The organism is Streptococcus sp. 20925_1_44, from assembly GCF_041432435.1.
GTDB classification, from domain to species: Bacteria; Bacillota; Bacilli; order Lactobacillales; family Streptococcaceae; genus Streptococcus; species Streptococcus infantis.
The window spans coordinates 114672-172342 of the sequence record NZ_JAPVZQ010000004.1 but is presented as its reverse complement, the minus strand read 5'-3'; the positions used below and the strand labels follow the sequence as shown (position 1 = coordinate 172342).

Below are 57671 nucleotides of genomic sequence, written 5' to 3'. Positions count from 1 at the left end.
TTTCTCAAATAAATCTAGGGCATGCAGAACACGTCCACTATTTTTTGACTCTTGTTTTTCCAACTCAGACAAGGCATTACGAATTGCTGCAATATCCTCTTCAACAAGTTGGATTTGACTTTCAATTTGATCTATCTGGTGCTTAGCTTTCAAGAAACGGAATGAGTTATTGTATCCTTCAGCTTCAAAGAGATTATTCTCAATATCTGCAAAAGAGTTAAGAGACAAATCTACCCATTTTTGGTTCCATTCTCTAAAAGCAACCTGACTTTGACCAATCAGATGCATGTTTTTTACAACCTCTACCTCATCATTAACAGGAAGGTTATATAGTTCTTCTTTTTTTTCTTCTAAAGCTACAAGTCTACTCTCATTTCGTTTACGTAGCAAAATTGCTACTGCAAAAGCAATAAGAAGCAGGACTGCAATTCCAATCAAAGTAATAATCAACTGATTATTTGACATATCAAACTCCTTTTATACATGACACAATTGTAATGATTATATCATATTTTTCAAACCTTGGGAACTATTTCCCAATATTTTTATACGTCAAGAGTACTGTAAACAGCGTTTTCTTCGATGAATTCTCGACGTGGTTCAACTCGATCACCCATGAGCATATCAAAAATCTTATCTGCTTCTGCTGCGTCATCTACTGATACACGAGCCATGAGACGATGTTCAGGATTCATCGTAGTTTCCCAAAGTTGGTGGTCATCCATCTCTCCAAGACCTTTATAACGTTGAATGGTTGGTTTGGAACGACCTTCGCTGTAGCGAGCCAGGGCTTCTTGTAGGCGGATTTCTTGGTCTGCGCCAGGTTGAATATATTCTTTAATCTCACTACCAACTTTGACACCGTAAATTGGTGGTTGAGCGATATAAACATAACCAGCCTCTAGAACGGGTTTCATATAACGATAAATCAGAGTTAACAAGAGAGTACGAATATGGGCTCCATCGACATCAGCATCTGTCATGATAACCAGTTTTTGATAGCGAGCTTTGCTAACATCGAACTCAGCGCCAAATCCTGTTCCCATAGCTGTGAAAAGACTGCGAATCTCCTCATTAGCAAGGATTTTATCCATACTTGCCTTTTCAACATTAAGGATTTTACCACGAATTGGTAAGATGGCTTGGAACTCACGATTACGTCCTGATTTTGCAGAACCTCCTGCAGAGTCTCCTTCGACGATGAAAAGTTCAGTTTCAGCTGGATTGTTTGATGAACAGTCCGCTAATTTTCCTGGAAGATTTGAAATTTCTAAACCAGATTTTTTGCGTGTAACTTCACGCGCACGCTTGGCAGCAACACGCGCTTTGGCAGCCAAAATCCCTTTTTCAACGATGCGCTTAGCAATCTGTGGATTTTCCAAAAGGAAGTCAGAAAATGCATCGCTGAAGAGGCGATTGGTAATCTTCACAACTTCACTATTTCCAAGTTTGGTCTTAGTTTGTCCTTCAAACTGAGGGTTTGGATGCTTCACAGAGATAACGGCTGTCAATCCTTCACGGACATCCTCACCTGTTAGGTTATCTTCGTTATCTTTTAGAAGTTTGTTTTTACGAGCATAGTCATTGATAACACGAGTTAAGGCTGTACGGAAACCTTGCTCATGTGTTCCACCTTCATGGGTATGAATATTGTTGGCGAAACTCATGACATTCTCGTGGTAACCCGTTGTGTACTGCATCGCAACTTCGACTGTGATATCTTCCATTTCACCATCCGTGTAGATTGGTGTATCAAAGATAACATCCTTGTTTTCGTTGATGTACTCAACGTAGCTCGCAATCCCGCCTTCGTAGTGATAATGCTTGGTTTGTTCAAGTCCTTCACGTTTGTCAGTAATAGAAATTTGAAGACCCCGGTTCAAAAAGGCTAACTCTTGAATCCGTTTATTTAATTTATCAAAATCAAATGTCGTTGTCTCAGTAAAAATTTCTGGGTCTGGAGTAAAGTGAACGATTGTTCCTGTTTTATCCGTATCCCCGATCACCTCAAGGTCTGCAACAACATGTCCACGACGGTATTCTTGGTAGTGAATCTTTCCATTTTTATGAACGCGAACATCCAACTGAGTAGAAAGAGCATTTACAACTGATGACCCTACACCATGGAGTCCACCAGATACCTTGTATCCGCCACCGCCGAATTTACCTCCGGCGTGAAGAACAGTAAAGACTGTTTCAACGGCAGGACGTCCTGTTTTCTCTTGGATATCAACAGGAATTCCACGACCATCATCGACAACTGTAATTGAATCATCCGGTTCAATAAAGACCTCGATATGACTAGCGAATCCCGCCAAAGCTTCGTCGATAGAGTTATCCACGATTTCCCAGACTAGGTGGTGAAGACCTTCTTTGGCAGTTGAACCAATATACATCCCTGGACGCATACGAACAGCTTCCAGACCTTCCAAAACTTGAATTTGACTGGCATCATAATCTTGTGCCTGTTGGTTTTTAATATCTTCTGTCATTTTTCCCCTTTTTCTTACATGTCTATTGCTTGTTTTAAGGACACAACATCCTCAAAGAGATAGGCATCTAAGCCTGCATCATGTCCTGCTTCTACATCAATGGCACGGTCACCAATGACTAGACCTGACCTTATATGATACTTATCACGTAAATAAATCATCGATTCAGGATCAGGCTTGCGTTTAAAACCTGAACTAGCCGTCACTACTTCTGTAAAGTAAAGAGCTATCTCAGTTTTCGCTAGAATCTCCAATACCTGATCGTTTCGATGAGAAACCAAGAAGTTACGGCCACCTTGGTCCGAAATTTCTTCCAAGAGAGCCGGGATCCCATCAAACAAAACTGGGTGTTCCAGCTCACGGGCTTCATTTTCCTTATATTTCTCAAGAAAGTTTTCAATACCTGGAGCATATTTTTCGATAGCAAAGGCAGTCGAAACCTTCAAAGCCTCGTAAACACTATCGTGTTCCTGTTCAATCCCGAACTCTGCTAATATTTCTACAAAAGCTGCTGTAGAAGTTTCATAATTATCAAGCAGGGTTCCACCTAAATCCCAGATGTAATCGTGATATTTCATACCCTTCATTATACCATTTTTTATAAAAAAAAGCGATGTTTACCTTGGTTTTTGCCATTAAAAAAGAGAAGAATCTTCTCCATCAAGAAAGATTCTCCTCCGTTTGTTCATTATTTTTCAAATAGGTCTGTGTAGAGCATGCCATTTCTTAAAGACTCAGCATCTCCTCCCAGTGTTTCAACCAAGTGGTAAGCAAAAGCTAAAGCTGTTGCTGGACCACGACTCGTAATGATATTTCCATCCACTACGACTGTTTCTTTGTGGTAGTGACCGTCAGCAATTTGTTCTTGGACTCCATCATAGCAGGTGAAGTTTCTTCCTTCTAGGAGGCCAGCTCGATTCAAAGCAATTGGAGCAGCACAGATGGCTGCTACTTTTTTACCGGTTTCCTCAAATCTTTGAAGCTCAGAGATTAATTGTTCATTGTCCCTCAAGTGGGCAGCACCAGGCATACCTCCTGGAAGGACAATCATGTCATACTCTGATAAATTACCATCAAACACTCGATCAGCTTGAACTTGAATAGCATGTGAACCTGTCACTTTATCTTCAAATCCTACCATATGGCAGGTGATATTTGCGCGGCGCATGACGTCTACGACCGTCAAGGCTTCAATTTCTTCAAAACCATTTGCTAGGATAACTGCAACTTTAGGCATAGCGACCTCCTTATTTCACTTTTTTCAACACAACTTTTTTACGTTTGAATCTTGTTCGACCACTCTTTTCATCAGCCAAATGGGTTTGGTAGCTCATCGATAACAGCAAACCGACACCAATTAGATTACTGATAATAGCGGATCCCCCTTGGGAAATAAAGGGCAAAGGAATCCCTGTCAGAGGAAGAAGACCAGTAACCGCACCAATATTTTCAAAGATATGGAACAAGAGCATCATGATAAATCCAGTTGAGATGTAGGTATAAAATTGATTATTGGATTTTAAGGTGATTTTTAACATGCGATAGATAAGCAGTAGATAGAGTGCAACCACAACAACTGAACCAATAAATCCAAAATCTTCTGCAATTACTGTGAAAATCATATCACTCTCACGGACTGGAATAAGGAGATTAGACACATTAAAGCCTTGACCAAAAATTCCACCGCTACCAATCGCGATTTGACCCTGTGCCTGTTGATAGGTAGTCGTTTGGGCGTAATCAAAGGGATTGAGCCAGGCAAGGATACGATTTATCTGATAAGTTGGCATCCCAATCTGATGCATAAAGGCACGCCCATCTTTTGTGATAAAGATTGCTAGGAAGCCTGTAATCGCCGATACAACTACTACAAAAATTGGAATAATAATCTTCCAAGAAACACCAGACAATAAGACAAGTCCTGCAAAGATTGCAACAAAAACCATAGCTGTCCCAAGGTCACTTTGCAAGGCTAGTAAAACCATAACTGGCATCGTGAAAACGATCATCCACAAAATCAATAGAAAATCTAAGCCAACGGTCCGTTCTTTGTCTTTATGTTTCTTGGTAAAGGTTACGATAACGTATGCCAGCATCAAAATATAGGATATCTTCATAAATTCGGAGGGTTGAAAGAGTGTATAACCACCAATTGACACCCAGTTTTTCGCACCAGTTGCAGCTACTAAACTTGGGTTGTAGAAGACTAAAGGCAAGACCATCAAGGCTAGACCAAGTCCATATAAATAAGGCGTAGACTGCCAGAGAAATTTTGTGTTAAAAAACATGACTATGAAGCTAAAAACAATCCCTAGCGATATCCAAGCCAGTTGTTGTCCAAGTATGGGCCAAACATTGTTTGGGTAGTCATGACTAACTGCTATATAAATAGCTACAACTCCAATCACCAACAAACAAAATACTGGTAATATTAAACTATAATCGACCCTAGAGTCGAGAGAACGTTTCATAAAAGGCCTCCTTCATTCTTTCAGGTATTCATTTCATTGTTTATTTAAAAATTCTTGAACTTTTGAGAATACTTGCTCTCGGCTAATGACTCTAACACGATTGCTTCGAGCCAAAGACTTGCTGATTTGCTTACCATAGCGTTTACTTGCCATGCGGCTATCTAGAATCAGAACTGCAGAGCGTTGCCCCACTCGACGCATGGTTCGTCCAATCGCTTGCTTGAGGCGAATAATAGCCATAGGAAGCTGATAATCGTAAAAAGGATTCTTCCCTTCCAAACGAAGTTCTTGATTCATCTTTTTCGTAAAGGGATCTTCTGGATTTTGGAAAGGTAATCGAGTCACCACTTCAATCACTCGAGGATGTCTCGAAAAATCGACACCTTCCCAAAAACTTCCAGCCCCAAGCAAGAGCTCACGCTCGCCTCTTTCAAAGCGTTTTTTTAACTGGGCAGGTTCACCGTGCTTATACTGGGCCAGATGGGGAACCCTCAAAGCATCTGAAACTTGCAACAATAAATCTTTTGCAGTAAATAAAACTAGAATGGGTTCTTCAAGCTGGAACAATTCTTCTAAAACTTCTACAATTGCTTGTGCATATTCCTCGGATGAAATTTCTGTCACCAACGGAAAATCATTCACCAACAAGATTTCCTGATTTTCCTGAAAGTGTTCGTTCATGCAGTAAAAGGCCGCTTGAGGAAAACCTAACAATTCTGGTAAAGAAACCCTACTACTAATTTCAAGGGTTGCAGAGATTCCTAATAGCTGACAGGTTTCTGGGAAAATCTGAGAAAAGAGCAAACGATGATTGCGACTAGAAGTGATTTCAACCTTCTTACTAGACACATCTGAAGTCGATAACCAAAATTCTCCCTCAGATGTAAAAAATCTCTGATAGTCTTTAAATTCTGGTAAATTCAACTCAGAAAAATCTTGTCGGAGCTTGTCAACGCTACTAGCTGGACACATCCTACGTTTACCAGATAAGAACTGATCGAGTAGGTAAGAAACTTCAAAACGAATACTTTCTAGCAAGCGTCTTTGAAGCATACCTTCTTCCCTCGATAGAGCTTGATCTAGTTGCTCCACCAAATCTGTTAGCAAATAAGATTTTCGAGAAAGATTTTCCAATGTCAACAAGATTTTCTGGGCTTCATCTAAAATCAAGAGACGCCCTTCTAAGAGACTAGGATCATCTTCAAGTCGAGTAACGAGGTAAGCATGATTGGTCACAAGCAACTTGCAGGAACGAGCCTTTTCCTGACCTCGTTTCCAAAAATCCTCCAACCAAAAGAGAGAGTCTTTGTGAAGGTTGCCATCGTGTACCAAGTTCTGTAAGAATTGCTGGTAGCGATAAAGCTGACCAATTTCGTCTAAATCTCCTGTATCTGTCTCTGTCAACCAAACTAGAAGTTGCATCTTGAAACGAGTATACAAACGATTGGACTCTTCTTCCTCTAGCGCTGCATGAAATGCATCTAGCTTCAAGTAATTCTGAGGACCTTTAAGACTATGAATAGAGATATGGAAAATCTCTTCTAGTTTTTTAGCCTCCTCTTGCATCACCTGATTTTGAAGGATTTTAGTCGGAACACTGAGTAGGATTCCCTCTTCATTCTCAAGTGACAAGGCCGGTAGCAGGTAACCATAGGTTTTCCCGATTCCTGTTTGAGCCTGAATAAAGGAAATGGCTTCCCCTTGTAAAAACTCTTGAACCTTTTGGGCAAATTCTTCTTGTTGACTTCTCTCCTCCAAACCTAGCAAGGCAATATTAGTTTGGAAATCTTTTGAGAGTTTGCGTGGAGAAAGGACTGGCTTTTCTTTTCTCAAAAATAAACCTTGCACTTCTACCAAATCATGCTCAACGAGGAGAGACTGCTTCTGATAAACTTCCTCGATGACTAGGTAAGATTCATAGAGTAAGCTGTCTGATAAACTCAATAAGCGCTCCAACAACCCTTTTGGCAGTCCAAACATCTTTTGTCTCATACAAAGAAAGAGTTCTGCTGTTGCTTGGGCATCAGATAGGGCTGAATGGGCTTGCTCTAGAGGAATCCCCAACTCTTGGCAAAGAATGCCGAGATTATACTTCTCAAGCTGAGGGTAAAATATTTGAGCCAACTCCACTGTATCGATACGAGGCGTGCGCAATTCATAACCCTCAAAAAAGAGGAATTCTGCCAATAAGTTAGCATCAAACTGAACATTGTGCGCAACAAAAACACCGTCTTTGACCAGTTCAAAAATCTTTCCAGCCACCTGAGAAAACTCTGGAGCCTTTGCCAAACGTTTATCAGTCAAACCCGTTAATTCTTTGATATGAGAATCCAAGCGTTCATGAGGGTTGACATCAGTCGCATACTGTTCAACAATCTCACCATCTTCAATAACTACAATTCCCACTTGGATGATTCTTGCCTTGCTTCCGGTACTTGTTGCTTCTAAATCTACAACCACATACCGATTATTTCTAAAATTCATCACTAAAAATTATATCAAAATTTGCACCATTTGACACCCCTGAACTTTATTTGAAGAGTCAAGTTTCTTGCAAGTTTTTATAAAAAATGATTGAATAGAACTGTAGAAAAGGAGGGAACTCATGAACCCATTAGATTTGTTTAATCAAGTAAAAGAACTCATTGAGAACAAAGATTTTTCTGCAGCAAAAACTTTTGTTGAAGAAAACAAGGATCAACTCGGTGAGTACCTAAGCCAAGCACAAGCTTTGGTCTCAGGATCAGAAGGAATTGACTGTCTTGTAGATAAGGTCAAAGGCCTCTTCTAATCATCAAAAGACACCTGGTATTTTCAGGTGTCTTTTTGTATTTTTTTCATGAATGCAGGAATATGTTGACTAATCGTGGTTGGCAGAACTACAAAGTTGTCCTCAGCCAATTCTTGAGCAATTGCTGAGTGCAAATATGTCGCTACCGTCACTCTTTCATAGAGACTTGCTCGAGGAAATTGCCCTACAAAGCCAGCAATCATCCCAGCCAGAGTATCACCCATTCCCCCAGTCGCCTGATAAGGGCCACCGACACTCAACTGATAACAATCAGCTTGACCAGCTTGCCAAATTCGGGTAGCAGAACCTTTTTGAACTAGAATCGTTCCTGAAGGAAATCTCTTCAAGGCCCCCCCTGTTTCATCGGTTCCTTGGGAATCCAAATCTAAGCCTGACAAGACTTGCCATTCCCTTTGGTGTGGAGTTAAAACAAGCTGAGCCTTAGGAAATTTCATCCCCCTCTTAGCAAAAATGGATAGGGCGCCACCATCCAGTATGAGGGTCTGATCTTGGTCTAAATGATCAAAAACTGTTTGGAGAAGCTCTTCTCCACGATCATCATCCACTAATCCAGGTCCGACCAAGACAACACTTGCTTTCTGTAACTGTTGCTCAAGTAATTGCTTATCATCAAGGTCAAAAGCCATAGCCTCCGGCAGATGGTTATGCAGAACTGGAATATTCTCTTTATCCGTTGCTACTGTCACCAAGCCTGCACCGCTTCTAACCGCCCCTAAAGCAGCCATAATAATCGCTCCCCTATAGGGATAAGTCCCTCCAATCAAGAGAAGACGGCCGTAGTCTCCCTTATGACTAGAACGAGGACGCTCGATGATTACTTTTTTTAGTAGAGCCTGATCAATCTCTTTCATACACTACTCCTTCATGCTTTCTCTTACTTCAATTATACACCTCACTCCCCAATTAATAAAGGAGAAGACTATATAGTCTTCTCCTTTTTTTATAATAATCAGCTTTTTGAGAATAGTAAGTTATGAATCATTATTCTTCCTTGCGTTTCCCATTTAGGAAGGCTGCTGATAAGGCTAGACTGAGACCTGCTAGGAAAATTGCTGTATCAGATTGACTTTCCCCAGTTTCTGGAAGTCTTGCTGAGTCTGCTTTTTCCGAAGCATTTCCAAGAACTTGTGAATCCTGGGTCTGCTCTGCAGAAGCCTGAGTTTCTGAAGGTTTATCAGATAAACCTCGAATATCTGCAACAGGTTTGTCGATTGTTGGAGCTGCTTGGTCTCCTGCGGTTCCTAGAGTTCCTGTGTATTCTGGGAGCTCGTTCTTATCTGCTTGCACAGCATTGACTCCACCCTTGAATTCAGGTACTTCATTTTTAGCAGTTTCAACCCAATTAGCTCCGCCCTTGAACTCTGGAACTTCATTTTTAGCAGCTTCGACCCAATTAGCTCCGCCTTTAAACTCTGGAACTTCAACAATTGGGGTTGCTTGGTCTCCTGCAGTACCGATAGAGTTGCTATATTCTGGGAGTTCTACTATTGGGGCTGGCTCCTCACCTACAGTTCCAATAGGATCTGTGTATTCTGGAACTTCAAGAACTGGAGCAGGATCGTCACCCTTGCTACTTGTAGCAATTGCTTTCACTCCTACTTCAACAATTTGATCTTTTGCTTCTATTGTTTCAGTATGAACAACCTTACGACTTGTTCCTAATACTTCGACGTAGTCTACCTTTTCTCCATTTTGACCTTCTGAGACGATACGACGTTCATCTTTGGCTAAGTCACTATTCTCACGAATAATTTCCTTGAATGGAATGACAGCTTTCTCAACTTCTAGACTTGGACGGTCTAGAACAAGAGCTTGATCATCCACTGCATGACTAGCTTCTGAACCAGCTTCAAAGTGAAGGCGATATTCTTTCACAAGACTACCATCTTTAGCAAGGAGTCGAACAAGTGTTGGAAGATTGCCTTGATTTGACTCAACGACAGTCGCTACACCGTGACCACTTGTTTGGACAGTCACCTCTGGTTTCGCTCCATTAGCAGTTAATCGATATTCTGAAACCGCAGGATCAAAGTTTTCCAATGCTTTTCCTGCAACTGAAATGGTCACTGCAGGTGTTTCTGAATCACTGGCTTTGGCTGGAGAATAGGCACTAAACTCAACCATTGCGAGACCATTAGTGGTTGATTTGCGAGTCATACGTGCGCGAATAGCGGTTGTCTGAATCGGATCAAAGGTAAATTCGATTGGCTTACCAGCCTCGATTGCTCCAGATGCCTTATAAGGAATTTCTTGCCAATTTTCTGCCTTGTTAAACGGATGATCAGCATTTTCTTCATAACGTGAAATGGTACTTGGTTCAGAATAAACTGGTCCAACATATCTTTCGAGTACCATTGTCGCTGGTGCATCTGTTCCACTGTCTTTGAAGAACTGAATTGCTACTTTTCCTACAGAGCGAGGTGTAATCTGACCATTCTTCTTAAAGAGAACTCCTACCGACACTTCCTGATTTTTTGGAGTACGAGACCAGTTAGTCCAACGTCCATCCTCATTAAATCGCCCATCGTTGATATAGAAGATTCTATCATTAGAAGCGGCATCGGTATCGTTTGTAGTAGAGGCAAAGGCTTTAGAGTCGGTCGCATTATTGCTTGTATTCTCAGAGATAACTTGATTTCCTCTTGCTAGAACGGTTACTTGCATCTTAGTTGTCAAGTCTGTTCCTAGGATATGACCAAGCACTTCAAAGGTGCCTTCCTGGTCTGTCGCATGTTCAGGGACTGCATCCCATTCTACGGCTAGTTTATCTCTTGTCCAATCTGTTTCTGATGGATAGTAGACTGTCACTTCTGTAGGTAATTGAAGCTTATCACCAACACTCAATGTCATGGCAGCATTCTCGGCAGCTACTGGTTGCGTAGATTCTTTTTGACCATCACGGAAAATGCGGTACTCTTTCAAGATGGTTCCGTCTTCTGCCTTCAAAATGAGGCGTGTTGCTCCTTCTGGGCTTGTAGCAGGAACAATTGTTACCACACCATTGTCGCTTGCTGTTGCAGTAATCACTTTGCTAGCTTGAGGAATATGATAGTCTGTCTTAGCTGGATTGAAATGTTCTAGCTTCTGACCGTCTACTCTAATAGTAATCTCTGAACTTGTAGCACTTAGAACTTTATTTCCTAAGATTGTGATTTCGGTCAAACCGACACCATCCGTTCCATTTGCTTTCTTCATGCGAATGCGAACGGCATAGGTCTCAACCTTGTCAAACGTAAAGTGGTTAGTTTGACTTGCGGATAATTGACCTGGAGCTTTGAGGTGTTCAACCTCTTTCCAGTTGGTAGCATTATTAAATGGATGCTTGGCATCTCCTTGAGCATGATTGACATCAGTTGGCAAATCTGGAATTTCTTGACCAACGTAGTATTCAATAACATACTCTTTTGGGAGTCCAATCGCACCATCTGTATAGAAATCAACTGAAAGATTGTCTACAAAGCGTTTGGTCAAATCTCCTGAGTTACCAAACAAGATAGATGCCCAATCATTATCTGTATTTGTTTGCCATGTTGTCCATCGATTTTTGACATCTGTATTGGCTCTTGAAACGGTCAAGTCGTTCAGAGTATTGGCAGAATCATCTCCACCAGTATTGGATACGATAGCTGCTGGTAATTGAGAACCTGTCCATTGTTTAGAGATATTATTTCCCGCAACAACCTGACTGGAAACACGAACATGAGCCTTGGTAGTTAGAGAGCTACCAACCAATTGACCTTTGATTTCAAAGATTCCTTCAGTTTGACTAAAGTTAGCTGGCACCTTATCCCAAACGACATCATTATAGACAGTTGTTCCATTAGAATGGTAGGCACGAACATTAGCTGGTAATTGAACCGTTTCACCCTTAGGAAGAGTTAGGCTGATTTCTTCTGCGACCTGCAAACCTTCAACAGTCACATTTGCCACAGCTTCAATATCTGTGCCTTCTACATGACCTTTAAGGGTAAAGCTATGATAGCTAGCGAGTTCATGTTCATCTACCTTGTCCCAAGTTACAGCTAGCTTACGAGGCAAACCTTTGTCAAATTCTGCTCCGATTTGGTCAGGCAAATTCGGTTGCTGATTGATATCTGTAGAGATTGAAACAGGATGAAGCTTAACAATTTTCTTGGCTACTTTGTTTTCTTTAATGACTACTACAGTGGCTACAGATTGTGTCTTCTCTGTTTGGTGTTCAATACGAGGAGTGAGCGTTACACTACCTTTAGTGTAAAGAAGCAAGTTCTGTCCGTTTACTTCAAGATGTCCACCATCAGTAGAGCTAGCATCCAAGTGAATATCTGATGCTGAAAATTCAGTCTGTGAACCATCTTCGTAATGCCCAATGACATGATAAGGGAGAACTTGGTCTTCTGTTGCAGTCTCTTTTCCTTCAACGCTTACTTCCAAGCGTGTCAAGGCAGGAGCTTCCTTCACAAATTGAATCAAGTAAGTTTGAACTAAATCGCCCTTCTGGTCACTCAAGAATACAGAAGCCTGATAATCATTAGCTGCTGAAGCTTGTTGAACTGTCACCTGATAGCCTCTTGTCTGTGCTCCGACACTTGGAATCTCAGCACTATAAGGGAGGGTTTTTCGGTAATAGGTCTTTCCAGGCTCAAAGTTTTCAAGAGCCTTATCTCCAACTGTGATACCTGTAACAGTACTTTCGGTTTCCTGATTACTTGCGATAAAGGTTGCTGTCACCTCGTAGTCATTACCTACCAATTTACCAGTTGCTTCAGTACGTCCACCTTCTTTTGTCAAGGCAGAAGGATCTTTCAAGGTCCAAGAAACGACATCCGCATCAACCAAGTTACCATCTGATAAAACTGCCGTTACAGTTTTATCCAAATCTTCTACAGCTGTACCAACTGGAACAGTTGCAACTTTAGGCAACCACTTATCAAGTGCAATGACCTTAACAAGAGCTTCAGCCTTAGCTTCGATTCCTTCCACACTACCAAGAACTTTTTTCTCACCAGCACTTGTAAGGAGATCATCTGGGATTGCCCAAACCACAGCTTTTTCTTCGACACTACCATCGCTATAAATAGCTGTCACAGTTTCCGGCAATTTAGGATTTTCGCTGACATCAGTAGTCGCCTTAACAGGGGCAAAAGCGACAAAATGACGGTTTTCTTTCTTACCTGAAACAGTTGTAACCGTCGCCTGATCAGAAGCTAAACCTGCAGAATCAGCATATAGGGTGAATTTACCTTCTTTTTCAGTAGATTTTACAATGACAACACCTTTACCATTGAAGGCTTTTCTCTGCCATGTGCCATCTTTCTGAGCTTTATAACGTTCACGGCTAGCTTGTTCCCCATTATCCACACCGACGATCTGACCTTGCCCATGAAGATTGAAATGAACAAGATTATTGGCAGTTGGTACAACATTGCCATCTTCATCAACGATTTCATAATGGATATAAGACAAATCTTTGCCGTCTGCAGTGATGACATGTTCTTCCTTGGTGAGACGAACTCTAGCTGGCTCTCCAGCCGTTGTTACACTATCACGCGCAATCTCTTTACCATTTTCATCACGAGCAATAGCAGTTAAGGTGCCTGGTTTATAGTCCACCAACCACTCAAGATACAATTCACTTGGTTTAGCACCCTCGTGATAAGGGCGTCCATCTTCAGTTGTTTTCTTAACAAATTCCTTCTTACCAAGGGACTCGTTGTTCAAGAACAATTCTACGCTAGCAGCATTTGAGAAGGTCCGAACTGGAACCTTGCCATTGATGAGCATATTACGTTCCTTGAGCGTTTCTTCTGTCCAATTCCAGTGAGGCATGATACGAACAGTTGGTTTTTCTTTAGCACTATACCACTCACTACGGTATAAATAGAAATCATTCTTAGGCAAGCCTGCTGTATCAATAATACCAAAGTAAGAGCTTTTCACTGGTGTATGATCTTGGTTATGCCAAGGTGTAGGCTCACCAATATAGTCGAAACCAGTCCAGATGAACTGACCTGCATAGCCAGCACGATCACGGTCAAAGGTCCAAGATTCAGTAGCTGTTCTACCCCAAGCTACACGGTCATTACCATAGTCAGATTGTTCATAATGACGATTTGGACGATTATCGTGATAGAGATTTTTAGCAGGATAAAAGTAGGAATCACGTGTTCGAGTCGCTGAAGAAGTTTCAGAACTGTAAATCAACCAGTCTGGATGGGCTTTACGAACAGCATCGTAAAAACGCTCCCCATAGTTCATACCTACAGCATCCATGATTGCTGCTAATTTTAAGAACAAGCCTGTAGAAGCACGACTGAATTTATTTTCACCCATAGTCACATAGCGCTCTGTATCAATTGCTTTGATAACAGCTTTCAAACGCTTGGCTGTTTCTAGTGAACGTTCTCCACCATCTGCTTCATCCACTTCATTACCGAGTGACCACATGATGATTGAAGGATTATTTTTATCTCGTTCAACCATGGTTCTGAGGTCAAAATCAGACCACTTCTCACCCTTCTTGGCTTCTGGGTGAGTCGCATCTTGGTCAAAGAAACGTCCATAGTCATAAGTTTTCTTACCACGATACCAAGTATCAAAGGCTTCTTCTTGGACCAAAAGTCCTAGACTAGCAGCAGCATCTAGCAACTGTGGACTTGCTGGATTGTGGGTTGTACGAATAGAGTTAACTCCCATATCTTTCAGGAGTTTTAATTTACGGTAGGTTGCCTTATAGTTTTCTTCTGCCCCCAAGGCACCATTATCATGGTGGATACTAACCCCGTGGAATTTCATTCTCTCACCGTTAAGAGAGAATCCCTCCTTAGCTGTCCAGTTGAAATAACGATAACCAAAAGTATCTTCTGTCACATCAACTAGCTGACCTTCATTATAAACCTTTGTTTTCAGAACATATAGTTGAGGATTATAACTTTTGGTTGTCCAGAGAGTTGGTTTATTCACTAAGATTGTTTGCTTAAAGTCAGCTGTCTCATTTCCTGCTAGGTTCTTGGTTACAGAACGAACCAAATCTGATACAGCCTTACCTTCCTTAGTAAAAATCTGTTGCTCTACAAATACCTTGGCTAAAGTCTTGGCAGTATTTTTAATCTTGCTTTGGATTTGTGTTTCAACATTGCCATCTTTTTGTTCAGCTAATTTCGGAGTTGTAATGTGATTGCCATTTTCAGCCACCTGCACCTTGTCACGATAGCTAAGCGTCACATCACGATAGATACCACTTCCTGAGTACCAACGACTACTTGGTTGCTTATTGGTAACTTGAACAGCAATAGTATTCTCACTGCCATCTTTATTTAAAAATTCAGTGATATCATATGAAAAATGATTGTAACCACTTGGATAATGACCTACAAATTTACCATTGACATAGACCTTGGAGTCCATGTAGACACCGTCAAAGTTGATCCGAACATCCTTATCCTTAGCAGCTTCTTCTACAGTGAAGGTCTTACGATACCAGGCAGTCCCACCATTTAATTGACCACCTTCATTTCGAGCAGGAGACTTGTGATCAAAATCAAAATAGATACTCCAGTCATGAGGAAGGTTCAACTTAGACCAGTCATGAACGTCTACATCTTTCTTCGAAAAATCACCCTGAGCATTTAATTTAAAATACCAGTCTTTGTTAAAATTTTGTTTTCTTTCCTGTAATAGTCGGTCTTCTTTTTCTTTCTCTTTGGTAACTTGAGGTAAGTCTGTTGAAGATGTTTTTTCTTCCTTAGTCTTATCGTCAGATATCGGTTTATTCTGATTAGCTTCAGCAGTATGTTCTTCCAAAACTGCTGGCTTTTCAGTATTCACTTCTGCCACTGTAGGTTTTTTCTCATTCACTTCAGCAGCTGGTTTTTCAGTTTTTTCTTCCTTAGGGCTAACTACTTCTGCTTCCTTTTTTTCCTTAGGACTTGTTTCCTCAGTTACTTTATCTTCAGTTACTGGTTTTGCTGCTTCTTCCGTATTTTTTTCTTCTTTTTCAATAGCGGAATCCTGTGGGCCATTTTGCTCCGCTTTTGCAATGGCTGCAGCTAGATCTTCTGGAAGTTTATCCAAAGGTTGAACTTGATGAATTGTTTCTTCAGTGGTACTTGACGTTTCAGTTTCAGCTGCTTGCGCTACCTGAAGACCAAAGATACTAGCTCCAATCATAACCGAAGCAGCACCAATTGCAAACTTACGAATACTAAAATGACACCGTTTTTCAAAAAATCTCTTATCCATTATGGTTCCTTTCTAAGTTTTAGTAAGCGATTACATTTTTCCTCAAAAAATAAACCTCCTTCTAGACGCTTACTTATTTTTGCATATACATATTGATGTTTTTAATATATCAAAATAGTAGATATTTTTCAATAATTTGTAGAAGTTTTACTGGAATTTTAGTAGAAATAGAGCAAGAAAAAAACAAGTCCATTAGAACTTGCTTTTTAAAAATTTAGAATTTTAATCTGATAATACTTATAATCCAATTACTAAAGAACAATCTTCTCTAAAATGATCAAAACTTTTTCCACTTTCTAAATAATAATTAACAATTTCCTCTATTAAGCGTTTTTTTCTTAACCTATCTTCGTCTAAATTAAATAATTTAGGAAAATCAATAGAAAGACCTTGTTTTTTAATCTGTTGATAATAGATAATGAAGTCTTCTTTGTTATTTTTAACAAACATTTCTAAATCCGTCATTGTTTGTACTTCATTCATATTATTCTGAAATTCTGGATTTGAAAAATCAACATATTGAGATGGTTTACGAAATTTGTTTATCTCCTTATTTAATTTATAAACAGTAGAAATATCATTTTCTATTTTTGTTTTTAAATGCTCACAGATTAAAAATCCAAAATAATTTTGATCAAACCAATACTTAGATCCAATCTTTTCAGATTCACTATCTTTCCTATATGTATCTAATAGATATTCTATGTATGACTTTAAGATAGATTTTGTTAAAGTTAGTGGATTATTTGCTAATATGGTCAAAATTTTTTGAAACTCTAACTTTATTCTATGATTATATGTTTTTTCAATATTATAGTTATTAATGAAATTTTGAATACGTTTATCCATAGAGTTATCTTGATAGTAAAATTTAATATTTGGTTGAAAAATCTCATCCGTATCATTAAAGTTTACCTCAAAATAATCCTCAATATCAAACTCTTCAAAGTAAGGATGGATTTCACTCTTTTCTTTTATTCGAAACCTTTTACTATGTTTAGAAGTATTGCATTCCCCACAACATTTGACTAGATTAATTGGTAAAATTGCAAGCCTAGGTTCACCACACTTTTCACCATCTGTCTCTTCTTCATTCTTAGGAATAATATGTTCGAGTGTTACTTTAGTTGAAAATACACCTTCACAAATAGGACAAATTGCTTGATTATTACTATTTTTCACAACTGGAAATTTTTGAAATAACCCTTTAGATTCTTTTCGGATATGACTATCATACCAAGAACGTTGAATTTCACACTGTGACTGAATTAGATCAACATCTAATTCATACAATGAACCTATACTAGCTTTAATTTCATATTCCTTATCTAACTCTATTAAAAAACTACGAAGCCCATCTCTATCGGCATTATTTGGTAATACCGCTATCACTTCTTCTATAGACGGATATTCTTTAGCTACTCTTTTGATAAGACTTCACCCACTTTCTCTATCTCATCTTTGACTAAAAGATACTTCAGAAAAGCTTCATCACCTAGATATTGCCTGTCCTTATCTGATAACAAATTAACATCTTCTAAATCCTCTTGCCCTTCTTCAATAATTTCTTTCTTTCGATCATTAAAGAAGCTATTATAACCTGTTTGTTGTAATTCAACTCCATATATATTTTTATATAAGGTGTCTAAATTTTGACCATAAGTTTTGTAATAAATATTTGTTAATTCGTGATTAGAATCTAATTTATAGACATTACAATGAGGAATTTCTTGAATGATTACTGGTGAATGTGTAGCCATCAAACAGAAAGCTTTATTATTATCCACTAACTCTGAAACAGCTCTAATAAATGCTTTAACCATAGGTGGATGCATAAACGTTTCTGGCTCATCAAAAATTACTAAGCTTCCTTGATTAATACTTGAAACAAGCTTCGTAATATATAAAAGAATAGTTGCTTGTCCTGAACTTAATGTATCAATTTTTTCAATATCATTCTTAGAAATATTTCTATCTTGAAAAGCATTGATGATATCATCTACCCAAGATTCAAATGTAAAGAAATTCAAACAATCTTCCCACATTTTCAATTTATCTTCAGAAGCAATCAAATCAATCAACAGATTTTGTATATAGTAGGAAAAGCTTTCTTTGATGCTTATCTCACCTTCAAATCCTTGTTTTAATGTATTATCAGAATCAAGATACTTTCTAGATTTCTCATGTAGATACTCCTTAACATCAGTCAATGATGTAGCTTCTGCTTTCTTGACTACTTCTGGAATAGGAGGATGTTTGACGGAAACAAATCCTACTTTCTCATAGATAATTTCACCATAGGAATCTTTTTCTTTATCAGCAACCTCTATACTTGTGCTCTCTCTATTAAAATGAATAATATTGTCAAATGGGCTTAATGAAAAATGAAGTATCTGTGAGAACTTATTGTCTCCTTCTAAATGTTCCTTTATTATCTGATTAATTTTATAGGATTTTCCACTTCCATTTCCACCAACAACTGCATAGACATTCATTGGTAATTTTGACTTTCTATTTTTTTTGAAATTTAGCGCCCCTTTATCTATACCATCTTCTTTAAAACTATAATTTATAGATGTTTCTCTATCATCTACCGCCTGTATTATATTTTTTCCATCCCCTGAATAATACACCGTAGAATTAGAATATCCAAAAACAGTCAATGGGTGAAATACTTCCTTGATTTCTTTTAAAGTAGTTGTTCTTAGAAATGAATTATATAAAAAACTATGGTATTCACTATTTGGTGGAGTGAAGTCCAAAGTTTGTCCATGTAAATCAGATTTTTTTGAATACTCTATTGCAAATTTTTCCAATACACTTGTGTTATAAGCAAGGTCTCTAGATCGAGTAAACCATTTTTGACGATTTTTATAAGAAAGATATTTTTTTAAAAATTCATAGTACGCTACTTCACCCAAGGAACAAAAATCCTCATCAGGATATTCTCCTTCGCCACTTTTTAAATAATCCATAGAAAGATTATTTTTCGGATTAACTCGTAACTCAAAAGTTTGTTCCCAAATCGTAAAATTTAAAACCAATTTATAACCATAATCATCCCAATCACTATTTTTTATAGACATCTGCTCTATAAAATCATCAAAACTTAAGAAAATAATTTCCTGCACTGTCTCTAAGTATTTCTCATCATCCTTTTCAACTCTTATAAAATGACTTGTGAAAAAGTCTTGTTCAATAATAAAGTAACTCTGTCCAATATAGTTTTCGAATTCTGTTAACTTATTATTTTTCGTAATTTCAATATTTCCAGTTTTAGGGATATCCGTTAACTCAGTGATAACAAAATAATTTTCTAAGTCAGAATTCCAGTCTATTGCTGACTGCGCAAACTTATTGATAATTAAAAAGTTACCTTTTACATATTTTTCTTCTAATTCTTTTAGGTCATACTGAACTAATATTCCTTGTTCAGTTATTTTATAAAAACTACTTCTACTTTTTAACCAATCAATCTCCGAATACTCACTTCTAATTCTTTCAATAATTTCGCTAACACTCATTTCAATAGGGCCTTTCTTATTTCTTTGTCAATATTATAACACAATAATCTTTCAAGCTATAAATTAACCTAAAATTTATATATTTTTTAATTTAGTAAACTGCTCTCTTTTTATATAGTTATAATCGTATCTTTAAAAGTATAATCTTATCGCTTTTAACACAAACATCATGCAACATATAACAATTTCCATAAAAAACTGGAATATATTTTTCTTTTTACATTTCATCGAAATCCTATCAAATTAAAAGAACCTTGTAAATACTACAAAGCTCTCTTAATCGATGATCTTTATTTTAAAAACTATCTAGACTCACAGATTTCCTATTTATTAGTCCCTATCCAAACTACGCAATGCAGCCTGATAAGTCTGCTCCATCAGCATGGTAATGGTCATTGGACCAACTCCACCAGGTACAGGGGTGATATGACTAGCAATTGGTGCAACAGCATCGTAATCAACATCTCCACAGAGCTTGTCATTTTCATCTCGGTTCATCCCTACATCAATGACAACTGCACCTGGTTTGACAAAGTCGGCAGTCACAAACTTGGCGCGACCGATAGCTACGACCAAAATATCGGCTTTAGAAGCTACTTGGGCTAGATTGTGGGTGCGAGAGTGGGTCAAGGTTACAGTTGCATTTTTAGCCAAGAGCAACTGAGCCATGGGTTTCCCAACAATATTGGAACGACCAATTACGACCGCATTTTTACCTTCTAAGTCAATCCCATATTCATGAAACATTTCCATAATCCCTGCAGGTGTTGAAGGAATCATAACTGGGTGACCAGACCAGAGGCGTCCCATGTTGAGAGGATGGAAACCATCCACATCCTTTTCAGGATCAATAGCTAGTAAAACAGCTTCTTCATCGATGTGTTTTGGTAATGGAAGCTGGACCAAAATCCCATGCCAAGCTGGATCTTGATTGTATTTAGCGATTAATTCTAACAATTCCTCTTGAGTAATGGTCTCCGGAACTCGCACGACTTCACTTTGGAAGCCTGCAGCGATAGCAGAACGCTCCTTGTTACGTACGTAAACTTGGCTTGCTGGATTTTCTCCGACTAAAATAACGACCAATCCTGGAACCAAACCTGTCTCTTCCTTTAATTTGGCTGTTTTTTCAGCCAACTGTCCTTGTAGCTTGGCAGCTAAAGCCTTTCCATCAATCATCTGTGTCATGTATTTTCTCTTTTCTAACAAATATTTTCTATTATAACAAAAATTCGTTCTGCATTCTAACACTTCTTACCTAAGATACCCTATAGTCTGAAACTATAAGAAAAAGCCCACTTGGAGCTTTTCATCATATTCTTACAAAACCTTACTCAAGAAATCCTTGGTTCTTTGTTCTTGGGTTTGTTCAAAAACTTGCTCTGGAGTTCCGTCTTCAACAACAACACCATCAGCCATAAAGATAACACGATCTGCCACCTCACGAGCAAAGCCCATTTCATGCGTTACGATAACCATGGTCATTCCTGACTGAGCAAGTTCTTGCATAACTGCTAGTACTTCTCCTACCATTTCTGGATCTAGGGCAGAAGTTGGTTCATCAAATAGTAAAACATCTGGCTCCATGGCTAGACCACGAGCAATAGCGATACGTTGTTGTTGCCCACCAGACAGACTTTGAGGATAAGCATCTGCCTTATCTGGTAAACCAACCTTTTCCAAGAGCTCATGCGCTCTCTTCTCAGCCACTTCCTTACTTTCACCTTTTGTCTTGATTGGAGAAAGTGTGATGTTTTCCTTCACTGTCATATTCGGGAAGAGATTAAATTGTTGGAAAACCATTCCCATCTTTTCTCGCATGGCAAAGAGGTCATTTTTCTTATCGGTAATGTCAACACCTTCAAATATGACTTTTCCTTTAGTAGCTTCTTCGAGGAGATTCATCGAACGAAGGAGGGTTGACTTACCGCTACCAGAAGGTCCGATAATCACCACTACTTCCCCTTTTTTAATTTCAAGATCAATTCCTTTTAAAACTTCATTTTTCCCAAAGTTTTTATGAAGGTTTTCAATTTTTATAAGTGTTTCAGTCATTATTTCTTATCTCCTTGTCCCATACGATTTTCAAAAGCTTTCAAGGCCAGTGTCAAGATAGAGGTCATAATCAAGTAGTAAAAGGCTGCAAATAAGAGCGGTGTTAAAGGTAGGTATGTGGTTGTTGATACTGTAGTAGCTCCATTCCACAACTCCATAACCCCGATAGCTGACAAGAGCGAGCTATCTTTGATAATAGTGATAAACTCATTTCCTAGAGAAGGTAAGATATTTTTGATAGCCTGGGGCAAAATAACATAACGCATGGCATTCTTAGGACGAATACCTAGTGAATAAGCTGCTTCTAATTGTCCCTTTGGCACTGCATTAATCCCAGCACGGACTGTTTCTGATACATAGGCACCACTATTCATAGAAATAATCAAAATCCCTGGAATCAAGCGAGTCAGATCAACATCTAAGATCCCAATTTGAATAGTCGGAGCACTAATATGCATCAAGGCAAATGCAATCATAATCTGCACCATCATCGGAGTCCCACGGAAGACCCAGATATATAGATTAGCAAACCAAGCAAGTGGTTTAATTTTTGAACGTTGTGCAAAGGCCAACAGCACTCCTAGAATGGTCCCCAAGAAGACCACCAAGATAGATATGATAATTGTTACAACGGCTCCATAGTTAAAATATGGTAGATATTTCGGTAAAAAAGAAAAATTCATGGATATTCTACTTTCTGTTTTTAATATTTAAACTTAAAACTTGTATAAGGATAACATATTTTGCATAAAAATTCAACATTTTCTCCTAATATTTTCAATAAATTTTCAAAGACGATAGAAATAGCGAGAAATCTTAGTTTTTTTCTAGTCAAGTAACTATGCTTTATGGTAAAATAGTAAAGATAAGAAATGGAGGAGAATCAAAATGGAATCACATTTGGTTAGAATCATCAATCGCTTAGAAGCAATGACTAAAGATGGTGGTAACTTGAAACGTAACTTTGAGCGCGAAGGAGTTGTTGTCGCAGAGGTTGCTTTTAACCACGACGAAGAAAACGGACCACTCTTTACACTTCGTGACGTTGAAGCTCGTGAAACATATACATTTGATAGCATCGACCTCATTGCGATGGAAATCTACGAACTTTTATACTAATTGTTGAATAAATGCCGGAGAAGTCTCCTGCTTTGACCAATGAAAATCCTTTTTGTCTGACAAATAGGATTTTTCTTTTTATCCCTATATTTCATCTACAAAACTCTTTTATCATGAGTTCTAAGACTCAATCTTTTTACTTGCTTTCCCCTTCAATCATGATATAATGAGACTAAAGAACTTTGACTATTTTTGACCTTTCTGTTTTAGTCAAAGCCAAGAAAGAAACGAGGTAGTGGTATGCTCTGTCAAAATTGTAAAATCAATGACTCAACAATCCATCTTTACACCAATCTTAATGGACAACAAAAGCAAATTGACCTTTGCCAAAATTGCTACAAAATTATCAAAACAGATCCTAACAATAGCTTATTCAAAGGCATTACAGATTTAAATAATCGTGATTTTGATCCATTTGGAGACTTCTTTAATGATCTGAATAACTTTAGACCCTCTTCCAATAATAATGTTCCTCCAACTCAGTCAGGTGGTGGATATGGTGGCAATGGTGGTTTTGGTTCCCAAAATCGTGGACCAGCTCAAACTCCTCCTCCTAGTCAAGAAAAAGGACTCTTGGATGAGTACGGTATCAACATAACTGAGATTGCCCGTCGTGGAAATGTCGATCCTGTTATCGGTCGCGACGAAGAAATCATCCGTGTCATTGAAATTCTCAACCGTAGAACCAAAAACAATCCCGTCCTTATCGGAGAGCCTGGTGTTGGTAAGACAGCCGTTGTCGAAGGCCTCGCTCAAAAAATTGTAGATGGTGATGTTCCCCACAAACTTCAAGGGAAAGAAGTCATTCGTTTAGACGTTGTTAGCCTTGTCCAAGGCACAGGAATTCGTGGACAATTTGAAGAGCGCATGCAGAAACTCATGGAAGAAATTCGTGAGCGTAAAGATGTCATCCTCTTTATCGACGAAATTCATGAAATTGTCGGTGCGGGTTCTGCTGGAGACGGTAATATGGATGCAGGAAATATTCTGAAACCTGCCCTTTCTCGTGGCGAACTTCAACTAGTTGGTGCTACTACCCTCAATGAATACCGCATCATCGAAAAAGACGCCGCCCTTGAGCGCCGTATGCAACCTGTTAAAGTTGATGAACCAACTGTGGAAGAGACTATTATTATCCTCAAAGGTATCCAAAAGAAATACGAAGATTACCACCACGTTCATTATACAGATGCTGCTATCGAAGCCGCTGCTACTCTTTCTAACCGCTACATCCAAGATCGTTTCTTGCCCGATAAGGCTATTGACCTCCTAGATGAGGCTGGTTCAAAAATGAACTTAACCTTGAATTTTGTGGATCCAAAGGTTATCGACCAACGCTTAATCGAGGCAGAAAATCTCAAGTCTCAAGCAACTCGAGATGAAGATTTTGAAAAAGCAGCCTACTTCCGTGACCAGATTGCTAAATATAAAGAAATGCAAAAGACCAAGGTAACGGATCAGGATACCCCGATTATCAGCGAAAAGACGATTGAACACATTATTGAGCAAAAGACTAATATTCCAGTTGGTGATTTGAAAGAAAAAGAGCAGTCTCAACTCATCAACCTAGCAGACGATCTCAAGGCTCATGTTATTGGCCAAGATGATGCAGTTGATAAGATTGCTAAGGCTATCCGCCGTAACCGTGTTGGGCTTGGAACACCAAACCGTCCAATCGGTAGCTTCCTCTTTGTTGGTCCTACAGGTGTCGGTAAGACAGAACTTTCTAAACAATTAGCTATTGAGCTTTTTGGTTCGGCTGATAGCATGATTCGCTTTGATATGAGCGAATACATGGAAAAACATAGCGTTGCCAAACTCGTCGGTGCCCCTCCAGGATACGTAGGTTATGATGAAGCAGGTCAGTTGACTGAGAAAGTTCGTCGTAACCCCTACTCACTTATCCTCCTTGACGAGGTTGAAAAAGCCCATCCAGATGTCATGCATATGTTCCTTCAGGTATTGGATGATGGCCGTTTAACGGATGGTCAAGGTCGAACTGTTAGCTTTAAGGACGCCATCATTATCATGACCTCAAATGCAGGTACAGGAAAAGCTGAAGCTAGTGTTGGTTTTGGTGCAGCTAGAGAAGGTCGTACCAACTCTGTCCTTGGAGAATTAGGCAACTTCTTTAGTCCAGAATTCATGAACCGCTTTGATGGGATTATTGAATTCAAAGCTCTCAGCAAGGAAAATCTCCTACAAATCGTTGACCTTATGTTGGATGATGTGAATAAACGCCTCTCAAGTAATAACATCCATTTAGATGTAACAGATAAGGTTAAAGAAAAACTTGTAGACCTTGGTTACGATCCAAAAATGGGAGCTCGTCCACTCCGTCGTACCATCCAAGACTATATCGAAGATGCCATTACAGACTACTACCTTGAAAATCCAAGTGAAAAAGACCTCAAGGCAGTCATGACAAGTAAAGGTAAAATCGTGATTAAGTCCAAAAATAAAACGGAAACAGTCGAGTCAAACGACTAGTTCCTCACATACAAAAGAATGTTCTTACTTGACAGTGAGAGCATTCTTTACTATTATAGAAAGAAAGCGCACTCACGAAGGAGAACTTTATGGCAAATCCAACATTTGGAGAAAAAAAAGAGGGAGTAACCTACAAAAATAGATATGGCGTTTATGCAGTCATACCTGATGCAAACCATGAAAAGATTATCCTCGTACAAGCTCCAAATGGTGCATGGTTCTTACCAGGGGGCGAAATTGAAGAAGGTGAAAACCATCTCGAAGCTCTCAAACGAGAGTTGATTGAAGAATTAGGATTTACAGCTGAAATCGGCATCTACTATGGGCAGGCTGATGAATATTTTTATTCTAGTCATCGTGATACCTACTACTACAATCCAGCCTATCTCTACGAAGCTACTTCTTATCAAGAAATCCAAAAACCTCTGGAGGACTTCAATCATCTAGCTTGGTTCCCAATCGATGAAGCTATTACTAACTTAAAACGTGGAAGCCACAAATGGGCGATTGAAGCTTGGAAAAAACAACATCAAATTTAAACTATCTTTACCAAATTTCCCAAAAAGTGCTATAATAGACATAGATATACAGGAGGAAACCCTATGAAGCTTATCAATACTACAAATTCACACTCGCAACTTGTTAAAAGTCAGCTAGAAAGCACAGACGCAACGCTTGTAGAGGTTTATTCTGCGGGAAATACAGATGTTATTTTTACTCAGGCTCCACTTCATTACGAAATCCTCATTTCCAATAAACATCGGGCAATCCGTGAAAAAGAAATGGAAATAATCAAAGAATTTTTCCTCAGTCGTAAAATTAATCAACAGGCTATTGATAAGGCAAATATTAAAACCCTCTATTCTGATAAATTGATTGAGATTTCAATCCCTACAAAATAGAATTAATCTACCCTACAGTTAAAACTGCGGGGTTTTTTAAAACCTTTTCTTGTTTATATCTTTAAATAAATTATTGTGAATAAAGCTTTTTTGTGAAAAATTCACATTTCAATCGAAAAATGTGAGAAATTTCGTTATAATAGATAGAGAGATTTTAATGAAGGAGTATGATATGAAAGAAATAGTATACAGAGCAGCCAGGCTAGATGAATATCAAAAAATTGGAAAAGTGTTGGCTGGTGCCTTTATGGACTACCCTTTCATGACTCTTATCAAAGATGATTTAAAAAAACCAGAATATTACCCAGCATTCTTAGAATTATTGGATAGCCTTCTGACCAAACTCTATATCAAAGGAGAGACCTGTCTAGTCGCTGAACGAGACGGGGAAATCATGGCCGTTGCCCTCCTGCAACAAAAGGATTTTTCCATTCTATCTTATTTGCTGAATGGTATGGCCAAGCTTTTCCGTTTTATTACTCCGCGCAATCTCTTGAAATATCTTGATTTGGTGGAACGTTCCGAACAGCATTTGAAAAGATCAGGAAATTTTGACTGGTATTTGATGATGTTAGGTGTCAACGCTTCTAGTCAAAACCAAGGAATCGGGAGTGCTTTTCTACAAGAAGGTGTTGAACCTTATCTTAAATCCAAAGGCTGCAAACGCTTGGGCTTGATTACTAGTACTGAAAAAAATGTTTGCTTCTATGAAAAAAACAAGTATGAATTACTAGATTCGATGATGTTAGAATACGGAACAAAATCTATTGGAAACTGGGCTTTTGTAAAAACCCTGGATAACTAATTTTTAACATAAAAAAGATTGGTCTAAGGACCAATCTTTTTTTAGTTTACTTAACGGCTTCTTTCAAGGCTTCTACCTTATCCAAGCGTTCCCATGGAAGATCAATATCTGTACGTCCCATATGTCCATAAGCCGCTGTTTGACGGTAGATTGGACGTTTGAGGTCAAGCATTTGGATAATTCCTGCAGGACGAAGGTCAAAGATTTGACGCGCTGCTTTTTCAAGCTTACTTTCAGCTACCGTACCAGTACCGAAGGTATCGATACGGACAGATACAGGTTGAGCTACACCAATCGCGTAAGCCAATTGCACTTCTGCTTTCTTAGCAAGACCTGCAGCAACAATGTTTTTAGCAATGTAGCGAGCTGCATAAGAAGCTGAACGGTCAACCTTAGTAGCATCTTTACCAGAGAAGGCACCACCACCGTGACGTGAATAACCACCATAGGTATCCACGATGATCTTACGACCCGTCAAACCTGAGTCTCCTTGAGGTCCTCCGATAACGAAACGACCAGTTGGATTGATGAAGAATTTAGTCTTATCATCCAGGTAAGAAGCTGGAATCACTTCTTTGATGACCTTGTTGATTACATCCTCATGGATTTGTTCATTGCTGACTTCTGGATCGTGTTGAGTTGAAATAACGACAGTGTCCACACGCACTGGCTGGTCATTTTCATCATACTCAACCGTAACTTGAGATTTCGCATCTGGACGAAGATAGCTAATTTCACCAGACTTACGTAGCTCTGCCAAGCGACGAACCAACTTGTGGCTGAGTGAGATTGGCAATGGCATGAGTTCTTCAGTTTCATCAACTGCAAAACCAAACATGAGACCTTGGTCTCCAGCTCCAATCAAATCAAGTGGATCTTGATCCGCATTCCCACGAACTTCTAAGGCTTCATTAACCCCTTGAGCGATATCTGGTGATTGTTCTACCAAGGATGGGTGAACTCCTACCGTCTCCGCAGAAAAACCGTACTCTGTATTGGTATAACCGATTTCTGCAATCGTATCACGAACCACTCGGTTAATATCGACATAAGCATTGGTTGAAATTTCACCGAAAACATGTACTGAACCAGTATAAACAGCTGTTTCAGCAGCAACGTGCGCCTCTGGATCTTGCTCTAAAATAGCATCCAAGATAGCATCTGAAATTTGGTCTGCAATCTTATCTGGGTGCCCCTCAGATACAGATTCAGACGTGAATAATTTACGTTCTGACATAAAAATGTCCCCCCTTAAAAAATATTCGTTATAGAGTTACAAAGAACTGGTAAGAAGAGTATTTACAATCAATCCCACCACCTTATCGGGACCATATAACCTAACTATTATAACACGAATCTTTAAAAAAAACTCGTATGATTACTATTTTTCTTACTAGGAAAATGTTTTCTAATCATAACCAAATAAAAACTCTTAAAATAGATGAGTTTCTACTCTAAGAGTGATGTTATAAACTAATTATTTTCTAGATAAAATTCAAACCGTTCTCCGACGTACTGGCTCTTTACATACTCAAAAGCCGTTCCGTCATCAAAGTAAGAAACCTGAGTCAAACCTAAAATAGCATGCCCTTTTTCAACTTCTAGGTAATGAGCTATCTTTTCCTTTGCTAAACGTGCGTATATGGTCTGGTGAGATTTACCAATTCGATAACCATGCTCTTGCAAGGTTTGAAAGAAGTGCTTAGTTACTTCTTCTTTTTTGAAATTTTTGATAAATTTCTCAGGAATCGACGCCACTTCATAGACAACAGGAACCTTATCCGCATAACGAACACGCTCCATACGAATGATATTGTCAGTTGGCAGTAAACCTAGTTTAGCCACTTCTTGCTCATTTGGAATGGTTCGACGATAAGAAATCAAGTGACTAGACGGAGTTTTCCCTTGAGCTTTAACAATCTCCGTAAAACTAGTTGTTCCACGCATTCTTTCCTGAACACGTGTGCTTGAAACAAAGGTCCCACTACCTACACGTCGTTCCAAAACCCCCTCTTCAACCAAAAGAGAGATTGCTTGACGTAAGGTCATGCGGCTAACGGCAAATTCTTCTGCTAAATCTCGCTCACTTGGAAGTCTTTCCCCAATTTTCCAACTTCCCTCATCAATGTCTTTCTTGATTTGGTCGTGGATTTTCATATAAGCTGGTAACATGCTTGATCACTTCTTTTCTTTATTTTTTCCATTGTACCGTAACTCATAGGGAAAAGTCAAACCGCACTTGTTTAGTTGGTAATTCTAACCCTTTTATGATAGAATATTCAAGAAGATATTTCTTTGAAGAAAGGGAAAAGATGAGCAACATTTCAACTGATTTGCAAGATGTCGAAAAGATCATCGTACTGGACTATGGTAGCCAGTACAACCAACTCATCTCACGTCGTATCCGTGAGATTGGTGTCTTTTCAGAACTAAAAAGTCACAAGATTTCGGCTGACGAAGTCCGTGCTATCAATCCTATTGGGATTGTACTTTCAGGTGGTCCAAACTCTGTTTACGAAGAAGGATCGTTTGATATTGATCCAGAGATTTTTGAACTTGGAATTCCGATTTTGGGAATCTGCTATGGTATGCAACTATTGACTCACAAGCTTGGTGGTAAGGTTGTTCCTGCAGGCGATGCTGGTAACCGTGAATACGGTCAATCAACATTGACTCACACAGAATCTGCTCTTTTTGCTGGAACTCCAGAAGAACAACTTGTCTTGATGAGCCACGGAGATGCTGTTACAGAAATTCCTGCTGATTTCGTTCGTACTGGTACATCAGCTGACTGTCCTTATGCATCAATCGAAAATCCAGACAAGAAAATCTATGGTATCCAATTCCACCCAGAGGTTCGTCATTCAGTTCACGGCTATGATATCCTTCGTAACTTTGCCTTGAACATCTGTGGTGCCAAAGGTGACTGGACCATGGATAACTTCATCGAGATGCAAATCAAACAAATCCGTGAAAAAGTTGGAGATAAACGTGTTCTCCTTGGTCTTTCAGGTGGTGTTGACTCTTCAGTTGTTGGGGTTCTTCTCCAAAAAGCAATCGGAGATCAATTGATCTGTATCTTTGTAGACCACGGTCTTCTTCGTAAAGGAGAAGCTGACCAAGTTATGGATATGCTTGGTGGTAAGTTTGGCTTGAACATTGTCAAAGCAGACGCTGCCAAACGTTTCTTGGATAAACTTGCTGGTGTATCTGATCCTGAACAAAAACGTAAGATTATCGGTAACGAGTTTGTTTATGTATTTGATGACGAAGCAAGCAAACTAACAGATGTGAAATTCCTTGCTCAAGGAACTCTTTATACTGACGTGATTGAGTCTGGTACTGATACTGCTCAAACTATCAAGTCTCACCACAACGTGGGTGGACTTCCTGAAGATATGCAGTTTGAACTCATCGAGCCTTTAAATACTCTTTACAAGGATGAAGTTCGTGCCCTTGGTACAGAACTTGGTATGCCAGACCACATCGTATGGCGCCAACCATTCCCAGGACCGGGTCTTGCTATCCGTGTCATGGGTGAAATCACTGAAGAGAAACTCGAAACAGTTCGCGAATCAGACGCTATCCTTCGTGAAGAAATTGCCAAAGCAGGTCTTGACCGCGACATTTGGCAATACTTCACTGTTAACACTGGCGTTCGTTCAGTAGGTGTTATGGGGGACGGTCGTACTTATGACTATACAATTGCTATCCGTGCCATCACTTCTATCGATGGAATGACAGCTGACTTCGCTAAGATCCCTTGGGAAGTCCTCCAAAAAATCTCTGTGCGCATCGTAAACGAAGTTGACCACGTTAACCGCATCGTCTACGATATCACAAGTAAACCACCTGCAACCGTTGAGTGGGAGTAAAGTTTCCTATAAAATAATAAATAATACTGCTGGAGCATGGACTACAGTGGTATTATTTTTTATAATTTCAATATTAGGAAAATTTTTCGACTCTCAACTCCTCTTTTTAAATACTTGAAACCATGCTATAATATAGTAAGTATAAGTCCAATAACCTAACTATAAAAGTCAATGTTAAAGATTTCTTACATCATCCGTAAGTGTTATTCTACTCTGATTCATACTATAATGAAAGTAACAAAAGATGGAGGTGTTTCACATGGAAACAATTTTACGAGTAGAATCATTAAAAAAGCATTATGGAAAAGAGCCGAATATCACCAAAGCCTTGAACGGTATATCTTTTCAAGTTGTCAAAGGTGAGTTCTTAGGGATTATGGGGAGCAGTGGTTCTGGGAAAACAACCCTTCTTAACTGTCTCGCTACTATCATCAAACCAACTGACGGCTCCATTCAAATGCAAGAAAAAGATTTAGGTCAGTTAAAAGGTAGTCAGTTAGCTGATTATCGTGGTAAGGAAATTGGTTACCTATTTCAAAATTTTGAGCTTTTGGACAATCTGACAGCCAAAGAAAATATTTTACTCCCCTTGTCTTTGCACAAGGTCGATGCCAACGAAAGCAAGGTTCGGTTAGAATTGCTTTCCCAATATCTAGATATTTCTGAACTTCTGGATAAGTTCCCATCTCAATTATCAGGTGGTCAACGGCAAAGGGTAGCTGCTGCGCGTGCCTTGATTTTAGACCCTAAGATTGTATTTGCAGATGAGCCCACAGGAGCTTTGGATTCAAAAAATGCGACCATTTTGATGCAAAAATTATCCGAAATGAATCAAGTGGAAGAAACCACCATTCTCATGGTGACCCACGATTCAGTCGCTGCCAGCTTTTGCAACCGCATCTTGTTTATCCAAGACGGAAAACTATTCCATGAAATTCGACGCGATTATCCAAGAGAAAGTCAAGAAGACTTCTACCACAGAATACTAAAGGTCATGGCAGCGCTAGCTGGAGGTGATGGCAATGTTTTCTAAATTAATCTCAAGAAATAGCAAGAGAGATCGAAAGAATAATGGCTTGTACTTCAGTTCCATGGTTCTTTCTATTATTTCCTTTTACATCATCCTTTCTTTGTCCCATCAAGATGTGATGATCTTTCTCAAACAAATAGAGAGTGACGCTGTAAATAAACTCTTTAGCATGATTCCCATTCTTTATGTAGCAACCCTCTTTATTCTCTTTTTTCTAGTCTACTTCGCAAGCAGTATGCAGATGGAAAGGAGAAAACATGAATTTGGTGTCTATCTAACGCTAGGGATGCGAAGAAGCAAACTGTTCTTGCTGCTCCTACTCGAGGATTTGAGAAACAGTATCCTTGCTCTTGGAATAGGTCTTCCAATTTCAATCTTGATTTCAGAACTAATCAGCCTAATAACCGCTAAAATTGTAGGACTAGGGATTATTGAACATCAATTTTCTCTATCTACCACAGCTCTATTCTATACAGTCATCGGTTTCCTAGCCGTAAAATTAGCTGTTTTTGTCCTTTTAAGTGCAAAAATAGCCAATAAGGAAATCGGAAACCTGCTTGCCTATTCTCCTTCTGGGATGAAGAAACTACTCCCCAAGGGGGTGTACCTTCTTGCTTCTGTCCTAGGGATTTTACTTCTTGGAACAGCCTATTACATGGGTATGAGTGGACGAGCTTGGGAGAGTGTCATAACCATGGGCATCACTGTTTTCTTGGGGACTCTAGGAACTATCCTCCTCTTCTTTGGTATGCGTTTATTTATAGACTTTTTGGTCAAGCTTGGAAACAATCGAAAACTTCATGCCTATAATTTTAGACAGATTCAGGAATTAGTTATCCAGCGCTCAACTATACTGGCCATCTGCTCCCTCTTAATCTTCTCTGCCTTGTGCCTCTTTGGAGCAGGTGTTGCCATTGCAAGTGGCAATTCAGGCAATCAAATCCACGTATTGGATTATACATTCAGAGATAGCAAGCAGGAAACAGATGAAAATCTTGATGTAAATACAGTAAAAAAAGAGCTTGAAGCAGCTGGACTGGCATCACAGTTTTCAAAGATTCTACAAATCAAAGTCGGCAAACCGAAAGAACACGAGTCCGTGTCCTTCGAAGAGATCATCAAGGAGTTGAAAAAGCAAAAAGGCAACAAGAACATGGAAATTTTGCTCCAAAGATTTAAACAGTCTACTACTTCCCACCTCATACCAGTTTCCGAATACAATGAACTTAGAAAGGCTGCCAATCTCCCTCCTCTAGAATTAACTAGCAAGGAAGCCTACTTGTATATGGGGAAAGATTTCCTGCCGGATGAGGGTCTCGTCAACTCTGTTCTGAAGACAAATCCTCAAATCAATGTCATGGAAAATGATGTAAAATTGATTGGAGAGGTGGAGTCTTTACCGATTGTAACGGATCGTGAAATCACCCTCTCTGTTGCCCTCATAGTCCCAGATGAAGTCTTTATGAACTATACAGACGGTCACTACTCGAACTATGTCAGCGGTATCTTGGCTCCTGAGCTGGTCAAAGAAAAAGGCTTGATGAGAGCTATCTCAGATACCAATGAAAAGCTAAATCAAACCTCTCTTGGCTATGAAAGCTATATACAAAATATGGGAAGGCAATTATTTTACATTATCTCTGCCAGCTATATCACTATCTATCTGGCAATCATTTTCCTTGTCGTTGCAAATACAATCATCGGCGTCCAGTTTTTGATGGGTCAGAGACAATCCTACAGACGATACCAAACCTTAATCCATCTTGGAGCTAATTACGAAACTCTTTGTAAATCGTCAGAAAAGCAAGTCAACTGGTATTTCGGTCTGCCAATAGCCCTTGCACTTATCAGTAGTAGCTTCGGAGTGAGCTCCCTCCTCACAGGAATAGTGCCAGCTAGTGCAAGAATGGCCATGGGGCAGAAATTTATCACAGCCATGCTGATCGTACTGCTCTTAGCTGGTTTTGAAGTCATCTATATCAGAATTGTAAAGAAAAATAGTAACAAGTACTTGTTATCCTTAATGGAACCAAAAAGAGAAGAATAAAATTTAAAAAGCGACGAAAAGGAGGAACTAATATGAAGCATATTCTGGTAATTGAAGATGAAGCCTTGATTCGAGATGAAATTGTCATCTTGTTAGAGAAAGCTGGTTACCAAGTTGATAAGTTGATTGACTTCAAAGAAACAACCCAGCAAGTGCTGCAATACGATACAGATCTAATCATACTGGATTTGAATTTACCGGGAGAAACTGGCTTTCAAATTTGTAAAAATCTCAAGTCAAAACGCTCTGTGCCCATATTGGTTCTCACTTCTCGTGAACAATTAAAAGATGAAATCTACGCCCTGAAATTAGGGGCAGATGAGTATCTAACAAAGCCTTTCAAGAAAGAAAGATTTTTGGCACGTATAGAAAATATCTTGAAACGCTATGAAGGCAGACAAAATCTACTTGAAAAAGATAATTTTCTGTTGGATAGACAGACTTATACCCTTTATATCAATGGACACTCGATTTTACTCCCCCAAAATCAAGGGAAATTGTTAGAAACCTTATTGGTTACTAATGCTCCTGTCGTCACAAAAGAAGAACTAAGTATGAAACTATGGAACACAACTGAGTTCATCGATGAAAATGCCCTTCAAGTAAATATTGCAAGGCTCAAAAAGGTGATGAAAGAGGCTGGCATTGCACTTCAAGTCAAGTCCGTCAGAGGTATTGGTTACAAGCTAGAAGAGGTAATTCCAGATGAAACAGAATCTTAAATATCTAGCTACTTACCTGCCCTGGTTACTTGTTCTCTTAGCATTTGATCTATTTACAGCTGTCCTGCTTTGGCTTTCAGACGTGAGGATGTTTCAAGTCCTCATCCTTCTCTATCTTTTAGCTACAGTCCTGCTCTTTTTTATCCTATCACTCCTACTTATAAGAAAAGAAAGAAAAAAATCAACTGCTTATAAAGCCTTCATAGCCAATCCTAAGATTGATACTGAGCTGGAATTATTGCGTTTATCAACTAACTCAGAGAAAGAAAGCATCGAAGAAATCGCAAATGCGTTTTACCAAAAACAGGCGGAAATAGGAAAGCTCAACTCATTACTAGCCGACTATGAGGACTATGTTGAAAAGTGGGCTCATGAAATCAAACTCCCTCTATCCCTTCTTTCCCTCCTTTTGGACAACCAAAGTGACCAGTTGCCAAAGGATACAGCTTTTAAGTTGGACTATGTAAAAAATCAAATCCAAGGAAATGTATCACAGATACTATTCTATTACAGGGTTAAAAGTGAAAAAAATGATTTTCTATTTGAAGATGTCGACCTCCAAGAGTGTATTCAGGATCTTTTGGAAAACTTTGATCCCTTGCTCAAAGAAAAGAATTTTACGATTAAGTTAGAGAACATACAAGGAATCTGCTACACCGACCAACGCAGTTTTGAATTTATCCTCTCTCAAATACTAGCCAATGCCCTTAAATATAGCTCTGACAAGCCAGAACTCAAGATTTCTATGTCAAGAGATAAGGGGCGCACAAGTCTGATTATTAGGGATAATGGGTGTGGAGTTAAAACTTGCGATCTCCCTCATATCTTTGAAAAAGGATTTACAGGTGATTCAGGAGATACAAGGAAAAAATCAACAGGCATGGGGCTCTATCTGGTCAAACAATTAGCAGATGCTTTAAAAATCGACATCGCAGTAAAATCCGAATGGATGCAAGGATTTGAGATTACTCTTTCTATTTAGTAATTTTTCGATTAAGACAATTGCCTAGTCATAGAAAGCACATATTTTATGCCAAAAAGGAAATCAGCGTTTTTATTTTCATATCAGCACCAAAATCCGTAATTCCGTAATCAAAAATCACCTTATAAAAGCCTATACTGCTCTAACTCAGGTCATTTTTTATTGATTTATCTTTTGTTCTTTTCTTTTATTTATAGTATACTCATATTAAAAGTATATTGAAGGAGAATTTAAATGAGGGATTTTTTTGCGGGATTTGGTGAATTAAACCTTGTTACTTATCTGATATACGTGTGCATTGGCCTCGCTCCTCTCTTTCATATCTTTATTATCGGATCAGAAGTGAGTCCTGGAAAATTTGTTTTAACCATCTTAGGTATCGTTTACGTTATCGTTTTAACGATTGCTAAAATTTATAGGAAATTTTTCTGGAAATCATCGTAAAGAAACATAAAAATCCCATCAGAATATTTGAACCACACCTACTTTAGTCTAATTCTAACAGCTCTCATATTATAAGAAAAAAACACTTGAGCGGAAAGCATATAGCCCACATCAAGTGTTTTTTTTTAATACTTTATACTACTGTTCTTTTGATTTTCTGTTTCCTAGGGCTAATCCAAGTCCAGCGAACAATAGACCAAGTCCCATGAGACTTTGATTTCTTGTATCATTGCTTCCTGTTTCAGGAAGTTTAGCTGGTTCTGGTTTGTAAGCAGTAGGTTCTGGTTTAGGAGTTGCTTTCTGCTCCAAAACTGGCACAGTTGTACGGCGTTCCAAGTAGAATTGGTAGCTGTCTTTTGTTACCTTGTATTGACGTCCCTCACTGACTGTTTCCACAATCCATGAAGCTGCATCCTTAGTTAAAGAGTCAGCCAAGTTACGATCAATATCCATTAAACGTCCCTCAGACACAAAATCTTTATAGTTTCGTTGATTATACAAGGTTGTCGCTACGATTCTATCAATACCAGCTTTTTTCAGAGTTGTTAATGTTTCAGCGATAGATGGAATTGACGGATCTTCTTTCATCCTAGCATCTGTTAACAACACCACAAACTTTTTATTTTTTGGTGACTTAGACCAGTCGTAAGTAGAAACAATCTTTGTAAGAGCAGGAGTTGATGTTTCAGGAGAATCTCCCCCATGTGCAATCTTAATTTTTTCTAAAGCTTTTTCAAGTTCAACTGGATCTGTTGTAAAATAGGTCTCACCAAATTTCGTTAGAATTGTATCTTCGTTAGTTTTTCTTTCTTCACGTCCGTAAACTTCATCGCTAAAGGTAGCTAATCCAAAACGTGCCGCTACTCCATCTTTGGCAAGGTTTCTTGCAAATTCATTGACATTTTTACGAACAGTATTAATCGTTGAAGACATAGATCCTGAACGGTCAACAACAAAAACAATATCTGCTTCTCCTGCTTTTTTAACAGTTGGTGGTGTTTTAGTTATTTCCACAGTTGTTGTCTTGTCTACTCGTTCATATTGAGTAAATGTATTTCCTTTTTCATCCTTGCCAGTTACTGTACCTTCAATAGTCGTCGTTGCTGGTGCCGGAATTGTCTCATCTTTAGATGCAATCACTTCTGTTTTTGAAACTTCTGCAGTCGCTGTTTCTACATAGACTTTTTGATTGCCTTCTTGACTTTCTTTGACATCAATAGGTGATAGTTTGGTAGAAACATCAATTAAATCGCCTGGTTTTGCTTCTGATTCTTTTACAACAGCTTTTTCACTTTCTGCTGCAATTTCTTCAGTTGCAACTTCAATAGGCGATTTGACTTCTTCAACTACTTTTGGTGCCTCAGTTACCTTAGTAATTTCACTTGACGAAACTTTACTAGTTTCATCAGCCGAAACTTGTCCAAGTTGTGCAAAAGCAAAGAGGATAGCCACAGATGCCAATCCAACTTTCATTTTACGAAACGAAAAACGTTCTTGCTTAAACATTCCTTTTGCCATAATGACCTCTTTTCTTTAACAGATTTAATATTTTTTTAAAATCTGTTTTTTTTAGAATAACATAAATTAAGAATGTTTTCAAATATTTTCTGGAATCAAAATTTTGATTAAAAATCCTATATCATCAGTCTCTATGACATTTTTTTTGCTATTCAAATTAATTAGCGATTTTTACTTATACTATCTTAGGCTTTAAGAGTCAAAAAAAACAGTAAAACCACTTGGTTCTACTGTCTCAATTCTAAAACGTTTGACGCTTAGCTTTACGTTCTGCACGTCCACGGGCACGACTTTCAGCACGCTTGGTTTTACGGCGTTTTTCATCGACCGCCCATTGAATTTTCTTCTTATAGCCTGGTTTGACTTTTTTCTTTTTCTTTTTGACCAGACCAATCATTTCGATATCCAGTTTTTCTTGTTTTTTCTCACGATTGGCACGACGGTCACGATCATAAGTGTCTTGGAACTCTCCATCTTTAACCACCTTAGGTACAAACTTAATTCCTAATTTCTCCAACTCACGAATATCAGAGTCATCACTTGGTTGATAGAGGGTGATGGCTGTACCTGGTAGACCATTACGTCCAGTTCGTCCAACACGGTGAACAAAGAAGGACAAGTCTTGTGGAATGGCATCATTGATAACGTGGCTGACACCTTCGATGTCAATCCCACGCGCAGCCAGGTCAGTTGCTACGATATACTCAAAATCAAGATTTTTCACCTGATTCATGATCCGTTTGCGTTCACGAGGTGCAATATCCCCATGAATCTTAGCCACCTTTAATCCTTGAGCTGTTAGGTAGCTGTGCAATTCATCCGCACGAGTTTTTGTATTGACAAAAATCATGGCGAGATACGGCTGCATAACTTGAGTCAACTCATAAATCTGAGCATTCTTATCTCTACCCTTTGTCGAAATCAACCAGTTGTCAATGGTATCAGAGATAACAGTTTTGGTCTTGATTTTCTCCATGACAGGATTGGACAAGTACTTTTTCAAGAATGGTTGCAGTTTTTGTGGAATAGTTGCTGAAAAGACCATAAACTGCAAGTCTTTCGGAAGACTTCCTGCAATCTTATCAACTGTTTCCAAGAATCCCATATCCAAGGTCATGTCAGCTTCATCGACTACAAAGGTCTTAGCCTTGTGGATGGCCAAATCACCAGACTTGACCAAATCATAGATACGTCCTGGTGTTCCGATAACGATATGGGGCTGGTTGCTTGCCAGTTTGTCAATTTGGCGAGCCTTATCTGTACCACCAACATAGTTCACAACACGAATCTCTACTTCTGAGTGTGATGCGATCTGACGAGCCGCTTGGTAAATCTGAGTCGCTAATTCACGACTTGGAGCTGTGATAACTGCCTGCACGCTATCGCTCTCTTCATCCAACTGTTGGAAAATTGGAAGTAAGAAGGTATGAGTCTTACCTGAACCTGTTTTTGATTCACCAACCAAGTCACGACCTGCCAGAACAATAGGAATCAACTTTTCCTGCACCTCGGTAGGAGTCGTAAATTTCAACTCCTCCAAGGCTTTTTCTATATATTTTTTAAATTTAAATTGTGTAAATGACATAATTTCCTCGATTCTATCTATCTACTCATTATACCATAATTTAGTCTATTACAGGGGATGGATTTCCGTCAAGAATAATACCATGAACATTTTAGCAACCAAGCATACATAAGAAACACTCCTAGTTACGATGAACAAGGAGTGTTATAGGATTAATTGAGCTTCCACTCGTCTCTCAGCCAATCACAAAAATAGTGATAGCGTTCCTTTAGAGCTTCATGATGCCCATAAGCATCAAATGTGCAATAAGTCGAAGGGACTTTCTCTGAAATCAAATCATGAATGTCTCTTGCAAAAATAGGAGCCTTAGACAGACGATTGGAATGATTGGCACCTTCTGTCTGACCATTTTGCAAATAAATCAGGCTTTGATTCTGTATCAAGTCATGTTCCCCACAATATTCTGTAAAATCAGGATACCAGAAGGAGCCACAGATAGAGAAGATACAGGTCGCAGGAAGATAACTACTATAAAGACTATAGATAGCAGCAAGACCACCCAGTGAATAGCCACCATAAGCAATTCGACTTCCATCAATCAAATAGTCTTTTTTTAGACTTGCTATAATTCCTTGAAAGAGCTTTTGATGGTATTGGTCTACCTTCCCACCAAAGTCTGGTGCCCTTTCTTTCAAAGCATCAGCCTTCCAAGGTGTAAAGTCATCCAGACGATTTTCTGGCATCAATCCCACCAAAATCACAGATTGGGATAGGTCTGACAAATAGTCCAATTGTCCATCATTTAAAAGAATCATTGGGTAGGCTTGTTGAGGATCATAGCTTGAAGGAAGACTGACCCTAACTCGAATCCCTTCCCAGTTAAACTCCTTATTTCTTGATAAAGTCATTGATTTTTTCAAGGGAATCAATCACTGCAGGACCGTAATCCATCAACTCATCGTAAGAGATAGTCATGATTTTTTGATTCTTGATTGCTGGGACATTTTCCAAAACAGCATTTGCCTTCATCAAATCCACTGCTTTTTCATCTAACTTTTGATTGCGGTCGCTGGTTACATAGATAATCAACTCTGGATCCATTGATACTAGATTTTCCAAGGTCAAGCCAGAAGTTCCTGTTGCGACATTGGTATAACCAAGTTGATTGAGCAAGCTTTCCTGAAGGGCTGACTTGTAAGCACCAAAGGTTTCGTCATTGTAGGCAACCATAATCAGAGCTTTCTTCTTTTCACCCTGTGTTTCTGGGTTAGCTTTTTTAACCGCATCGATTTTAGCTTGTAATTGCTCTGCATATTGGTTAGCCTTGTCTTGGACATTGAAAATCGTACCAAGATTCTTCACATCTTCTACGATATTTCCTAAATCTTGTTGGATAGTTGAAAGTGAAGCTTTTTGCGTATAAACAGGGATTTTGTTTTCATTCCAAGCACTAATGGTTCCCATTGACTTTTCAGAAAACATCATGTTGCGTCCCATCAAGGCATCTGGTTCATAAGAAAGAACTGTTTCTTGTGAGACAGATTTTTTATCACCAATGTGAGGTATGGCTTCAATAGCATCCTTGTATTTACCAGTTACCGCATTATCAGGATTGAGCATACCGGCAATTTTATCCTTCAATCCGAATTCAAGTAGGATTTCAGTTGTTGAAAGGTTGTTGGTGATGACCTTTTCAGGTGCCTTTTCAAATACTTGTTCAACTTCGTTTCCTTTAGCATCATAAGTTTTAATAGTCACAGGATAGCTGGTTTCTGTATTAGCTTTTTGACTAGCTTCTGTTGTAGCCGGTGCCGTTGCTGTTTCTTTAGATGCGTTACCACATGCTGCCAAAGATAAGGTAGCTACTGTTACAAGCAAAATACTAAGTGTTTTTTTCATGTTTTTATTTTCCTTTTTTATTTTTATAAATAGTGAATCATGGCTTGCTGATCTTCTGTCCAAGTTACCTTACTTTGAACGCCATAGACAGCCTGCAATGACTCGGGTGTGATGGTCTCTTTTGGAGTACCTTGGTAAACAATCTCCCCTTCTTTCATTAGGTAGAGATAGTCTGAATAGCGACAAGCTAGCTGAATATCATGCAAGACAGCTAGCACATTTATCTGAAGATTTTTGACAATAGTCAATAAGTCTAGCTGATACTTGATATCCAAATGATTGGTCGGTTCATCTAAGAGCAAGAGGGTCGGCTCTTGGACCAAGGCGCGTGCTAACAGAACCCGCTGCTTCTCTCCTCCTGATAAAGAAGAGTAGAGTCGATTTCTCTTTTCGAGCATATCTACCTTGACCAAAGCATCCTCAACCAAAGCAAAGTCTTTGTCTTTTTCCTTTTGCAAGAAAGAGAGATGAGGAGTTCTGCCCAGCATGACAATCTCCTCAACCGTACAATCAAACTGAAGTTGATTAAACTGCGTGATAACTGCCATCTGCTTTGCCGTTTCTTTGACGCTCATTTGGTCTAGAGGCTTCCCATCTAAAGAAATCAAGCCCTGATCCGGCTTTTCCTGTCGATAAAAGAGTTTCAGCAAACTGGTCTTTCCACTTCCATTTGGTCCCAAAATAGTATGAAATTGGTTTCCCTCAAGTTTAAGTGAGACTCCTTTGAGAATCTTTTTTTCTCCGATTCCAAAGTGAATATCCTGGCACATTAAGTCCATATCAGACTCTCACCTCCCTTCGTCTACTTGCAACCATGTAGATAAAGAAAGGTGCACCTACTAGGGCTGTGAAAATTCCAATCGGTAGTTCAGCATTTTGAATCAAAACGCGAGCAAAGACATCTGCCCAGACGACAAAGAGGGCGCCTAGTAAGGTTGCAATTGGAAAAAGCCTTCTATAATTTGTACCAACCAAACTTCGGGCCAAATGTGGTGTAATCAAACCGACAAAACCGATGATTCCACAAGTCGAAACTAGGACTGCCGTCATCACAGCTACAATCGTCACATAGAGATACCAATAAAAACGCAAGGGAATTCCCAAAGTCAAAGCCGCCTCATCTCCCATCATCATGGCATTGAAAACACGGTATTGGGAAGAGAAAAATAAAAAGGCGATTCCCACGATTATAGTTGGTAAGGTTAAGTGAGCCCATGAGGTCCCCGCTAAAGAACCCATGGTCCAAAACTTGATAGTCATAACGCTATCAGCATTGGCCCCAATAGAGATAATAAAGTTTGAAAAAGCCAAAAATAAGGCATTCACTACCGTACCCGATAAGATTAAGCTAGAAGTTGTCATCCTACCCTGCATAGATGCAATGAGAAGAACTGCAACTGTTGCTAAAATCGCTCCGAGGAAAGATCCTAGACCAATCATAACTTTAAATCCAAGAATAATACTCAAAGTTGCTCCAAAGGTTGCCCCGGCTGAAATTCCTAATACATAGGGCTCTGCTATTGGATTGTTGACAGTTGACTGCATGACACTACCACACATGGAAAGGCCTGCACCCACAATCAAAGCAAGAAAAACCCGTGGCAATCTCATATTCCAAACAATAGCAAGCGTAGACTTTGAAATGTCTCCTATCTCAAAAGGAGCCCCTAACTGACTCAAAATTATCCGATAGGTATCACTCAAACTAATTTGAACAGACCCCATAGAAACTGCCAGAAACAGAGAAATCCCCAAGGATCCTAACAGGATAGCTAGTAAAAAACAATATCTCAGGTTTTGATGGTTTCCATAAAATTTGGAAAGCATGAAACCCTCCTTTAACAAAAATTAAAAATTTAGACAATTTTCATAATTAGTATACCACATTTCTAAATCAGGAACAAGACTAGAAAAAAGCACACAAAAAAGCCCCCTGAAGTCAGAGAGCTTATTTGAGCTCGGGCTAAAATCCTAGTGAAAAAGATGAAACTCCTTGCGTTCATCGAACACTGTGTCCTTTCCCTATTTTCATACGGATTTTTAGCGCCCTTAGCATCATGATTCTTACTGGATAAAACGTTTATAGACTTGACGACAAGCCGAAGATTGTACAAAAATGTTAGTGAAACAAAAAATCTCCCCGAAGGGAGATCATTCTGGTTTATTTTACCTTACAGTGCTAGGAACCGTAACCGAAGATTATACTTGAGTATATCGAGGTAAGGTGACAACGCAATGTAAGTGGAAAATAAAGCAGATTAACGACGAAGTCCTAGAGAGTTGATCAACTCACGGTAACGGTTAACGTCGTTTTTACGCAAGTATGCAAGCAAGTTACGACGGCGACCGATTTTCTTCATCAATCCACGGTAAGTAGCGTGGTCTTTTTTGTGTTGTTTGATGTGTTCGTTAAGGTGGTTGATTTCCCAAGTAAGGACAGCAACTTGAACCTCTACTGAACCTGTATCACCTTCGTGACGTGCATATTGTGCAATGATTTCATTTTTTTTCTCTTTTGAGATTGCCATGATGTTTCTCCTTTTTATTTGGCTTCATCCGAGTGACAGGTTGGCATGCCTGTAACCAAGAAGAAGTTATTTGTCTTTACGACATTTCTTATTCTACCAAGAACTAAGTTCTTTGTCAACTGATTTACTGTTCTTACCGCAAAAGTGCTATAATAGTTATAGGAAGGATATCTAAGTTGACATCTTAAAAAGAGAGGTGATTACCATGCGTAAATTCTCGCAATATCTCCCCTGCTATCTGGTCATATTTTTCTTTTATTGGCCACTTTATGAGCTGTTATTATGGTCTATTACTGAAAATTATATCTTGAAGGAGCTCACCATCGGCAACGTTATTATCTTCTCTCCACTGGTGACTTTCATAGTATCACTATTCTACTCTTATCGTTTCAAGTTCTCAGTTTGGTGGTTAATTGGAGTTGGCTTGCTCTTTTGCTTTACCATCATTACTTTCGGAGAATTTATCCTTCTCTACTTCCTAGCCTATGAAATCTTTGCCCTCGCGGGTATGGCTGTCGGTGTAGCTATTAAGAATCTAGTGCAAAAACTGAAAAGGAAAAAACTTTCACAAAATCCTTGAAAAATCTCACAATCATGCTATAATAATGCATAGAGACAAGTCACTTAGCCCCTTTCTACCAGAGAGTGCGTGGTTGCTGAGAACGCATAGGAAGCCTAAACTGATACTACTCTACTGACTTTTATGCAAACATAAAACGGTGGCCACGTTAGAGCCAATCAGAGGTGTCCCTCTTTTTTGAGGAACATAAATGAAGGTGGAACCACGTTGCGACGTCCTTTTGAGGATGTCGCTTTTTTGTTTGGAGAACTATTATTACTGGCTTAGGATAGAATATAAACATAAATTGAATATGGAGGTTGATATGAAGAAAGCATTGCCCTGGGTAATTTTCTGTACCTTCCTTATAGTTTATGTGTGGCTAATGAAAACTCTCAGTCTATGGGGCTTGGAGTACATTGTTGTCTTTTCATTTTTTGCATTTGTTCCTCTTATACCATTTCTTGCTCCTTTTCTCGGTATCTTAATGTTTTTCAACAACAAGAAACTCGTTATAACAGGATATCTTTTAAGTCTTACTACTGGTATTTACTTGTTCAATGCTCTCAGAAGCTATCCAATTATGATATATATGACTGGCGAGATGACTGATGAACAATATATGTCTTTAATTCTTTCCTTGGTAAGTTATTTACTTATTTCAACAGTTTGTTTTATTTATAGGATGAAATTGTTAAAGTATCATTCAGTTAGATAAACAAATATAATTGTTCTTTATAACTAACCCATCTTTATTTCTTCAAACCTCTATTTTAAAATACGATAAATTTTTAAGGAGAAAACCATGATCAAAATTACTTTCCCAGATGGCGCTGTTCGTGAATTCGAATCTGGCGTTACAACTTTTGAAATTGCCCAATCCATCAGCAATTCCCTAGCTAAAAAAGCTCTTGCTGGTAAGTTTAACGGCAAATTGATTGACACCACTCGTGCTATTACTGAAGACGGAAGCATCGAAATCGTGACACCCGATCACGAAGATGCTCTTCCAATCTTGCGTCACTCAGCTGCTCACTTGTTCGCTCAAGCTGCTCGTCGCCTTTTCCCAGACATTCATTTGGGTGTCGGTCCAGCTATCGAAGATGGTTTCTACTACGATACAGATAACCAAGCTGGTCAAATCTCTAACGAAGACCTTCCTCGCATCGAAGAAGAAATGCAAAAAATCGTTAAAGAAAACTTCCCATCTATCCGTGAAGAAGTGACTAAAGACGAGGCGCGTGAAATCTTCAAGAACGACCCATATAAATTGGAATTGATTGAAGAACACTCTGAAGATGAAGGTGGTTTGACCATCTACCGTCAAGGTGAATATGTAGACCTTTGCCGTGGGCCACACGTCCCATCAACAGGCCGTATCCAAATCTTCCACCTTCTCAATGTAGCAGGTGCTTACTGGCGTGGAAATAGCGACAACGCTATGATGCAACGGATCTACGGTACAGCTTGGTTCGACAAGAAAGACTTGAAGAACTACCTTCAAATGCGTGAAGAAGCTAAGGAACGTGACCACCGTAAACTTGGTAAAGAGCTTGATCTCTTCATGATTTCTCAAGAAGTTGGTCAAGGTCTTCCATTCTGGTTGCCAAATGGTGCCACTATCCGTCGTGAATTGGAACGCTATATCGTCGACAAAGAGTTGGCTTCTGGCTACCAACACGTATACACTCCACCACTTGCTTCTGTAGAGCTTTACAAGACTTCTGGTCACTGGGATCATTACCAAGAAGATATGTTCCCAACTATGGACATGGGTGACGGTGAAGAATTCGTTCTTCGTCCAATGAACTGCCCACACCACATCCAAGTCTTTAAACACCATGTACACTCATACCGTGAGTTGCCAATCCGTATCGCTGAAATCGGGATGATGCACCGCTATGAGAAATCAGGTGCTTTGACTGGTCTTCAGCGTGTGCGTGAAATGTCTCTTAACGACGGTCACCTCTTTGTGACTCCAGAACAAATCCAAGAAGAATTCCAACGTGCCCTTCAGTTGATTATTGATGTATATGGGGACTTCAACCTAAACGAATACCGCTTCCGCCTCTCTCTTCGTGACCCTCAAGATACTCACAAATACTTTGATAACGATGAGATGTGGGAAAATGCTCAAACTATGCTTCGTGCAGCCCTTGACGAGATGGGCGTGGATTACTTTGAGGCTGAAGGGGAAGCTGCCTTCTACGGACCAAAATTGGACATCCAGGTGAAGACAGCCCTTGGTAAAGAAGAAACCCTTTCTACCATCCAGCTTGACTTCTTGCTTCCAGAACGCTTCGACCTTAAATACATCGGAGCTGATGGTGAAGAACATCGCCCAGTTATGATTCACCGTGGTGTTATCTCAACCATGGAACGCTTTACAGCTATCTTGATTGAAAACTACAAAGGTGCTTTCCCAACTTGGCTTGCACCTCACCAAGTGACTCTTATCCCAGTTTCTAACGAAAAACACGTAGACTACGCATGGGAAGTAGCTAAGAAACTCCGTGACCGTGGTGTTCGTGCCGATGTGGATGAACGCAATGAAAAAATGCAGTTCAAGATCCGTGCTTCTCAAACTAGCAAGATTCCTTACCAATTGATCGTTGGTGACAAGGAAATGGAAGATAGAACTGTCAACGTTCGTCGCTATGGACAAAAAGAAACAAACACTGTGTCAGTAGATGAGTTTGTAGCAGCTATCCTAGCTGATATCGCCAACAAATCTCGTGTTGAGAAATAAAACGATCACAGTCTGAGAAATATTTTTCAGTAAGAAAAAGCAACAACTGAAATAGTTGTTGCTTTTTATATTTTATTTAACCTGAGTTAGTAGTGATTGATCAAACCACCACAAATAGTATTCTCATCAACAATCCTTTCTATCCATTAACTTTTGGATATAGGATATCCTCCCAAGATTTGCTTCCATGAGTTAGATAAGTTGACTATCCTCAGTCCTTGTCTGCCTCAATTTCTTTTACGATATCATCTTGTGAATCTTTTTCAGAGAGTTTTTGATCGATATACTTGTCAATGTTTTCGTAAAATTCCTTGATCGTCTCACTATCTAATTTTGCCGAATTGTTGAATTGCTTGACTTTCAATTGAACAGATTGAATCCCGTAAGAGGCTTGTTTTTGGCGAATAGTTTCTAATTCTTCTTCTGAAATCGGACCTCCAACAACCGTCAAGACTAATTCATTGCTACTTGACTTGTAGACTTGATTAATGACCGTATGATTGGCGAACTCATTTTCTACAAACTGTTTGATCCCTTCTTTTCGCGCTTGATCCATCGTCAGAGTGACTGCTGAATAGCTGGCTGGAAGGACCAACAATACAATCAAGGATATCAACCCAATTCTCATTTTAATGCTTAGCTCATTAAATGAACTTAAGGGAGATTTTCTCATAAAAATTCTTGTTCCAACAATGTTGATTAGCATGATAAAGACACAGTTGATCAAGAAAAGATAAAGGGCCCCAAATAAAAATCGTACATTTCCATTAGCTAAACCATATCCTGCAGTGCAGATAGGTGGCATCAGAGCTGTTGCGATGGCTACTCCTGGTACGATATTGTTTGCTTCTTTTTTCCTTGAACCAATGAAACCTGCTATCCCACCAGCAATAGCAATGAGAACATCCCAAATGGTTGGAGAGGTTCGTGCAATCAACTCGCTACTTGCATAAGATAAGGGAGAAATCCAGAAATACAGAGTCGATACAAGCAAACTGACCAATACTTGAGTAAATAAAACCTGTAGAGATTGCTTGATTAAACGCGTATCAAAAATAGCTAAACCAAACCCCAGTCCAACAATCGGTGTCATAAGAGGGGAAATCAGCATGGCTCCAATAACGACAGCTGTTGAATTCATATTTAGACCTATAGAGGCAATAAAAATCGAACACATCAAAATCAGTGTATCTCTCAATCGAACATGAAGGTCATCGTATAATTTCTCACGGTATTCCCGTGTTGAATAATTGGCAGTCATTTGTCCTCTCCTCTTTCCTTATTTAAATCGGTATAATAATTAATAATAACAGCTGATAAACAGCCAAAAAATATGAGCCCATAAATCGTCAAGAAGACACTGGTAATCCTTCCAATCAAGGTCACAGCTAGGAGATCCCCGTAGCCGACAGTCGTCGAAGTCACAAAAGCATACCAAAGACCGTCTCCGTAATTTGTGATAGCAGGTTCAACTAGGAAAAGCACGCCTCCTGACCCAAAAACAAAGGTCACAAAACTCAGAGCAAACCGAGTAAAACCCGTAACCTGTATAATATGCCATAACATTTTTAAACGTCTCATTTGTTCTCCTTATTCATACTAGCTCCTGACCGAGCCGTTTTTTCCAATAATCAAAGTGAAGATAGGACATGATCTCCATCAGAGAAAGATAGACAAACTGATAGATCTGATTTAAGCTGATTATCAACTGATATTGTTTGAAAAATGACTGGAAGAAAGACCAGATATGACTGTCTTGAATCAGTCCCTTCTTAACATTATATCAAAAATTTTACAGTCTTTCTCTGAAGAAATCAATTAATTTAAAAGATAGAGAAAGGAAGAAATTTTTGTATCCTTATCCGAAGAAGAAAAACGATATCTCCTCTGAAAGTAGATACCGTTTTAATGTTTAAACATGATGAGTTTGTAGCAACAATCCTAGCTGATCTCGCCAACAAATCAAGTGTTGAGAAATAAGAGATAAAACCTGGTACAAAATCCTAGCTAGCTAAAAAGAGAGTGGGACAGAAATCGTTAATTCGTTAGAATTCGATTTCGTCGTCCCACCTCCGCACAGTTGAGTAGGGCTGTAAAAGCTGATGAAATCAGCGTAGTAGAGCCCACTCAACCACTGCGTCTTACTCGACAATCCAAAGACAATTGAGAGGCTAGGATTTCTGTCCCACTCTCTTTTTTGATGTTTCTGTTTTTACATTTGAACAATTCTACGATAGCTTCTTGAAGTAATCATAAAGATAAGTACGTAGATGAGGGTAAAGATACCACAAATAGAAAGTGTTACACTTAACATCATAGCTGTATCTACTACCCCAATGACCTTAAGAATCAAACTTAACATATGATAGGCAAAAGCCAAGTGTAGGAAAGCAAAGATTACAGGGAGGAAGAAAACAGTCAAGACCTGCTTGTTAATGGTTTGTTTGATTTGTTTTTGATCCAAGCCCACTTTTTGTAGGATGACAAAGCGTTCACGATCCTCATAACCTTCTGAGATTTGTTTATAGTAGATAACGAGTACAGTTCCAATCATAAAGATGATAGAGAGGAAAATACCAATAAAGAGAACTCCTCCAAAGAGAGCATTCATTTGGGCAATTGCGTCACTTGCAGTGCCTCCACCATAAACCATGCCGTCTTCATTTTTGAGATTATGACTAAAATTATTTACAAACTCCTCAAAATCATCAGATAGCTTTAACTGTTCCTCTAGACTAGCAGTTACATCCATACCACCGTAGAACTGAGTGTAGACAGCGGAATCCTGGTACTGTTCCAAAAAACTTTGAATATCAGCTACTACAAGATAGTTATAATCCGATACCAATAGTACATAGGGATTGGAAACATGATTGGCAATAAAATCCTGCTGGATTGCTTCCTTGATCGTATAGTCCTGATTGTTCAGACTAAATGCTTTCTGATCTTTAAGTTGGTCATTTCGAGCCCAAAGTCCTACTTCGTTACCAGTAAGGTTTAGCTTTTGTCCAGTCATTTTTTCATAATCTTTTTGATCAAAAACCAGGAAGACTGTCTTAGGCATGACATTGTTTTGCCCTTTTTCAAAGATGGTTAATTTGGTCCCGTCTTGACTCGAAAGACCGAAACTTGCATAACTGAGGACGTCCTTATTGCTGATGGTTAGGTTCTTTTCACTAGCGTATTGAGTCAAAAGCTTATCTAAATCTTCAACTTCTACATGTTGTCCCTTAACATCAAAATCGTGAGGATACATGAGTTTTTTCATATTCTCAGATCCGTTGTAGATACTAGTAGCTGCAGACATAGTAACCAAAACCATGGTTGAAAGGATGGCAATGGTTGCTAATCCGACAGCATTTTTCTTCATACGAAAGATAAGGTTAGAAACAGAGATGAGGTTGTTGGGTTGGTAGTAATATCCCTTATTTTTCTTGAGCAACTGTAAGAAAACTGTAATACCAGCATTGAATAAGAGATAGGTCCCTACAATAACTAACATAACCGCAATAAAGAAAGTAGCGACAGCTTTGAAAGCATCTGTTACGCTTAGAGCTAGATAGTATCCACTTCCTAGAGCTATTAGCCCTACAAGTGTCTGAAGAACTAGGAAACGCCCCTTCTTCTCACCCTTCGCTTTTTCTCTAGAAAGCTGGAGAGCATCCATACGGATAATGCGTACAGCGTTCAGGAAAACGATGACTAAAAAGATAAAACCGAATACCAGAAGGATTGAAAGCACTACGGACCATTGGAAAGTTGCAACTAGCTCCACCTTCATCTTTGCAAGTTTAAGTAGTAAAGCGAAAATCAGATTATCAAAGAGGGCACCAATTCCAATCCCGGCAGTGACTGTTACTAGCCCAAATATCAAGAGTTCCTTAAAGGTCATACCAATTAAATGGCGCTTTTCTAAGCCCAACATGCCATATACACCCAGTTCTTTGGAGCGATTTTTCATGACAAAACTGTTGGCATAAAGCACAATAATGGCAGATGCAAGTGTCACAACGACAAGCCCTAGTTGTAGGGTAAATTGTATAGCAGATGCACCACGTAAATCCACAATTTTAGGATTAAAGGCTAGAGAGTAAAAGAGATAGCTAATTGTGACTGCCAAAATGACAGACAAAGCAAACGGATAATAGAGTTTGCGGTTTTTAATTAAGTTGGATATGGCCAACTTATTGGTTAATCGAAACATACTAGTTCACCTCACTTGCCATAACAGTCAAGGTGTCAGAGATTTCTTGGAACATCTGACGATCCGTCTTTTCACCACGGTAGATTTGATTATAGAGAATACCGTCCTTGATGAAAAGAACACGTTTTGCACGGCTAGCCGCAGCTGTTGAGTGGGTCACCATGAGAATGGTTTGCCCTTGCTCGTTGATCTGATCAAAGATATCAAGGAGGGCTGCAGATGATTTAGAGTCTAGGGCACCAGTTGGCTCGTCCGCAAGAAGAATTTCTGGTTCTGTGATGATAGCCCGTGCAACTGCTACCCTTTGTTTTTGCCCTCCAGAGATTTCATAAGGGTACTTCTCCTGCAATTGATTGATGCCAAGATTTTCGGCCGTCACGACCAATTTTTTCATCATTTCTGTAATAGGCTTTCTAGACAATACCAAAGGGAGTAAGATATTGTCTTTAACAGAAAGCGTATCTAACAAATTGAAGTCTTGGAAGACAAAGCCTAACTTTTCACGACGGAAGCTTGATGCTTCAGAATTTTTAATGGTAGCTGTGTCAGTTCCATTTAGGAAGACCTGGCCACGCGTTGGCTTGTCAAGCATAGCAAGAATATTCAATAGAGTAGATTTACCAGATCCAGACTCACCCATGATAGCAACGTAGTCGCCTTTTTCAACGGTAAAGTGAATATCTTTCAGAGCTTCTACTTGATTGCCTTGAAAGCGAGTTTTATAAATCTTTTGAACGTGTTTTACATCTAATAGTGTCATTTTAACTTCTCCTTTTTAATATCCCATTAATTGAAACTGAGCTTGCATCATTTCGATGCCGATTTGAACTCGCTCGATTTCCTTTGGACTCGGCTTACTTGTTTGTTTCTTTTGTAAAATTGTTTTCATGGTTTCTCTCCTTTTTCTTTATGCTCTAAGTTTACTCCAAAAAAAGGTGGCTTGCCATAACATAACCTTACAAAAGAGGCCTTTAATCTTACATTTTTGTAAGATTACATTTTTAAATAATTGAAGCCTTTTTCTCACTATATCAAGGTCTAAAGAAGAGCTTGAAAGGTTTCTTCCAAGCTCTTCACAATTCTTTTCATTCAATCAGTAAATCCACTTCAGAGAACTTAATCCTCACAGTTGTTCCTTGCCCAAGTTCGGATTCTATTTGAATCTGATGTCCTAATTCTTGGCTGATTTTCTGGGTTAGATAGAGTCCAAGTCCAGATGACTGCTGGGTCATTCGACCATTATATCCTGAAAATCCACGTTCAAAGACTCGCAACCGATCACTGTTTTTGATACCAATACCAGTATCTTTGATGCAAAGGTCTGAACCTTCCATGTAGATTTCAACCCCACCTTCATTTGTGTACTTGAGGCTATTTGACAGGATTTGTTCAATGACTACCAACAGCCATTTTTTATCCGTCACAATCCTTCTATCCAAGTCATGCAGATCGACACTTAGGCCTTTCTGGATAAAGAAAATGGCATATTTGCGAATGACTTCCTTGACTAGATCTTCTAAATTTTCTTTCTTCAACACCAAATCATCATGGAAGCTTTCTAAGCGTAGATATTGGAGAACGAGGTTGGTATAGGAATCAATCTTAAAAATTTCCTGTTCCAACTGTTGCTTCAGTTGGCGATCCTCCACCTCACTCACTAGGAGTTTACTGGCTGCAATTGGTGTTTTTATCTGATGAACCCAGAGTGTATAGTAGTCCACCAAATCATTATAGCGGTTTTCAGCATCTGATTTCTTTTGATAGAGTTCAGATTCGCTTTTCTCTAATTTTTCAGTTAGAAGGACTTCCATTGGTGACTTAGCTTTTCTTTCGCCATAGAGCAATTCCTTACGATAACGTTGCAATTCTATCAAGAAATCAAATACCAAAAACAAAAGTGTCAAAAATGTAGATAGAAAGAAGAAATAGTTAAAGTAGGGCACTTGGTTATCAAACAAGATTTCAAAGAGAAAAAGCAAACCTGTAAGCGATAGAATAAAAGCAAAAAAACGGCTACGCGAACGGATATAAGCTAGAAAAAAACTTTTAAGTTCAAGCATGTTTCAATCCATACCCTATCCCTTTCTTAGTTTCGATAAAACCAATCAAACCTTCTTCCTCCAGTTTCTTGCGCAAGCGAGCGACATTAACAGATAAGGTATTGTCATCGATAAAAAAGTCACTGTTCCAGAGTTCCCGCATCAAATCATCACGCGCTACGATATTTCCAGCATGCTCAAATAAAACTCGCAAAATCTGAAATTCATTCTTTGTTAAACTGATAGCTTTGCCATTGACATGCACATCCATAGACTTGGTATTGAGAATAACTCCTGCATATTCTAGGAGACTTTCATCCCTTCCAAATTCATAAGAGCGGCGCAATAATCCTTGTACCTTAGCTAAAAGGACCTGCTGGTCAAAAGGCTTGGTCACAAAATCGTCTGCTCCCATATTAATAGCCATCACGATGTCCATAGCCTGATCTCTTGAAGACAGAAACATAATAGGAACTTTGGAAATCTTGCGAATTTCCTGACACCAATGATAACCATTAAAGAGAGGCAATCCAATATCCATCAGGACCAGATGAGGCTCAGACTGAACAAATAACGTCAGAACTTCCATAAAGTCTTCTACCATGACTACTTCAAATCCCCATTCGGAGAGCATTTTCCCAACTTGCTGACGGATTACTGGATCATCTTCTACTAGTAAAATCTTATGCATCTGCTCCTCCTTTTTTATATTATAGCAAAATTCTTCTGACTACTAGCGAAATTGATGCAAATCTGATATGATAAAAGTTAAGAAAGGAATTCTCATGGCCAATATTTTTGACTATCTAACTGATGTTCAATACGATTCTTTTTATGATCTTCCCTTAAATGAACTGGATGTACTTGCTTTGACAAAGCTGACCTATCTTCCTTTTGATAACCTATTGGACCAGCCTGTCAATCGTTTAAGCGATGTCGCAACACGTGTCCCTCGAGAAAGTACCATGCTGACCAATAAAGAACGTCTGCAACTTTTAGACCAGCTTGCCCAACACAAACGTTTTAGAAATTGCAAACTATCCAACTTTATTAACGAGATTGACACTGAGCAACAGAAACAGTTCGCTGCTATGACCTATCGTCTGAACCTAGATACTTATCTAATTGTCTTTCGTGGCACAGACGACAGTATTATTGGCTGGAAGGAAGATTTCCATATGACCTATATGAAGGAAATCCCTGCCCAAAAGGATGCTCTTGAATACTTGGAAGATTTCTTTAAACAATATCCAAAACAAAAAGTACTTCTTGCTGGGCATTCTAAGGGTGGGAATCTAGCCGTCTTTGCTGCTAGTCAAATCCAGCCTGAATTGCAGGAAAAGATATCAGCAGTTTATACCTACGATGCTCCTGGTTTGCAGGCTCATCTGACAGAAACGACTGGTTATCAAGATGTTATCCCTAAATTTCACCGTTATGTCCCACAAGGTTCTGTCATCGGCATGATGCTTGAAGTGCCTGATACTCCTACCGTCGTCAAATCTACGGCTCTCGGTGGAATCGCTCAACACAATACCTTTAGCTGGCTAACTGAAGGACACCACTTTGTCCAACTAGAGGAAATTAGTAGCGAAAGTCTCCAAATCAAAGACGCTCTTAAAGAATGGGTGGACAGTGTGCCCGATGAAGAACTAGAGCTCTACTTTGATCTCTTTTTCGGAACCATACTAGAATCTGGAATCACTTCCATCAATGATTTATCTTCTAGAAATGCTATTGACCATGTTCGACAACTTGTTTCTCAAGCCCAGACACTGGAGCCCGAGCAAGTTGAAATTTTAAAAAACCTGACACAACTCCTACTGGATGCACGCTTCCAAGCCTGGAAAAATCATTTTTAAAAAGTTAAAAGTCCCTTCCTTTATGGAGGGACTTTCTTGTTGATTCCTTATTTTATGCTTCTGTGTTATACTAGAAACTGTAAATCTATGAAAGAGGAAATCCTATGAAAATCCATAAAACTGTGAATCCTATCGCCTATGAAAATACTTATTATCTCGAAGGAGAGCAACACCTGATTGTAGTCGATCCTGGTAGCAACTGGGAGGCCATTCGCAAGACTATCGAAACCATCAACAAACCGGTCTGTGCCATTCTTCTGACCCACACTCACTACGACCATATTATGAGTATTGACCTAGTTAGAGATACTTTTGGAAATCCTCCAGTCTATGTAGCAGAAAGTGAAGCTTCTTGGCTCTATACCCCTGTTGATAATCTCTCTGGGCTCCCTCGACACGACGATATGGCAGATGTCGTGTGTAGACCAGCTGAACACACCTTTGTCTTTCATGAAGAATACCAGATTGAAGAATTCCGCTTTACAGTCTTACCAACGCCAGGCCACTCTATCGGTGGAGTTTCATTGGTTTTCCCAGATGGACACTTAGTCTTAACGGGAGATGCCCTTTTCCGAGAAACCATTGGTCGGACAGATTTGCCAACTGGTAGTATGGAACAACTCCTTCATAGTGTCCAAACCCAGCTCTTTACTCTCCCAAACTACGATGTCTATCCAGGGCACGGACCTTCTACTACCATCGCTCACGAAAAAACCTTCAATCCATTTTTCTAAAACATAAAAACCAAGGACAATCATCCTTGGTTTTTGTATTACCAAATAATCACACGGTCTTCTGGTGCACGCCACATTCCGTCGCCTTCTTTGACATCATAGGTTGTAAAGAAGTCATCGAAGTTTGGCACTTGGACGTTAACACGGAGTTTAGCTGGCGCGTGTACGTCAACGCTAGCCATGAGTTTCATCAACTCTGGGCGGCCTTTCATACGCCAGATACGAGCAAAGTTATGGAAGAACTCTTCAGCTGAGAAATCTGGCTCTCTCTTAGCAGCTTCTAGCGCTGCAGCGATTCCTCCAAGGTCGGCAACGTTTTCGGATACAGTTAATTTCCCATTGATTTTTGCACCGTAAGATTCTTGGCCATCAAACTGTTCGATAACCTTCTGTGTTTTTTCTTTAAAGGCTGCGTAGTCGCTCTCAGTCCACCAATCCTTGAGACTTCCATTTTCATCAAAGGAAGCTCCATTAGTATCAAAGGCGTGAGAAATTTCATGGGCGATAACTGCACCAATACCACCATAGTTGGCAGAAGATGACTGATGCAAGTCATAGAATGGTGCCTGTAAGATAGCAGCTGGGAAGACAATCAAGTTCTTTTGTGGATTGTAGTAGGCATTGACCATATGAGCAGGCATTCCCCACTCCTTGTAATCAACCGGCTGATTCCACTTGCTCCAACTGTGCTTGATTTCCACACGCGCAAAGGCTAGAGCATTCTCAAAGAGACTAGCAGATTTATCTACAACCTTGTCCTTATAGCGGGCTGGCAGTTCTTCTGGATAACCGATATAAGGCTTGATGACATTGAGTTTGACGATGGCTTTTTCTCGAGTTTCAGGAGTCAGCCAGTCATTTTTAGCCAAACGCTCCTTATAAACATCAATCATGGTCGCCACTTTTTTCTCTACGTCTGCCTTGGCTTCTGGAGAGAATTTTTCGTGGGCATACCAAAGACCCAGGGCTTGTTTGAATGGTCCTTGAGCTAAATGGTAAGCTGCCTTGCGCTTGTCTTGAGCCTCTGGAACTCCTGAAAGAGCTCGGCCGTAGGCACCTGACAAGATACGAATCTCATCTGTCAAATAGCTCGTTGAAAGATTAACCACACTCAAGATCAAGCTTGCTTTGAGTAGAGGCCAAGCTTCTTCACTATAGAATTGCTCTGCTGCTTGCCAGAAACGTTCTTCATCTACGATAACCTTATCTGGAGTTTGTCCAATCACAGCTTGGAAGAAGTCATCGAGAGGTAGGGCAGGTGCAAACTTTTTGAAATCTTCATAAGAATAAGGATGGTAAAGTTTGGCATACTCTGAAGTCTCTTCGTTTGAAAGTACGACAGCTGCGATACGGCGGTCCAATTCCAATCGTTTCTCTAGCAAATCTGCGATTTCTTCATCTGAGAAGTTATAGGCTTTGAGGAGATTAGCAGTACTTTCTTTCCAAAGATTCAATAATTCCTCACGCTGTGGATGGTCTTCCGCATAGTAGGTCGTATCTGGCAAGATTGTTCCTGGAGCACTAGCCCAAAGAACATTGGTTCTAGCATCCATAAAGTCTGGTGATACACCAAATGGAAGGAAGTTTGGTTTACCAGCTAATTCAAACTCTGCTAGCTTTCTTGTAAAGTCCGCGAAGCTCTCCAAATCTTGGTATTCCTTAAGCATAGGAAGGACTGGCTTGATGCCATCAGCTTCTCGCTTGTCGAAATCTCTGACCATACGATGGTATTTGACAAAGTTTGCTAGGATGGGATCTTCAGGAACATCTTCTCCAGCCAACCACTTGTCAGTTGTTGTTAGCATCAAGTCTTCGATTTCTTCATCAAGGTCGATAAAACCACCTGTTCGCGATTTGTCAGCTGGAATGACCGCAGTCTTTTCCCACTCACCATTTATGGCATCATAAAAATCATCTTGATATCGTGTCATCTTGTTCTCGCTTTCATTTTTCACTTATTCTTAGCTTAGCAAAAATCCCTGGGGAATGCAATTAAAAATGCCGTCTCTTACTGATCGATTTCATCATTAATATTTTAAATTTTTACCAAAATTAACTTGACTT

46 protein-coding genes (1 of these 46 only partly in view) are annotated in these 57671 nt (G+C 39.2%); 17 read left to right on the top strand and 29 right to left on the bottom strand.

The features are described 5' to 3' along the window. The 6 genes from ezrA to O3643_RS06375 form a co-directional block, all read right to left on the bottom strand. Positions 1-465 carry the start of a septation ring formation regulator EzrA gene (gene ezrA / locus O3643_RS06400; RefSeq protein ID WP_371500649.1) on the bottom strand. 1263 nt of this gene lie to the left of the window's left edge, so 465 of the gene's 1728 nt are visible here — the first part of the coding sequence; it begins with the start codon at positions 463-465; the stop codon falls past the left edge of the window. Positions 466-545: 80 nt separating this feature from the next. Next, the gene (gyrB, locus tag O3643_RS06395) at positions 546-2492 is read right to left on the bottom strand and encodes a DNA topoisomerase (ATP-hydrolyzing) subunit B (protein WP_371500647.1); all 1947 of its coding nucleotides are present in this window, start codon (positions 2490-2492) and stop codon (positions 546-548) included. A gap of 14 nt (positions 2493-2506) precedes the next feature. Beyond that, a complete protein-coding gene (locus O3643_RS06390) occupies positions 2507-3070 on the bottom strand; it encodes an HAD-IA family hydrolase (protein WP_371500645.1) in 564 nt (187 codons plus the stop codon). Positions 3071-3180: 110 nt separating this feature from the next. Beyond that, positions 3181-3729 (bottom strand): DJ-1 family glyoxalase III, encoded by a 549-nt coding sequence (locus tag O3643_RS06385; protein WP_314945728.1) that lies wholly within the window; start codon positions 3727-3729, stop codon positions 3181-3183. Positions 3730-3739: 10 nt separating this feature from the next. Further along, positions 3740-4963: an FtsW/RodA/SpoVE family cell cycle protein gene (locus O3643_RS06380; protein ID WP_371500642.1), complete on the bottom strand. Its 1224-nt coding sequence runs from the start codon at positions 4961-4963 to the stop codon at positions 3740-3742. A 33-nt stretch (positions 4964-4996) separates the two neighbouring features. Next, complete coding sequence (locus O3643_RS06375; protein WP_371500640.1) at positions 4997-7447, bottom strand: bifunctional DnaQ family exonuclease/ATP-dependent helicase; 2451 nt, start codon at positions 7445-7447, stop codon at positions 4997-4999. A gap of 121 nt (positions 7448-7568) precedes the next feature. Here O3643_RS06375 and O3643_RS06370 point away from each other — a divergent pair, with 121 nt between their 5' ends. Further along, positions 7569-7754, top strand: a complete 186-nt coding sequence (locus O3643_RS06370) for a hypothetical protein (RefSeq protein WP_371500638.1) — start codon at positions 7569-7571, stop codon at positions 7752-7754. A 23-nt stretch (positions 7755-7777) separates the two neighbouring features. On the opposite strand, the gene O3643_RS06365 is transcribed toward O3643_RS06370, so the two are convergent. From O3643_RS06365 to O3643_RS06335, 7 genes are all read right to left on the bottom strand, one after another. Then, positions 7778-8626, bottom strand: a complete 849-nt coding sequence (locus tag O3643_RS06365; RefSeq protein ID WP_371500636.1) for an NAD(P)H-hydrate dehydratase — start codon at positions 8624-8626, stop codon at positions 7778-7780. Between the two features lie 130 nt (positions 8627-8756). Continuing rightward, on the bottom strand, positions 8757-15995 hold the full coding sequence (locus O3643_RS06360) for an SIALI-17 repeat-containing surface protein (protein WP_371500634.1): 7239 nt from the start codon (positions 15993-15995) through the stop codon (positions 8757-8759). A 237-nt stretch (positions 15996-16232) separates the two neighbouring features. Then, positions 16233-17387, bottom strand: coding sequence for an HNH endonuclease signature motif containing protein (locus O3643_RS06355; RefSeq protein WP_371500632.1), 1155 nt, complete (start codon positions 17385-17387; stop codon positions 16233-16235). A gap of 26 nt (positions 17388-17413) precedes the next feature. Beyond that, positions 17414-19519: an AAA family ATPase gene (locus tag O3643_RS06350; RefSeq protein WP_371500630.1), complete on the bottom strand. Its 2106-nt coding sequence runs from the start codon at positions 19517-19519 to the stop codon at positions 17414-17416. A 330-nt stretch (positions 19520-19849) separates the two neighbouring features. Next, complete coding sequence (locus tag O3643_RS06345) at positions 19850-20707, bottom strand: bifunctional methylenetetrahydrofolate dehydrogenase/methenyltetrahydrofolate cyclohydrolase (RefSeq protein ID WP_371500628.1); 858 nt, start codon at positions 20705-20707, stop codon at positions 19850-19852. Positions 20708-20839: 132 nt separating this feature from the next. After that, entirely contained in the window at positions 20840-21574 is a 735-nt protein-coding gene (locus O3643_RS06340) for an amino acid ABC transporter ATP-binding protein (RefSeq protein ID WP_223339508.1), read from the bottom strand. Further along, positions 21574-22257 carry an amino acid ABC transporter permease gene (locus O3643_RS06335; RefSeq protein ID WP_004253828.1) on the bottom strand — a complete coding sequence of 228 codons (684 nt, stop codon included), beginning with the start codon at positions 22255-22257 and terminating at the stop codon, positions 21574-21576. The genes O3643_RS06340 and O3643_RS06335 overlap by 1 nt, the downstream gene beginning before the upstream one ends. A gap of 205 nt (positions 22258-22462) precedes the next feature. On the opposite strand from O3643_RS06335, the gene O3643_RS06330 reads away from it, so the two are divergent. The 5 genes from O3643_RS06330 to O3643_RS06310 all read left to right on the top strand — a co-directional run bounded on the left by O3643_RS06330 (position 22463) and on the right by O3643_RS06310 (position 26890). Further along, the gene (locus O3643_RS06330) at positions 22463-22693 is read left to right on the top strand and encodes a DUF1797 family protein (RefSeq protein ID WP_004253825.1); all 231 of its coding nucleotides are present in this window, start codon (positions 22463-22465) and stop codon (positions 22691-22693) included. A gap of 240 nt (positions 22694-22933) precedes the next feature. Then, a complete protein-coding gene (locus O3643_RS06325; RefSeq protein ID WP_371500625.1) occupies positions 22934-25183 on the top strand; it encodes an AAA family ATPase in 2250 nt (749 codons plus the stop codon). Between the two features lie 89 nt (positions 25184-25272). Then, a complete protein-coding gene (locus O3643_RS06320; RefSeq protein ID WP_314945704.1) occupies positions 25273-25722 on the top strand; it encodes an NUDIX hydrolase in 450 nt (149 codons plus the stop codon). Positions 25723-25785: 63 nt separating this feature from the next. After that, the gene (locus tag O3643_RS06315) at positions 25786-26085 is read left to right on the top strand and encodes a DUF1827 family protein (protein WP_004253819.1); all 300 of its coding nucleotides are present in this window, start codon (positions 25786-25788) and stop codon (positions 26083-26085) included. Between the two features lie 172 nt (positions 26086-26257). Next, the gene (locus O3643_RS06310; protein WP_371500623.1) at positions 26258-26890 is read left to right on the top strand and encodes a GNAT family N-acetyltransferase; all 633 of its coding nucleotides are present in this window, start codon (positions 26258-26260) and stop codon (positions 26888-26890) included. A gap of 46 nt (positions 26891-26936) precedes the next feature. On the opposite strand, the gene metK is transcribed toward O3643_RS06310, so the two are convergent. Together metK and O3643_RS06300 are read right to left on the bottom strand one after the other, a co-directional pair. Further along, positions 26937-28127 (bottom strand): methionine adenosyltransferase, encoded by a 1191-nt coding sequence (metK, locus tag O3643_RS06305; protein WP_371500621.1) that lies wholly within the window; start codon positions 28125-28127, stop codon positions 26937-26939. Between the two features lie 236 nt (positions 28128-28363). Then, positions 28364-29062: a GntR family transcriptional regulator gene (locus O3643_RS06300; RefSeq protein WP_024054207.1), complete on the bottom strand. Its 699-nt coding sequence runs from the start codon at positions 29060-29062 to the stop codon at positions 28364-28366. Between the two features lie 140 nt (positions 29063-29202). Here O3643_RS06300 and guaA point away from each other — a divergent pair, with 140 nt between their 5' ends. The 6 genes from guaA to O3643_RS06270 all read left to right on the top strand — a co-directional run bounded on the left by guaA (position 29203) and on the right by O3643_RS06270 (position 35990). After that, a complete protein-coding gene (gene guaA / locus O3643_RS06295; protein WP_371500619.1) occupies positions 29203-30765 on the top strand; it encodes a glutamine-hydrolyzing GMP synthase in 1563 nt (520 codons plus the stop codon). A 259-nt stretch (positions 30766-31024) separates the two neighbouring features. Further along, positions 31025-31798 (top strand): ABC transporter ATP-binding protein, encoded by a 774-nt coding sequence (locus O3643_RS06290; protein ID WP_093585119.1) that lies wholly within the window; start codon positions 31025-31027, stop codon positions 31796-31798. Beyond that, positions 31788-33842, top strand: a complete 2055-nt coding sequence (locus tag O3643_RS06285; protein WP_371500616.1) for an FtsX-like permease family protein — start codon at positions 31788-31790, stop codon at positions 33840-33842. The genes O3643_RS06290 and O3643_RS06285 overlap by 11 nt, the downstream gene beginning before the upstream one ends. A 32-nt stretch (positions 33843-33874) precedes the next feature. Beyond that, a complete protein-coding gene (locus tag O3643_RS06280) occupies positions 33875-34564 on the top strand; it encodes a response regulator transcription factor (protein WP_371500614.1) in 690 nt (229 codons plus the stop codon). Further along, entirely contained in the window at positions 34548-35546 is a 999-nt protein-coding gene (locus tag O3643_RS06275; RefSeq protein ID WP_371500612.1) for a sensor histidine kinase, read from the top strand. Before O3643_RS06280 ends, O3643_RS06275 begins: the two co-directional genes overlap by 17 nt. 234 nt (positions 35547-35780) lie before the next feature. Beyond that, positions 35781-35990, top strand: a complete 210-nt coding sequence (locus tag O3643_RS06270; RefSeq protein ID WP_371500610.1) for a hypothetical protein — start codon at positions 35781-35783, stop codon at positions 35988-35990. 138 nt (positions 35991-36128) lie between these two features. On the opposite strand, the gene O3643_RS06265 is transcribed toward O3643_RS06270, so the two are convergent. The 7 genes from O3643_RS06265 to rpsO all read right to left on the bottom strand — a co-directional run bounded on the left by O3643_RS06265 (position 36129) and on the right by rpsO (position 43460). Then, the gene (locus tag O3643_RS06265; protein WP_371500608.1) at positions 36129-37508 is read right to left on the bottom strand and encodes a VWA domain-containing protein; all 1380 of its coding nucleotides are present in this window, start codon (positions 37506-37508) and stop codon (positions 36129-36131) included. A gap of 241 nt (positions 37509-37749) precedes the next feature. Continuing rightward, on the bottom strand, positions 37750-39093 hold the full coding sequence (locus O3643_RS06260) for a DEAD/DEAH box helicase (RefSeq protein WP_371500606.1): 1344 nt from the start codon (positions 39091-39093) through the stop codon (positions 37750-37752). 152 nt (positions 39094-39245) lie between these two features. Beyond that, on the bottom strand, positions 39246-39941 hold the full coding sequence (locus O3643_RS06255) for an alpha/beta hydrolase-fold protein (RefSeq protein ID WP_371500604.1): 696 nt from the start codon (positions 39939-39941) through the stop codon (positions 39246-39248). After that, positions 39922-40932: an ABC transporter substrate-binding protein gene (locus tag O3643_RS06250; RefSeq protein WP_371500602.1), complete on the bottom strand. Its 1011-nt coding sequence runs from the start codon at positions 40930-40932 to the stop codon at positions 39922-39924. Before O3643_RS06250 ends, O3643_RS06255 begins: the two co-directional genes overlap by 20 nt. 23 nt (positions 40933-40955) lie before the next feature. Beyond that, positions 40956-41711 (bottom strand): ABC transporter ATP-binding protein, encoded by a 756-nt coding sequence (locus O3643_RS06245; protein WP_371500600.1) that lies wholly within the window; start codon positions 41709-41711, stop codon positions 40956-40958. Position 41712: 1 nt separating this feature from the next. Further along, positions 41713-42759, bottom strand: coding sequence for a FecCD family ABC transporter permease (locus O3643_RS06240; protein WP_371500598.1), 1047 nt, complete (start codon positions 42757-42759; stop codon positions 41713-41715). 431 nt (positions 42760-43190) lie between these two features. Further along, positions 43191-43460: a 30S ribosomal protein S15 gene (gene rpsO, locus O3643_RS06235; protein WP_001018251.1), complete on the bottom strand. Its 270-nt coding sequence runs from the start codon at positions 43458-43460 to the stop codon at positions 43191-43193. A 205-nt stretch (positions 43461-43665) separates the two neighbouring features. On the opposite strand from rpsO, the gene O3643_RS06230 reads away from it, so the two are divergent. From O3643_RS06230 to thrS, 3 genes are all read left to right on the top strand, one after another. Next, positions 43666-44040, top strand: coding sequence for a hypothetical protein (locus tag O3643_RS06230; protein WP_371500596.1), 375 nt, complete (start codon positions 43666-43668; stop codon positions 44038-44040). A 292-nt stretch (positions 44041-44332) separates the two neighbouring features. Next, positions 44333-44737: a hypothetical protein gene (locus O3643_RS06225; protein WP_371500594.1), complete on the top strand. Its 405-nt coding sequence runs from the start codon at positions 44333-44335 to the stop codon at positions 44735-44737. A gap of 87 nt (positions 44738-44824) precedes the next feature. Next, the gene (thrS, locus tag O3643_RS06220; RefSeq protein ID WP_371500592.1) at positions 44825-46768 is read left to right on the top strand and encodes a threonine--tRNA ligase; all 1944 of its coding nucleotides are present in this window, start codon (positions 44825-44827) and stop codon (positions 46766-46768) included. Positions 46769-46979: 211 nt separating this feature from the next. Here the strand turns inward: thrS and O3643_RS06215 are convergent, their stop codons facing one another. The 6 genes from O3643_RS06215 to O3643_RS06190 form a co-directional block, all read right to left on the bottom strand. Next, positions 46980-48029 (bottom strand): DUF389 domain-containing protein, encoded by a 1050-nt coding sequence (locus tag O3643_RS06215; protein ID WP_371500590.1) that lies wholly within the window; start codon positions 48027-48029, stop codon positions 46980-46982. Further along, complete coding sequence (locus O3643_RS06210; RefSeq protein ID WP_001253404.1) at positions 48026-48349, bottom strand: potassium channel family protein; 324 nt, start codon at positions 48347-48349, stop codon at positions 48026-48028. Before O3643_RS06210 ends, O3643_RS06215 begins: the two co-directional genes overlap by 4 nt. Before the next feature lie 631 nt (positions 48350-48980). Beyond that, on the bottom strand, positions 48981-50972 hold the full coding sequence (locus O3643_RS06205; protein ID WP_371500588.1) for an ABC transporter permease: 1992 nt from the start codon (positions 50970-50972) through the stop codon (positions 48981-48983). 1 nt (position 50973) lies between these two features. Continuing rightward, entirely contained in the window at positions 50974-51732 is a 759-nt protein-coding gene (locus O3643_RS06200; protein ID WP_006152604.1) for an ABC transporter ATP-binding protein, read from the bottom strand. Positions 51733-52057: 325 nt separating this feature from the next. After that, positions 52058-53032: a sensor histidine kinase gene (locus O3643_RS06195; RefSeq protein ID WP_371500586.1), complete on the bottom strand. Its 975-nt coding sequence runs from the start codon at positions 53030-53032 to the stop codon at positions 52058-52060. After that, on the bottom strand, positions 53025-53702 hold the full coding sequence (locus tag O3643_RS06190) for a response regulator transcription factor (RefSeq protein ID WP_000548968.1): 678 nt from the start codon (positions 53700-53702) through the stop codon (positions 53025-53027). The genes O3643_RS06195 and O3643_RS06190 overlap by 8 nt, the downstream gene beginning before the upstream one ends. Positions 53703-53796: 94 nt before the next feature. Between O3643_RS06190 and O3643_RS06185 the strand changes: the two genes are divergently transcribed. Continuing rightward, complete coding sequence (locus O3643_RS06185; RefSeq protein WP_371500757.1) at positions 53797-54873, top strand: DUF2974 domain-containing protein; 1077 nt, start codon at positions 53797-53799, stop codon at positions 54871-54873. A gap of 104 nt (positions 54874-54977) precedes the next feature. Further along, positions 54978-55607 carry an MBL fold metallo-hydrolase gene (locus O3643_RS06180; protein WP_371500584.1) on the top strand — a complete coding sequence of 210 codons (630 nt, stop codon included), beginning with the start codon at positions 54978-54980 and terminating at the stop codon, positions 55605-55607. Positions 55608-55645: 38 nt separating this feature from the next. Here the strand turns inward: O3643_RS06180 and O3643_RS06175 are convergent, their stop codons facing one another. After that, entirely contained in the window at positions 55646-57538 is a 1893-nt protein-coding gene (locus tag O3643_RS06175; protein ID WP_371500582.1) for a M13 family metallopeptidase, read from the bottom strand. Between the last annotated feature and the right edge of the window lie 133 nt (positions 57539-57671).

Coding starts and splice junctions, on each gene's coding strand:
- gyrB (WP_371500647.1), bottom strand. CDS start 2,492: ATGACAGAAGATATTAAAAACCAACAGGCACAAGATTATGATGCCAGT.
- O3643_RS06390 (WP_371500645.1), bottom strand. CDS start 3,070: ATGAAATATCACGATTACATCTGGGATTTAGGTGGAACCCTGCTTGAT.
- O3643_RS06385 (WP_314945728.1), bottom strand. CDS start 3,729: ATGCCTAAAGTTGCAGTTATCCTAGCAAATGGTTTTGAAGAAATTGAA.
- O3643_RS06380 (WP_371500642.1), bottom strand. CDS start 4,963: ATGAAACGTTCTCTCGACTCTAGGGTCGATTATAGTTTAATATTACCA.
- O3643_RS06375 (WP_371500640.1), bottom strand. CDS start 7,447: ATGAATTTTAGAAATAATCGGTATGTGGTTGTAGATTTAGAAGCAACA.
- O3643_RS06370 (WP_371500638.1), top strand. CDS start 7,569: ATGAACCCATTAGATTTGTTTAATCAAGTAAAAGAACTCATTGAGAAC.
- O3643_RS06365 (WP_371500636.1), bottom strand. CDS start 8,626: ATGAAAGAGATTGATCAGGCTCTACTAAAAAAAGTAATCATCGAGCGT.
- O3643_RS06360 (WP_371500634.1), bottom strand. CDS start 15,995: ATGGATAAGAGATTTTTTGAAAAACGGTGTCATTTTAGTATTCGTAAG.
- O3643_RS06350 (WP_371500630.1), bottom strand. CDS start 19,519: ATGAGTGTTAGCGAAATTATTGAAAGAATTAGAAGTGAGTATTCGGAG.
- O3643_RS06345 (WP_371500628.1), bottom strand. CDS start 20,707: ATGACACAGATGATTGATGGAAAGGCTTTAGCTGCCAAGCTACAAGGA.
- O3643_RS06340 (WP_223339508.1), bottom strand. CDS start 21,574: ATGACTGAAACACTTATAAAAATTGAAAACCTTCATAAAAACTTTGGG.
- O3643_RS06335 (WP_004253828.1), bottom strand. CDS start 22,257: ATGAATTTTTCTTTTTTACCGAAATATCTACCATATTTTAACTATGGA.
- O3643_RS06330 (WP_004253825.1), top strand. CDS start 22,463: ATGGAATCACATTTGGTTAGAATCATCAATCGCTTAGAAGCAATGACT.
- O3643_RS06325 (WP_371500625.1), top strand. CDS start 22,934: ATGCTCTGTCAAAATTGTAAAATCAATGACTCAACAATCCATCTTTAC.
- O3643_RS06320 (WP_314945704.1), top strand. CDS start 25,273: ATGGCAAATCCAACATTTGGAGAAAAAAAAGAGGGAGTAACCTACAAA.
- O3643_RS06315 (WP_004253819.1), top strand. CDS start 25,786: ATGAAGCTTATCAATACTACAAATTCACACTCGCAACTTGTTAAAAGT.
- O3643_RS06310 (WP_371500623.1), top strand. CDS start 26,258: ATGAAAGAAATAGTATACAGAGCAGCCAGGCTAGATGAATATCAAAAA.
- metK (WP_371500621.1), bottom strand. CDS start 28,127: ATGTCAGAACGTAAATTATTCACGTCTGAATCTGTATCTGAGGGGCAC.
- O3643_RS06300 (WP_024054207.1), bottom strand. CDS start 29,062: ATGTTACCAGCTTATATGAAAATCCACGACCAAATCAAGAAAGACATT.
- guaA (WP_371500619.1), top strand. CDS start 29,203: ATGAGCAACATTTCAACTGATTTGCAAGATGTCGAAAAGATCATCGTA.
- O3643_RS06290 (WP_093585119.1), top strand. CDS start 31,025: ATGGAAACAATTTTACGAGTAGAATCATTAAAAAAGCATTATGGAAAA.
- O3643_RS06285 (WP_371500616.1), top strand. CDS start 31,788: ATGTTTTCTAAATTAATCTCAAGAAATAGCAAGAGAGATCGAAAGAAT.
- O3643_RS06280 (WP_371500614.1), top strand. CDS start 33,875: ATGAAGCATATTCTGGTAATTGAAGATGAAGCCTTGATTCGAGATGAA.
- O3643_RS06275 (WP_371500612.1), top strand. CDS start 34,548: ATGAAACAGAATCTTAAATATCTAGCTACTTACCTGCCCTGGTTACTT.
- O3643_RS06270 (WP_371500610.1), top strand. CDS start 35,781: ATGAGGGATTTTTTTGCGGGATTTGGTGAATTAAACCTTGTTACTTAT.
- O3643_RS06265 (WP_371500608.1), bottom strand. CDS start 37,508: ATGGCAAAAGGAATGTTTAAGCAAGAACGTTTTTCGTTTCGTAAAATG.
- O3643_RS06260 (WP_371500606.1), bottom strand. CDS start 39,093: ATGTCATTTACACAATTTAAATTTAAAAAATATATAGAAAAAGCCTTG.
- O3643_RS06255 (WP_371500604.1), bottom strand. CDS start 39,941: ATGACTTTATCAAGAAATAAGGAGTTTAACTGGGAAGGGATTCGAGTT.
- O3643_RS06250 (WP_371500602.1), bottom strand. CDS start 40,932: ATGAAAAAAACACTTAGTATTTTGCTTGTAACAGTAGCTACCTTATCT.
- O3643_RS06245 (WP_371500600.1), bottom strand. CDS start 41,711: ATGGACTTAATGTGCCAGGATATTCACTTTGGAATCGGAGAAAAAAAG.
- O3643_RS06240 (WP_371500598.1), bottom strand. CDS start 42,759: ATGCTTTCCAAATTTTATGGAAACCATCAAAACCTGAGATATTGTTTT.
- rpsO (WP_001018251.1), bottom strand. CDS start 43,460: ATGGCAATCTCAAAAGAGAAAAAAAATGAAATCATTGCACAATATGCA.
- O3643_RS06230 (WP_371500596.1), top strand. CDS start 43,666: ATGCGTAAATTCTCGCAATATCTCCCCTGCTATCTGGTCATATTTTTC.
- O3643_RS06225 (WP_371500594.1), top strand. CDS start 44,333: ATGGAGGTTGATATGAAGAAAGCATTGCCCTGGGTAATTTTCTGTACC.
- thrS (WP_371500592.1), top strand. CDS start 44,825: ATGATCAAAATTACTTTCCCAGATGGCGCTGTTCGTGAATTCGAATCT.
- O3643_RS06215 (WP_371500590.1), bottom strand. CDS start 48,029: ATGACTGCCAATTATTCAACACGGGAATACCGTGAGAAATTATACGAT.
- O3643_RS06210 (WP_001253404.1), bottom strand. CDS start 48,349: ATGAGACGTTTAAAAATGTTATGGCATATTATACAGGTTACGGGTTTT.
- O3643_RS06205 (WP_371500588.1), bottom strand. CDS start 50,972: ATGTTTCGATTAACCAATAAGTTGGCCATATCCAACTTAATTAAAAAC.
- O3643_RS06200 (WP_006152604.1), bottom strand. CDS start 51,732: ATGACACTATTAGATGTAAAACACGTTCAAAAGATTTATAAAACTCGC.
- O3643_RS06195 (WP_371500586.1), bottom strand. CDS start 53,032: ATGCTTGAACTTAAAAGTTTTTTTCTAGCTTATATCCGTTCGCGTAGC.
- O3643_RS06190 (WP_000548968.1), bottom strand. CDS start 53,702: ATGCATAAGATTTTACTAGTAGAAGATGATCCAGTAATCCGTCAGCAA.
- O3643_RS06185 (WP_371500757.1), top strand. CDS start 53,797: ATGGCCAATATTTTTGACTATCTAACTGATGTTCAATACGATTCTTTT.
- O3643_RS06180 (WP_371500584.1), top strand. CDS start 54,978: ATGAAAATCCATAAAACTGTGAATCCTATCGCCTATGAAAATACTTAT.
- O3643_RS06175 (WP_371500582.1), bottom strand. CDS start 57,538: ATGACACGATATCAAGATGATTTTTATGATGCCATAAATGGTGAGTGG.